This window comes from Neisseria subflava, from assembly GCF_024205745.1.
In the GTDB taxonomy this organism is placed as follows: Bacteria; Pseudomonadota; Gammaproteobacteria; order Burkholderiales; family Neisseriaceae; genus Neisseria; species Neisseria flavescens_B.
The window spans coordinates 573,320-629,977 of sequence record NZ_CP073117.1 but is presented as its reverse complement, the minus strand read 5'-3'; the positions used below and the strand labels follow the sequence as shown (position 1 = coordinate 629,977).

The window sequence follows — 56,658 nt, the reverse complement described above, 5'->3', positions numbered from 1 at the left end:
TTGTGGTATTGGCTTTTCCATGATTGAAAAGGCCGTCTGAACGTCAAATAAACAGGCTGGTTGAAATAGAGTAAGGCAAACATTTCACCCTATCTTTCAGACGGCCTTTTGATTTGTTTCAATCACTCATAAACCCAAGCAATCAACATATCCAAAGCCATATAAAATACCGTATAATCAAGGCCAGATTAACTTTGCCTGCTTGTCGGGCCGTCTGAAGAATTATGCAACAAACCTACGCCGCCGTACAGCGAGATTTGCTCGAAGCCAACCATCTTTCCCCCGATTTGCTCGCCCAAAGCCTGAGCATTATCGGCGCCAACCATGTCGATTATGCCGACATCTATTGTCAGCGCACTGCCTATGAAAGTTGGCATTTGGAGGAAGGCATCGTCAAATCGGGCAGCTTCCAAATTGATCAGGGCGTGGGCGTGCGTGCCGTTTCGGGCGATAAAACTGCTTTTGCCTACGCCGACAGCCTGTGTATCGATTCGATCAACCGCTCTGCCAAAGCCGTGCGCGTGATTGGTGCGGCCGGTGGCGAGGCTAGTGTCAAAGTGCCGACACCTGCCTACGGCAAGTCTGTCCACATGGCGATTGACCCTATTGCCAGCCTTGATTCCGCTGCCAAAGTCGCGCTGTTGAACAAAGTCGAAACGCTGGCCAAAGCCGCCGATCCGCGTATCGTGCAAGTGATGGCCGGTTTGACCTGCGAATACGACATGGTGTACATCGCCCGTCTGGACGGTAAACACGCTGCCGATATCCGCCCGATGGTGCGCATGAACGTAACCGTCATTGCCAAGCAGGGCGAGCGTCGCGAGCAGGGCAGTGCAGGCGGCGGCGGACGTTATGATTTGGCGTATTTCGATGAAAACTTGGTGCATCGGTTTGTCGATTCTGCCGTCAAACAAGCCTTGACCAATCTTGAATCCCGTCCTGCGCCTGCCGGCGAGATGACCGTTGTGTTGGGCAACGGCTGGCCGGGCGTGTTGCTGCACGAAGCGGTCGGACATGGTTTGGAAGGCGATTTCAACCGCAAAGAAACCAGCGTTTTCTCCGGCCGAATCGGCGAGCGCGTGGCCGCCAAAGGCGTTACCGTTGTGGACCAAGGCGATATTGCCGACAGACGCGGTTCGCTCAATATCGACGACGAAGGCAACGAAACCCGCCGCACTGTATTGATTGAAGACGGTATTTTGGTCGGCTATATGCAGGACGAAACCAACGCCCGCCTGATGGGCACGCAATCAACCGGCAACGGCCGCCGCGAAAGTTACGCTTCTGCGCCTATGCCGCGCATGACCAATACCTTTATGGAAAACGGCGGCTATGAGCCGGAAGAAATCATTGCGTCCATCGACAAGGGCATTTACGCCGTCAACTTCGGTGGCGGACAAGTGGACATTACCAGCGGCAAGTTCGTGTTCAGCGCATCCGAAGCGTGGTGGGTGGAAGGTGGCAAACTGCAATACCCTGTCAAAGGCGCGACCATTATCGGCAACGGCCCCGAAGTGCTGAAACATGTTTCCATGATAGGCAACGACACCGCGCTCGACAGCGGCATCGGTGTCTGCGGCAAAGAAGGGCAGAGCGTTCCTGTCGGCGTCGGACAACCGACCCTGAGGATTGATGCCGGACTGACCGTCGGCGGTAGCGAAATTTAAACGGCAGGCCGTCTGAAAGGTTTTCAGACGGCCTTTTGCATTAGGATAAAACCATGCAGGAACAGAATCGGAAATCAAGTTTTCCCATCGTGATGTTGCTGGTGTCGGTTGCCTTGTGGATCGCGTCTTTGTCCAATGTTGCATTTTATTTGGGCAATCATGAAAGCATGAAGGGTTTGACTGTTTTGATTTTGGGGTCGATATTTGCTTCTTTGGATATCAGGTATTGTGCGGCCTATGCCAATTATGTTTGGTTGGCGGCCATTGTGTTGCTGGCGTTGCGGAAGAAGGTCGTGCCTGTCCATGCGGCACTTTGGGGCTTGGCGCTGGTGGCTTTCAGTGTGAAAGCCGTACACGTCGATGAAGCTGGGAATACGGCGGATATCGTGCGCTACGGTGCAGGATTTTATTTGTGGTATGCCGCATTTGCGGTTGCCACCATCGGCACGTTTGCCGGAAAGAATAAGGAAAGAAAAGCCACAACGCTGGCAGATGGGACGAAAAATGACGCTTGATGAATGGTTGCGCCAATCGGCACTGCCCAAAAATGAAGCGCGGATGTTGTTGCAATATGCGCTGGGTTACACGCGTGCGCAGCTGGTGACACGCGGTACGGACGATTTGGCAGAATCTGCCCTGCAAACCTTGGAGGCTTTGGCACAACGTCGTCTGAAAGGCGAGCCGATGGCTTATCTGTTGGGCGAGCGCGAGTTTTACGGACGACGTTTTGCCGTCAATCCTCATGTGCTGATTCCCCGTCCTGAAACCGAGCATTTGGTGGAAGCCGTGCTCAAACGCTTGCCGCCGCAAGGCCGTGTGTGGGATTTGGGGACGGGCAGCGGCGCCATTGCCGTGACCGTCGCGCTTGAACGCGTTGATGCCGATGTTCGCGCATCCGACATCAGCGTCGGTGCTTTGGATACAGCCCGTCGAAATGCGGCCGAATTGGGCGCAAAAGTCGAGTTTGCGCAGGGTTCGTGGTTTGATACCGACAGGCCGTCTGAAGGCCGATACGATGTGATTGTTTCCAATCCGCCGTATATCGAGGATGGCGATGAACATTTATCGCAAGGCGATTTGAGGTTTGAACCGCAAAACGCGTTGACCGACTTTTCAGACGGCCTCAGCCATATCCGCCACATTACCCAAAAAGCTCCTAAATATCTGAAAGACAACGGCTGGCTACTGTTTGAACACGGCTATGACCAAGGCGAAGCAGTGCGGAACATTATGTTGGAGAACGGTTTTGCTGAAGTGGCAACCGAACAGGATTTGGCTGGATTGGACAGGGTCACGCTGGGGCGTTTGCCTGCTTAGCGGGCATGGTTTGTCGGAATATAAAAAAGGGCGTGTCGATTACGCCCTTTTGGTTTTCTGGTTTATCTGTTCAGACGGCCTGGTTTAACGCCAAGCAGCGACGAACTCCGCCCAGTGTTGTTTTTCTTCGGCTTGTGCGGCCAAATAATGTTTGATGCGTTTGATTTCGACTTCGTATTCGTCGGCATCGAGCGCGCCGCTCATCATGCGGAAGCGTTGATACATGAGATAGGTATTGGCGGCATCGGTTTCGCAATAGTCGCGGATGTCTTTCAGACGGCCTGCATGATAAGCGTCCCAAACCTTGCTGCCGTCCATACCCAGTTTGCCGGGGAAGCCGCAGAGTTTGGCCATATCGTCCAAAGGCACGCTGGCACGCGGTTGGTAGAGGGCGAGCAAATCCATCAGGTCGCAATGGCGGGTGTGGTAGCGGCTGATGTAGTTGTTCCACTTAAAGTCGCGGCTGTCGCCAAAGTCGCCGTCTCCCATGTCCCAATAGCGGGCGGCGCTGATGCCATGTATTAGGGCGCGGTAGTGGAGGACGGGCAGGTCGAAACCGCCGCCGTTCCAGCTGACGAGTTGCGGCGTATAGTTTTCGATGACCTCGAAGAACTTGGCAATCATGACTTCTTCGCTGTCTTCGGGATCGCCGATGGTGCTGACGCGGATTTTGTCTTGCCCCCAGCGCATACAGCAGGAGATGGCGACGACTTGGTGCAGATGGTGTTGCATAAAGTCGCTGCCGGTTTTGGCGCGGCGTTGCTGTTGGGCAAACAGGACGACTTCGTTGTCGGGCAAATCGGCTGGCAAATCGTAAAGCTGGCGGATGCCGTGTACGTCGGGAATGGTTTCAATGTCGAAGGCGAGTATCGGAGTCATGGCGTGATCGGGTTGGATAAGGGATGATGTCATTGTGGCATGACGGCGCAGATAAAAAAAGAGGCAATCCCCCACAGGATTGCCCCAATACCTCAAATCAGAGATTTACGCTTCACAAACAATACAGGCTTTCACCTGCGGCTTTACAGATGCAGCTCAACTCTGCATCAGTAAACTTTCATTTCGGGCATTGCACCGAAATCCTCTAAAATACCGCAATTTCTTGCAATATCAGAAAACTGCTTACAAAAGTATCTAAAACCGGCGAGGCCGTCTGAACGTTTTGTAATTTGATGTAGTGAAATTTACGCGAATTTTTACAGTTTGCCAAGTATTTTTTTCTGAAGGTCTGTTTCAGTATAAATTTCAGCTTTTGTCATATTTTTACAATTATATTTCATAATTATTTAAAAGTTAGATATTTATTTTATTTTTTTAAATTTTAATTTAATTTTATTTCATATTTTGAATGATTAAAATGTATTTTTTCAGATGAACTATTTTACAATATGTTGTTTTTAAAAGAAATTAAATTTAATATGTAAATGAAAAGAGTGTACTGGTCCCGATGTTTTCCATTTGAGAAAAAATATAGGGTTGTTTGAAAGTTTCAATCGCGATGAAAAAGTTGTTTTTAAAGCATTTAAAGCGGAATATTATTTGATTGTTTAGAATCAAACATGAATTTTGGTTTGATTCGATTAAAATGAAAAAAGCGGCGAAAGAAGGATTTTGCCGCTTTTTGCATATTTAAATTGTAATTTAATGTAGTCAATAAAAGCTATTTTCGCCTTCGGGACGGGTTTTGAAGCGTTTGTGCAGCCAGAAATATTGTTCGGGATGCTCGCGTACCCGCTCTTCGATGAAGTCGTTCATGCGCTGGGTGTCGGCTTCGACATTTTCGGTCGGGAAATTGTCCCAAGCCGGATAGAAGCGCAGGGTTACGGTATTGTCGGCTTCACGCGTGGGAATGGCGGGAATGATTTTGGCTTTGGTCATGCTGGCGATACGGCTGAGTCCGGTAATTGTGGCCGTCTGAATGCCGAAGAAATTGACGAAAATGGAATCGTTGCGGCCGAAGTCTTGGTCGGGCAGATAAAGAAAGGGCGCATCGCTTTTGCGCAGGTGTTTGATGATGGCGCGCAGGCCTTCTGTGCGGCCGATCAGGAAAACATTATTGTAGCGGTGGCGGCCTTTCAGGATTTGCTCGTCCAGGGCTTTGTTTTTTTGGTGCGAATACATGCTGGTCAGCGGTACATCCTGATTGAGCGTGTAAACCGCCATTTCAAATGCGGTAAAGTGCGGATAGAGGATGATGACTTTTTCGCCGGCGGCGAGGGCTTCGTCAAGATGGTGTTTGTCTTGATAGCGCACCAACGAGCGCAGCTTGTCCGCAGGTGCGTACCAGTAGAGGCCGTATTCGAGTATCAGTTTCGCCATGTGTTGGAAGTGGCGTTTGAGCAGGGCGGTGCGCTGGCTGTCGTTCAGCTTGGGAAAGCATTTTTTGAGGTTGACCTCGCCGACTTTGCGGCGCGGTTTGACTGCGTAATAAGCGAGAATGCCGACCGCGTCGGCAATCTTGTGCAACACGCAAAAAGGCAGTAGGCGGATGAGGTAGAGAAAAAGGAAGGCGGCTTTCATGAAGGCTCGCTGTATGTGGGCAAAGGGTTATTATAACCGAAAGGCCGTCTGAAAACGGGCTGGAACACGATTTCAGACGGCCTGAATGTCGGCTTACCATTGGAAACGGCCGCGCTTGACCTGCAGGCCGTCAGGGTTGAGTTGCGAAGCCAATCCGTGATTGCGCAGGGCGTGGGTGAGGGCGACGGCGAGTCCGTCGGCGGCATCGGCTTGCGGCGTGCCTGAAAGTGCGAGCATTTGGACAACCATATGCTGCACCTGCTCTTTGGCGGCCTTACCCTTGCCAACCACAGCCTGCTTGACCTGAAGCGCGGTGTATTCAAACACGGGCAAGTCGTGCATGACCAAAGCGGCAATCGCCGCACCGCGCGCCTGACCGAGCATTAACGTCGCGGCCGGATTAACGTTGACGAACACTTGCTCGATGGCCGCCTGATGGGGTTGATAGTGGCGGATGATTTCGTCGATATGGTGAACAATCACGGCAATGCGTTCGGAAAGCGACGCGCCGGTTGGCGTTTTGATACAGCCGGAAGCAACATAATGATGTTCGCGGCCGTGGACATCGATCACGCCGAAGCCGGTCACGCGGCTGCCAGGGTCGATGCCGAGAATGCGTGTGGGTTGGAACTGGGACATAGTGCGTGTTTAAAGTAATCGGTGTTTCAGGGCAGGCAGTCGCGTGCGCACGCTTTGCAGGCGCGCGGTATCCAAATCGGCACAAATCACGCCTTCGCCTTCCGGCAATGTCGCCAACACATCGCCCCAAGGATCAATAATCATACTGTGGCCGAATGTGCGGCGGCCGCTTTCATGCAGTCCGCCTTGTGCCGACGCGATGACGTAGCATTGGTTTTCCACTGCGCGGGCGCGCAGCAGCAATTCCCAATGCGCCTTGCCGGTAATGTAGGTAAACGCGGCCGGCAACAGCAAAACATCAAACGGCTGCTGGGCGCGGAAAAACTCAGGAAAGCGCAAATCGTAGCAGACGCCGGCCGCCAGCGGAACATCGTCCACGCTTAACTTCGGCACATCGCTTCCCGCCAGTATCGTATCGGCTTCGGCGTAGCGTTCGCCCAAACCGGAAAAGCCGAAAAGGTGCATTTTGTGGTAAAGCCCGATTCGTTTGCCGTCGCGGTCATACACCAGCATCGTGTTCATCACCTTGTCAGCGTTTGGGCTTTGCAACGGAACCGTACCGCCAAACAACACCACGCCGCATTCCCTTGCCGTTTCGCTTAAGGCCGTCTGAAAACGGGTGTGGCAGGTTTTGCCAACGCGTCCATCGTCCAAAGGTTCGGCAAATGCCAGCTTGTCCGTATCGTTTTTGCCCATCAGCGGCCAATACTCGGGCAGCAGCACCCAATCCGCCCCTTGTTCGGCCGCATCGCGGACAAGGCGCTTCATGGTGGCAATATTGGTTTCAGGTTCGGTGGACGACACCATTTGCACAGCGGCGGCGCGTAAAGAGCGCATCATCAAAACTCCTGTCAGATTTTGCAAGAATTGTAACTTGTTTACGCACAAGGCCGATACAATCGTCACACAATTCCTCTCCAAAAAAGGATAAACCATGAACTTGAAACTTCTCCTCACTGCCGCGCTTTCCACCGCCACACTTGCCGCACATGCCGACGTACAGCTTTACGGCAGCATCAAAAGCGGCATCGAAACCTCGCAAACCCGTTTCGGCGGCCAAACATACAGCCGAACCGCCGTTGCCGACCAAGGCAGCCACATCGGCTTGCGCGGTTCGCACCCGATTGGCGGCGGAACGAATTTTATTTGGGAAGTCGAACAAGACACCCCTGTCGGCAAAAGCGGATCCATCCGCCAAGACTGGCGCGAACGTCGCGAGAATTTTGGCCGTTAAAGGAAAGATTGGATAGTAAAGGCCGTCTGAAAAATCAGGATCACTGGTTTTCAGACGGCCTGTTTTTTATTTTGAGAATAATTATATAGTATATTTTAACTTGCTGTTTTTATTGTTTTAAATGACGAGTTGTGGGAGCTTGCATATACCTTTTTTCGTATTAAAGGATGTTTGAAAAAATAGAAAGGATTAAAATCATCTATTCTATGAAATTTATAGAAGCATAATAAAAGAACGGTTGTTTTTTTTAAATTTTATCTTTGAAATCTGATTAATAATTATTTATTAGTACTAAGTTTTCAAAATGGTGCTAGAATATTGTAATCAATAAAATGTAAATTTATGAGTTTTAAAAATGGGTATTGCTATAATGGGCTAAGTCATTACAAATTTAAGGAGTTTGACATGAAAAAAGTATTATTTCTTTCTATTTGCCTGTTAGGAACTGGTTCTTGTTTTGCTCAGGATTTTTCAACACTTTCTGTTTTTAAAGATACTATTAAGAAGTCAATCGATGAGAAAATATATACTCTATGCAATGTGGAAAAGTATGATCAGTTACATAAAATTGGAAATGAATGTTTGTATAGTTTATCTCTTAGTTTAGATAGTGCAATAAATAAAAGATATAAAGAATTGCAAATTAAAAATAAAAAAAATAAATTAGTTGAAAAATTTCCTTCAAATTATTTTTCTGAATTAAGAAAAACATATTCTGCTTATGAAGATGAAGCTTGTTTTAATCCATTAAGTGATATTACCGGTGGGTTAAAAAATTCTTATGATACAAAAGAGCTTGTTTGTGATGTGGAGCAGAAATTATTTCATATAAAAACATTAGAAAATTTTGATAAAAATATTTGATTTATATATTAATTTAAGGTTATGATGCAATTTGAAAAAAATCCAAATTTTTCAAGGAGGAGCAATGCAATATAAAAAACTATTCACAATTCCTTTTATTGCACTTTCTTTATTTTCTACTGCGTGCGCCGTGCAAAGTGGAAACGTAGTTGGAAAAGAAAGTGTTTATCCACCAGTAGCAAATTTTTCTTTTGAAATTAAGATAAAACCACTTTCTGATATGGATTATCAGGCTGTCATTACAAATAAAAAAACTAAAAAAATACAAATTATTGAAAGTATGTCACATCCCCCTCTAACTGCAGATCATTTGATTCAAATACAAGACTTAAATAATGATGGATACCCTGATATTATTTTAAAGGGTTTTCCTGTTGCAGCGTCAGCAATTAATGGTAATGAACTTTATATGTTCAATCCTGAAACTAAACAATTTGAAGAAACTAAAGATATTACCCAGCTTGGCGAAATTCATGCTAGCGGAAAAAACTGTATTTACGTTGATTATCGGAAAAATTCAATGGAATACTCCCAGGATCATTATTGCTGGCGTAATGGTAAATGGCATTTTATTGAAAATAGGTAAAATATTATGAATGATAAATTCGATCAATATCGCTATATGAAATAGGGTAATTTATTACAAATTTAAGGAATTTAAAAAAAATGAAAAAAGCATTATTTCTTTCTGTTTGCCTATTAGGGGCAGGTTCATGTTTTGCACAGGAAAATATAGAGCATAAAAAAGAAGTCTGTCCTAAAAGTGCATTAGAAAATATTGAAAATGTTAGTTATGATTGCTTGGATGTTTGGGATAGCCGTTTAGAAAAAAAAATTGATGAAAAATATAAGATGATATACCGACGAGTAAAACAAAAAGATATGGCTCTACATGCTTTGCCTTCCTCTTATTTTATTAAAGTACGTAAAACTTGGAATGCATATAGAGAACAACTTTGTTCTGATCCTACAAATAATACAGATCTAAAATCTGCATCTGATTGGTATATTCTTCAATGCCGAATTGAGCAATCGCAAGCTCATTTGAAAGCATTGGAGCGCTTCTAATTTGTTTTAAGAAAGGAATAAAGTATGGCAAAGAAAGCGAATCATGGCCTTCGTTTTACCGGTGGCGATCATTTAACCCCTAAAGATGGTTTTAAATATTATCTACATCAAGCTATGATGGTAAATGAATTGCATGGGGGGTATGGTGCATATGAAATGTCTGATGCTGTACATGGTTCTAGTGGTCCAAGCTTTGGTGGAAATCAATTTGATGTGGGATCTAATAAAGATGGCCAAAAGTTATTAGAAAAAATACTTCATCATGCCAAAGATAATGCAGGAAATTCTTTTTTATCAGAATCTGAGATGACGCAGCTTCATCGGATATACAAACCATTTAATGATGTCAAGAATAAGAAAGGAGAGATAGTAATTAAGGGAATGAGTGATGAAGATAAAGCATTCTACAAGCAAATCAAGCCCAAATTGGATGCTGCGCTATCATCCCCTACAGGAATAAAATTAATTAATGAAAACTATAATGAAAATTTAGATGATAAAATTTTAAAGGTAGAGGAAAAGATTAGTAATGTTAAAAATAAAGTAAATAGAGAATTTTTGAATAACAGCATGCAGGCAAAGGTCTTTATTGCAGATATTGGCAATCAATATGGTGTAAAAGTTAATGATGCTCTTGTTAAGTTTATTGCACAAACAGAAAAAGACAATGGAGTCACTTTGCCTGGAAATAAAACTGTAAAAGTGCATGGTCAGCTTGATATGGAAGATTTAAAAAATTTCCGTATGAATACTGCACATGGAATTAGTCACCCGGCAGATGCAAAACGTCGGGACGAAAATATCGAAAGAATCACAGCTCCAACTCGTCAGCAAGAACATTCCAAATCTTCTGAGGGTAATGACAGGCCAGCCGATAAACTTCAAGCTTTAATTCAAGGCTTTAAAAATGACAAAGATGGTACGTTCACAGCCAAAGCATTGGCTAACAATGCCGATGTGGTGGCAAATTTTAGAGATGAGTTGCGAGAGACCTTAAAACAAAATCAGGCTCAAGAAGTTGCTCAAAATACTCCACAAGTTCAAGAAGAGCGCAGCTCTGGCGGTCGTTCGTTTGGTTAAATTATTCCCAAATTTGAAGAGTGCTGATAGCACGTTTTTTCCCATATTCTTTAAATAGATAGTTACGCATGAATAATAACGAACTTGAACAGGCACATAATCTTTTGCTTGAAACCGCCGAGGTAATGGTACAGTTTAGGCAAAGTGCTCATCAGATTGTCCAAAATCTTGAGGATAAATTGGATAAATCACTTTACGATCAACGCAAGATGATCACAGAGATGGTACGTGCGGAAGTGACGAAAGAAATGTCAAATTCTGTGGCTGGTTATGTGCGAGATATGGAAAAGGCACGCAACCAAATGGCTGATCAAGTACGTGAATTCAATGTATACTTGAATAAGGTAAATGAAGAAAATCAGAAGATTTCTTCACGTTTGGTATGGGTTATTTCGCTTGCAATGGCAACATTGGTTATTGGAGGATTGGCATTATCTTTTTTCTATGTCATGTTGATTGATCAAAAACGACAGGATGCGGATATGGTCGGTCGCATCAATCGAGCCAATATTGTGCGATGCGGCGATGAACTTTGTGCCAAGACAGGTAAAAACGTAGAAAATGGCTATCGGGTTATTCAGCATAGATAGCCGAGAAACTAAAGGCCGTCTGAAAAATCAGGATAACTGGTTTTCAGACGGCCTTTGTTCTTATAATAGCGGTTTATTGTTTCCACACACACAGTAACGGAGTTTCCATGCAGTTTTCAGCATTCGGCGAAAAATTCACACAACACAGCGGTATTTTGCAGTTGATGGACGATTTGGGCGACGCGCTCAAAAGCGACAAGCCCGTCAATATGCTTGGCGGCGGCAATCCGGCGAGGATTGCTGAAGTCAATGCGGTGTTCGCCGATGTGTTTTCCAAGCTGGCGGCGGAACACGCTGTTGAGAATATCGGCAATTATTCCAATCCGCAGGGCGATGCGGCGCTAATTGCGGCTTTGACTGAGTTTCTCAACCGTGAATACGGCTGGAATCTGAAGGCGGACAATATCGCGCTGACCAATGGTTCGCAAAACGCGTTTTTCTATTTGTTCAACCTGTTCGGCGGCAAATTCAATCTTTCAGACGGCCAAACGGCTGAAAAAGCCATTTTGTTGCCGCTTGCGCCTGAATATATCGGTTATGCCGACGTGCATGTCGAAGGGCAGCATTTTATTTCGGTAAAACCGAAAATCGAAAATGTCGAACACGAAGGCGAAGCGGGATTTTTCAAATACCACGTGGATTTTGACGCGTTGGAGAGCCTGCCTGAATTGAAAGAGGGCAAAATCGGTGCGATTTGCTGTTCGCGCCCGACCAATCCGACCGGCAATGTGCTGACTGACGGCGAGATGGAGCGTTTGGACGCTTTGGCGCAGGAACACGGGATTCCGCTGATTATCGACAACGCTTACGGAATGCCGTTCCCGAATATTATTTACAGCGATGTGACGCTCAATTGGCACGAAAACATCATCCTCTGCTTCAGCTTGTCTAAAATCGGACTGCCCGGCGTGCGTACCGGCATTATTGTCGCCGCGCCGGAAGTGGTCAAAGCCGTCAGCAGTTTGAATGCGATTGTGAACCTGTCGCCTACGCGTTTCGGCGCGGCGATTGCGGCTCCGTTGTTAAACGACGGCCGTCTGAAACAGCTGGCCGATGAAGTGATTCAGCCGTTTTACCGTAATCAGGCGCAAACCGCCGTCTCGCTGCTCAAGCGCGAATTGGGCGCGTATCCGTTGAAAATCCACAAGCCTGAAGGTGCGATTTTCTTGTGGCTTTGGTTTGAAAACCTGCCTGTTTCGTCGCAAACCTTGTACGAAATGCTCAAGGCCGAAGGCACGCTGATTATTCCGGGTGAGCATTTCTTTGTCGGTATTGATAGGCAAGACTATCCGCACGCGAGCGAGTGCATTCGCATGAGCATTGCGCAGGATGCGGAAACGCTGGAAAAAGGCATTGCCGCGATCGGTCGCGTGGTGCGCGGTTTGTACGATAAAAAATAAACGTTTTGAATAGGCAAAGGCCGTCTGAAACCTGAACAATCGGGTTTCAGACGGCCTTTTTGTCGGATTTAGATATGGTGGATAACCAGTTTTTTGCCTTCGTAATCGAGGACGTTGACGTCCATATCGAATAGGGTTTTGATGTTTTCGGCGGTGAAAATATCGTTGGGCTTGCCCTGCATGGCGACTTGGCCGTTTTTCATGGCGACGACGTAATCGGCGTAGGCTGCTGCCTGGTTGATATCGTGCAGGACGACGACGGTGGTGCGTTTGTGTTCGTCGGTCAGCCGGCGCAGGATTTGCATGAGGGAGCGGGCATGATACATGTCGAGGTTGTTCAGCGGTTCGTCGAGTAAAACGTAGTCGGTGCGCTGACAGAACACCATGGCAATCATGGCGCGTTGGCGTTGGCCGCCGGAAAGCTCGGTCAGGTAGCGGTCGGCGAAGTCTTGCAGGTGGAACTCGGCAAGCGCTTCTTCGACGATGGTTTTGTCGTTTTCAGACGGCCTGCCTTGATGGTAGGGATAGCGGCCGAACATGAGCAGGTCGCGCACGGTAATGCGGCTCATGATGCTGTTTTCTTGGGTGAGGATGGAGAGCGTGCGGGCAAGTTCGGCGGTAGGGGTGGTCTTGATGTCTTTGCCTGCGTAGCTGATGTCGCCGTGTACCAAGGGCTGCAGGCGTGCCATAAAAGAGAGGAGGGTGGATTTGCCTGCGCCGTTCGGGCCGATCAGTGCGGTAATGCCGCCTTCGGGAATGTCGAGGCTGACGTCGTTGAGGATGGGGTTGCTGCCGATGGTGTGGCTGACGTTGCGGATGGTAATCATAGGCGGGTCCGAAAATGGAAATTGGGGTTTCAGACAGCCTTTCAGCATGAGGCCGTCTGAATTTTATTCCTGTATGGTGTTTTTAGATTTCGCTGACGGTGACAAATTCGGGATTGTCGGCTTGATCAATCAGGAAGGCGCGGACGCGTTCTTGCCAAAGCTCGCCGAATTGTTTGAGTTCGTCGGCACTTGCGCTGCCGCTGACGGCTTTGGGCATGATGTCGCGCATTTGCGGCGCAAAGGGTTGGAGCGCGGCATTGAGGTTGACGGCAACGGCTTTGCCGGTATCGCGGCGGCGGAGTGCGAGTGTGCCGTCGATTTCGCCTGCACCAAAGGACAAGAGGTGGCGGCGGGCAAAGCGTCCGGCTGGGCCTACGCCGCCAAAGCCGGTTTCGGGTGCCGCGCCGGTAAGGAGTTGGACGACGGAAGCGGTAACGCCGGTCGTGCCTTCGTCACGCTCGCCCTGCATAAAGGCTTCGATGTCGCCGCGTTGCGGCAGCTCTGCGCCGTAAAGGGCTTTCAGGCCTTTGACCACCATCAGGTAGGCACCGGCGACGGTCGGGCAGGAGTGGCCGCACAGGCGCACGGCATCGGCGTAGCGGTAAGTGAGGATGCCGTTTTCGGCTGCGCCGAGGAAGTCGGCCAATGCGTCTTGGACGGTAATGGTCGGGGCATCATCGAAGAATGAAGGGAGGCGTTCTTGTGTCATGAGGGTTGTCCTTTATGGGTTTGTTTAGGCCGTCTGAAGGTTTCAGACGGCCTGAAACCTTTGCGGCATACTGTTGCGGCATTTGCATTCAGTATTGCGGCAAAGGTTTCGGACTGAAACTGCGGTGTTATTTTAGGAGTATTTGTTTGTCCTGTATAAATTTTTCCGCCAGTTTTGTCGCGCCGTGGGTGTTGAGGTGGTTGGTGTCAAAATATATCGGCAGGCCGTCTATGGTTTTGTCTGCCGGAATCGGACCCATGATGTTGACCCAATGCACGGCAGGCCGCTGTTTGACGATGTTTTCTATGGTCTTGTCGGCTTCGGCGGAGCGGGCGATTTCGGCTTTTTTATGCTCGGAAACGTATTGCATGTCGAGGCCGAGGCGCTGTTTCAGGTAGTAATGGCGCAGGGGCAGTTGCGCGTTCATCGGCGTGTCGGCAAAGACGTAAACCTGCTTGCCCTGTTGAATCAGGGTGTCGAGCATTTTGCCGAAATAATCCGTAAAACCGGGCTTGTCGGTATGCAGGAACCAACGTTGCGAGATAAAGATCACCGGATAGTTTTCGACCTTTTGTGCGATAAAGCGGTTGTAAGGGTTGCAACGGTCGGCACGACGGTCGCTGTGCGGCAACACAAAGCCGAAGGCAACGCCGCAGCTGTTGGACGAGATGACGTCGGCGGCAAAGCCTTCCTGTTTGCCCACCATATCGATAAATGGCGTCAGGTGGGCGGCGTGGGAATCGCCCATCAGCAGGACTTTGCTGCTTTGGTTTTCCGCACCGACGGCGCAGTCGGTTTTGGTCAAGGTATCCGCGCAGATTTTACTTTCGTCAACCGTATATAGGTTTGCCTCGTATGCGGCCGGTTTGGCAGTCAGCAGGTAGCCGGCGGCAGGAATCAGCAGGGCGAAATAGGCGGCGATTACCCCGATGAATTTTTGGGTGGTGAAATTCTTTATCCGTCGCGCCGGTGTTTCGACGAAGTAATAGGACAAAACGGACAAGCCCGACATCAGCACCACGGCTAATACAATCGCGGACATCGGCAAAGCGTTGTCCATGTAAACATAGCGCATGACGGCCAAGACCACCCAATGCCACAGATACAGCGAATAGGAAATCAAACCGATAAACACAATGGGCTTGAGGCTCAACAGTTTGGCGGTATTGAAGCCGCTTTGCGTTTGCAGGGTTTTGCCCGAGTAAATCAAGCCGCCAACCGCCGTACAGCACAGCAGCCGTTCGATATTGCCTTCGCCTGGCAACACGCCGTAAGGAAGCAGCAGCATGGCGGCAATCACCGCCATCATCGCCCAGCCGACCACAGGCGTGCTGAAACGGTCGTTGTTTTGGGAGGGCGAAATAAAGGCAAAAAGCGCGCCGATCAGCAGCTCGTATGCGCGCACATAAGGCAGGAAATAAGGGTCCATGCCGAAGGTGGGCAAAAAGACGGACAACAGGCTCAATACAATCAGCAAAAGGATGAATTGGCGGATGTTGCGCCCTTTGCTGAATCGGAAAAAGGCAATCAGCAACACCGGAAAAACAAAGTAAAACTGCTCTTCCAGCGATAAAGACCAAATGTGCTGCAAAGGTTTTTCCGCCGCATCAGCATCGAAATAGCCGCCACGCCGTGCAAAAAACAGGTTGGCCGAAAACAGCAACGCAAACACTGCCGATTTGACGTATTGGCGCAGGTCAAACGACAAGAAAAAGATTGCGGCGGCCAAGCTCGTACACAGCAATACGCAGGAGAAAACGGGCAAAATGCGCTTCGCGCGGCGTTTGTAAAACTCTAAAAACGAAAAGCTGCCGTTTTGCATTTCGCGGCTGATGATGGTGGTGATCAGATAGCCGGACAAAACGAAAAACATATCCACACCAAGAAAACCGCCGGGCAGCCAAGCGGCATCAATGTGGAAAATAATGACAGCCAATACTGCCAACGCCCGTATGCCGTCCAAGTCGGGACGGTATTTTAATGTCGTGCTCATTTTTTGTAATTTTAGTAAATCCAGTAATGTTTACTATGAGTACATGTCAGAAATTTAGTTTCATTTCAAGGATTAAATATTTTTGAAACATAGATTTCAGACGGCCTGAATTTATTTTTGCGAGCGTTTGGGCACGTTTAATTTATTTCTTTTTCAACACCAAATATAAAAATACCAATCCGCCTGCAAATTCGACGACCACGCTCAATACGGCCTGCATGCCGAGGAAGTGTTCGAAGATGGTTTGCCCACCGACCAACAGGATGCCGCCGACACAAAAAGTCATGGGCAAGCGGACGGAATGTTTGACCGACGGGGAAAAATGGTTGGCCAGTGCGGCAACCAGCAGGCCGAAAAAGCTTACCGGGCCGACAACGGCGGTGGCAGTCGCAACCAGTGCGGCGATCCACAACAGCAGCCATAAGGTATTGCGCGTGTAGTTGATGCCCAAATTAATGGCCTGATTGCGGCCGAGCAGGTAAACGTCGAGGCGGTGGCGTTCGCGCCAGATCACGGCGGCGCTGATGAGCAATACGATTGCGCCGATGCCCAACAATTCCGAGTGGACGGTATTGAAGGTGGCAAACATATTCGCCTGCGCGGCGGTAAATTCTTCGGGGTCAATCATGCGCGAAAGCAGAGACGACAGGCTGCGGAACAAAATCCCGAAAATCACGCCGATTAAAATCATGCGCGACAAATCGCGTCCGCCCTGTTTGATGAGCGTGTAGAACAACAGCAGCGAGCCGCCCATCATGACGACCAGTTCAAAGCCGAATTTGCCCGTCAACGGCAGGGAAGCATAGCCCACGCCGCCGAGCGTAAACACCAGCAAGGTCTGCAAAAACACATACAGCGAATCGAAACCCAAAATCGAAGGGGTCAGAATCGGATTGTTGGTCAGCGTTTGGAAGAGTTGCGTGGACACGCCGACCGCATAGGCGACCATCAGCAGCGCGGCAAGTTTGGTCAGACGCAGGTGCAGGACAAAGTCCCAATCGCCTTTGACGTTGAGCGTCATAAACAGAACGCAGGAAACCAGCAACAGCGCAAAGGCGACCCACAACGGACGGCTGCTTCCTGCCATAAAACCGATATTTTTTTCAGACGGCATGAGCAGGTTTCCTTAATAAAAGCCATAAAAACAAAGCCGTCCCCATTACGCCAAAAACCGTAGAGACCGGAATTTCAAACGGAAATACAATCACGCGTCCGACAATATCGCACAGCAACACCAAAGACGCGCCCAGCAAGGCCACCGCAGGCAGGCTTTGGCGCAGCTTGTCGCCCATCAGGCGGCTGATGATGTTCGGCACGACTAGGCCGATAAACGGAATATTGCCGACCGTCACGACCACTAAAGACGTAATCAGCGCCACAATAATCAACCCCGACCACAGAATCGCCGTCCTGTTCAGCCCCAAGTTCACGCTCACCGTTTCGCCCAAACCCAAAATCGTCAGCTGGTCGGCAATCAAATAGGCAAACAAAGCCAAAATCCCTGTTGCCCACAACAATTCATACCGTCCGAGCAACACGCCGGAAAAATCGCCCTGTTGCCACACGCCCAGCATTTGCAACATTTCGTTTTCATACGCGATAAAGGTGGCCACCGCCTCAATCACACCGCCGAAAATAATCCCGACCAAAGGCACCATCAGTTGCGCGGTCGGCGGCAGGCGGCGGATCAGCAGCATAAAGACCAACATCCCGATCAGCGCGGCAACGGCGGCAACCGACATTTTTGCCAGCAGTGGCGCGGCCGGCAGCAGCAGGGTCATCAGCAGCAAACCCAAAGCCGCGCTTTGGCTTGCGCCCACCATCGACGGTTCGACAAAACGGTTGCGCATCAAAATCTGCATAATCATGCCGGCCACTGCCATCGACGCACCCGTCAGCACAATCGCAAACGTACGTGGCAGGCGGCTGATGAACATGACTTGCTGGCTGTCGGATAGCGAAAACAGGGCGGACCATTTGAAGTCGGCCACGCCGATCGACAGGCTGACGGCAAACAATATCAGCAGCGCCACACCGTTGACCGCATTTAAAAATGAAGGTTTGTGAAACATAAAATGGTTCGGAAAAAATAAGGCCGTCTGAAAGAAGGGTTAAGGTATTTTGCGAAAAAGGCAGGTTTGCCCATCATAAAAACAGATGCAAACAGGCAAAAATTGTCCATTTGCACCATGTATTTTCAGACGGCCTAAATCCAATGACTTTAGATCAAGCAGCTTGATCCTGTGAATCATCAAACCTTTCAGGCCGTCTGAAAGAGGCGGGCGGCTATGCCCGCGCCGAATTACTTGGCCGCATTAAACGCATCGCTGACCTGTTTGGAAGCGTTCAGCAATTCTTGTGCGCCGCCGGCCGCCAGATAGGTTTCCGGTACGAGGTACACGACTTGGCCTTTTTTCCATGCAGTTGTTTCGGCAACCAAAGGATTGTCCAAAACATCTTTCGCAGCCTGACCTTCTTCACCGATGGCCGCGCCGCGGTCCAAAACAAACAGCCAATCAGGGTTTTTCTCTTTCAGGTATTCAAAGCTGATAGGCTGGCCGTGGCTGCCTTCTTTAATCGATTCATCGACAGCGGGAACGCCGATGTCTTTGTGCAGCCAACCACCCAAACGGGAAGAAGGGCCGAAAGCCGACATCTTGCCACCGTTGACCAAAATCACCAAACCCTTGCCTTTGCCTTGAGCCGCAGTTTTCGCCGCTTCAAACGAAGCATCGATTTCCGCTTTCAGCTTGTCCGCTTCGGCCTGTTTGCCGAAGATTTGCGCCAGCGCGTCGATGCGCTCTTTTGAGCTTTCTTTCAGATTGGCGGTTTCAGCGGTCATTTCGATGGTCGGTGCAATCTCGTTCAACTTATCAAACGCTTTGGCTGCACGGCTGCCGATGATGATGAGCTGCGGTTTGTAAGCGTTGAGTGCTTCGTAGTCAGGCTCAAACAGCGTGCCGGCAGGTTTCGTGGTTTTGAAATATTCGTCCAAGTAGGGCAGGCGGTTTTTGTCGACGGACAAACCGGTTTTCACGCCCAGTTTGTTTAAAGTGTCGAGCATGCCCAAATCGTAAACAGCGATACGCTCCGGATTTTGCGGCACTTGCGCATCGCCGCGCGCGGTTTTCACCGTCAGGCTTGCACCTTCGGTTTGGGCGGCAGAAGCGGAAGCAGTTTGTGCCTGATTGGAAGCAGAATCTTTCGGTGAACACGCACCCAAAGCGAGGGCGCAGCATACGGCTAAAGCGGTCAAACGTAACATAGAGTCTCTCCGTGGTCGGAAATAAAGTAAATCGAAATGATAACTTGTATCGGGCTATAAAGCTAGACGCCGTCTGAAAACTTTTGTTTTCAGACGGCCTTTTCAAGCTGATTGCTTAGAAGCGGTAGTTCACACCCAAACGGACATCGCGGCCGATGCCCGGCAAGGTTTCACCGCGTTGGCTGTGCGGATAGTAGAACTTGTTAAACACGTTGTTGACGGCAAAGTTGACATTGAGTGTGTCTTTGCCCAGAGGTTTCCAGTTGGCGAATACATCGTTCACGCCGTAGCCTTTACGTTTGACTTCACCCTTGTCGCGAACCAATACCGAGCCGGAAGCTTTTTGGAGGTAGCGTCCGCGCCAGCCGATTTCCAAATTCGGATTTTGGAAGCGGTAGGAGAGGGAGGTCGTCCAAGTGCGGCCGGTTTGTACGGCAAATTCAGGGTTGGCACTTAACAGGTTTTCAGGATGAGTATCGTAGATGCGCGGTTTGCTGTGGCTGACGCCGACTTTCGCCATCAGGCCGCCTGTACGGTAGGACGCACCCAGTTCGTAGCCTTGGTTTTTGATGTAGCCTGCATTGACGATTTCGCGTACGCCTGCAATCGGGTTGCCAGCAGCATCATGGCGTTGCTGCGGACCTGCGACGGCATCTTTAATTTTTTGCCAGAAGTAGCTACCGTTGGCGGCAAAGCTACCGTTGTTGTAGTTGAAGCCAATTTCGGTATTGCGGGCACGTTCGGCTTTGGTGCCGTCTGCAATCGACGTAATGGCGTTTCTGCGTCCATGTTGACGCAGTGCATCGTAAAGACGCGGGCTGCGGGATGCGTAGTTGTGGCTGGCACTGAAACTCCAGTATTCATGCGGTTGCCAAATCACGCCGAAGCTCGGGTTGACGGTGCCGTCGGAAACGGATTTGCCGTCATGGGTTTTGATGTCGAAATGGTCGTAGCGCAAGCCGCCTGTAAGGGTAAAGTCGCCGATGTCGTGGATGGCTTCAGCGTAAATACCGGCATCGCTTTTCTTCGGATTGCTCAAGGCTGAGCTGAAGAATACCGGCGGTTTGATTTCTTGATGACGGTAGTTGACGCCGTATTTGATCAATGTTTTTTCGCCAATGCGGCTGTCCAGATTGAAATTCGCGCCTTTGGTTTCGATAACGGTCGTATTCGGGCCGGGCAGGTTGCCTGCATAACCGTTTTTACTGTCATCGGCCGAATAGCGTTCATTTTTCATCAGGTAGGCGTTGGCATCCAGTTTTTCAACAAAACCCAAGTTGTTTGCCGTCCATGCCAAGTTGGTGTTGGAGAGGCTGGTTTCGCGGTAGGTCGGGGCTTGGCGTTCCAAGGTCAGACGCGGGTTGTCAGTGGCGGTAAACTCTTCACGGACGGTGCGGATGCCTCGGTGTTGATCATTCATGTGGCTTAATACTAAGCGGTGGTCGCCGAAGTTTGCGCCGATTTTGGCAAGATAGCTACGCTTGTCCAGCGCGCTGAATGGTACGGTTTTGCCGCCGTTGCTGTTTGTATAGCCTTTGCCGGGTTCGTAATCTTTTTCATCGTTGCGGCTGTAAGAGAACAAGCCATCAAAGTTACCCGCTTTGCCGAATACGCTTGCACCGTAGCTTACGCCGTCATTGCTGGCATAGCCGCTGTTGAGGCGCACACCCCAGTTTTTGTCCAAACCTTTGAGCAAGTCTTGGGCATCGACTGTTTTGGTAATAATCGCACCGTTGGTTGCGCCGATACCGGCAGATGCCGAACCTGCGCCTTTTTGTACAGAGACGATTTTAACCAGTGCAGGGTCGATGATGAAACGGCCTTGGTGATACAGCATTTGGCTGTCGGAAGAGGCGTTGTCCACCTTAATATCCACCGAGTTTTGACCCATGCCGCGCAGCGTCAGGAATTGAGATGAACCGTTGCCGCCGCCGAAGTCGATGGCTGGTTCTTCTTTTAATAATTCGCGCAAATCGGTTGCCGTGCTTTCGTCTTTTTGACGAAGAGTGACGATATTGGTTTTGATTTTGCTACCTTGGCGGTCGCCTTTAACGGTAACGGTATCAAGCACAACATTGTCTTTGGCTTCATTTTCTGCGTGTGCAAAACCGGCTGCCAGTGTCAGTGACAGCAGGCTCAGTCGAAACAGAGGCGTATTCATTGAGAAATGTCCTTAATAAAATGACAGTAATAAAAAATAAAAGCAAATAAAGAGAAATTATCTTTAAAATATGCAATTAAGAATAATCATCATTTATAATAATGCATATAAAAGAAACAGTTGTAAAGAGTTGTATTGAATTTGTAAAGGAAGTGGGTTGTTTTTAAACGAACTTTGCAGTTGGTATATCAGACCGTCTGAAAAATATGTACTCGAACATTCTTGCGTATGAAAATATTTGGAAAGACTGCATAGAAATTTTTACTTTTTCCCTTGAATTTGTCGCAGACAACCCAAATCTACCCGCCATTACGGCAGGCTTTCCATAAGCGTGCCGCTATTTCCAAGCAAACCGTGTCTGTCATGTCCGACAGACAATTGTTTTCAATCTATTTATTTATCGGAGCATTAAGACATGACCATCCGCCCTTTACACGACCGCGTAGTCGTCAAACGCTTAGAAGCTGAAGAAAAAACCGCCTCCGGCATCGTTTTGCCGGGTGCGGCTGCTGAAAAACCCGACATGGGCGAAGTAATCGCCGTGGGTGCGGGCAAAATCGGTAAAGACGGCGCGCGCCGTCCGCTGGATGTCAAAGTCGGCGACAAAGTGATTTTCGGCAAATACAGCGGCCAAACTGTAAAAGCCGACGGCGAAGAGCTGTTGGTAATGCGTGAAGAAGACATCTTCGGTATCGTTGAATAATTGTTGAATTAAGTTTCAGAACCAAAGGCCGTCTGAATCAAACATGAAGTTTTCAGACGGCCTCGAACAGATTTTTAATATTGATTTGGAGAATTTAAATGGCAGCAAAAGACGTACAATTCGGCAATGAAGTTCGCCAAAAAATGGTAAACGGCGTCAATGTATTGGCAAACGCCGTACGCGTAACTTTGGGCCCTAAAGGCCGCAACGTGGTGCTCGACCGCGCTTTCGGCGGCCCGCACATCACTAAAGACGGTGTGTCTGTTGCAAAAGAAATCGAATTGAAAGACAAATTCGAAAACATGGGCGCGCAAATGGTGAAAGAAGTGGCGTCTAAAACCAACGACGTAGCCGGCGACGGTACCACTACTGCAACCGTATTGGCGCAATCCATCGTTGCCGAAGGCATGAAATACGTGACCGCCGGCATGAACCCGACCGACCTGAAACGCGGTATCGACAAAGCCGTTGCCGCTTTGGTTGACGAGCTGAAAAACATCGCCAAACCTTGCGACACTTCTAAAGAAATCGCCCAAGTCGGTTCTATTTCCGCCAACTCTGACGAACAAGTCGGCGCGATTATCGCCGAAGCGATGGAAAAAGTCGGCAAAGAAGGCGTGATTACCGTTGAAGACGGCAAATCTTTGGAAAACGAGCTGGACGTAGTTGAAGGTATGCAGTTCGATCGCGGCTACCTGTCTCCTTACTTCATCAATGACGCTGAAAAACAAATCGCTGCTTTGGACAATCCGTTTGTATTGTTGTTCGACAAAAAAATCAGCAACATCCGCGACTTGTTGCCTGTTTTGGAACAAGTGGCCAAAGCCAGTCGTCCGCTGTTGATTATCGCTGAAGACGTAGAAGGCGAAGCCTTGGCGACTTTGGTCGTGAACAACATCCGCGGCATCCTGAAAACCGTTGCCGTTAAAGCTCCGGGCTTCGGCGACCGCCGCAAAGCCATGTTGCAAGACATCGCTATCCTGACCGGCGGTGTGGTGATTTCCGAAGAAGTCGGCCTGTCTCTAGAAAAAGCGACTTTGGACGACTTGGGTCAAGCCAAACGCATCGAAATCGGTAAAGAAAACACCACCATTATCGACGGCTTCGGCGACGCAGCCCAAATCGAAGCGCGTGTTGCTGAAATCCGCCAACAAATCGAAACCGCAACCAGCGAATACGACAAAGAAAAACTGCAAGAGCGCGTGGCTAAATTGGCCGGTGGCGTGGCAGTGATCAAAGTCGGTGCCGCTACCGAAGTGGAAATGAAAGAGAAAAAAGACCGCGTGGAAGACGCGTTGCACGCTACCCGCGCAGCCGTTGAAGAAGGCGTGGTTGCAGGCGGCGGCGTAGCCCTGTTGCGTGCCCGTGCTGCTTTGGAAAACCTGCACACCGGCAATGCCGACCAAGACGCAGGCGTACAAATCGTATTGCGCGCCGTCGAGTCTCCTCTGCGTCAAATCGTTGCCAACGCAGGCGGCGAACCTAGCGTGGTTGTGAACAAAGTATTGGAAGGCAAAGGCAACTACGGTTACAACGCAGGCTCCGGCGAATACGGCGACATGATCGAAATGGGCGTACTCGACCCTGCCAAAGTAACCCGTTCCGCGTTGCAACACGCCGCGTCTATCGCCGGCCTGATGCTGACCACAGACTGCATGATCGCTGAAATCCCTGAAGAAAAACCTGCTATGCCTGATATGGGCGGCATGGGTGGTATGGGCGGCATGATGTAAGGCCGTCTGAAACCTTCAGACAAAAAGCAAAACCGCACGGTAATCAGCCGTGCGGTTTTTTATTTGCCGGTAGAGGCGTGAGATGGTGAGGCGAATGCCATGATTTACAGAGAAAAAAGGGTAGCCAGTTCCATTGAATCAGAAGCCATCAAATGAACTTCATCATTAAAAAAGGCCGTCTGAAACTTTATTTTGTGTTTCAGACGGCCTGATTAATGATCTAAACCGTTACTTTTTGCTTGAACGGCTGTACTGGACAGCTTGAGACAAGAGTTCTTCAATTTCTATCCACATAATAACTCCTTACAGTAAACCAGGTTGACCTAAAGCAGGGTCGTTGGCTCGTGCCGCTTGGGCATCTTCGACAGTCAGTCCAAGGGCTTTCGCCACGCCTTCGCCGTAGGCGGGGTCGCAACGGTGGCAGTTGCGGATGTGGCGGTATTTGATGAAGTCGGGGGCGTCGCCCATAGCTGCGGCGGTGTTGTCGAACAAAGCCTGTTTCTGCGCGTCGTTCATCAGGTTAAACAAGGCGCGCGGTTGGCTGAAATAGTCGTCATCATCTTGGCGGTAGTCCCAGTGAGCCGCGTCGCCGTTGATTTTCAAAGGCGGTTCGGCGAAGTCGGGCTGTTGCTGCCATTGGCCGAAGCTGTTGGGTTCGTAGTGCGGCAGGCTGCCATAGTTGCCGTCGGCGCGGCCTTGCCCGTCGCGCTGGTTGCTGTGAACAGGGCAACGTGGGCGGTTGACGGGGATTTGGTGTAAGTTTACGCCCAAACGGTAGCGTTGCGCGTCGGCATAGTTGAACAAACGGGCTTGCAGCATTTTGTCCGGGCTGGCGCCGATACCGGGAACCAGATTGCTCGGTGCGAAGGCGGATTGTTCCACATCGGCGAAGAAGTTTTCGGGATTGCGGTTCAACTCGAATTCACCCACTTCAATCAGCGGATAGTCTTTTTTCGGCCAAACTTTGGTCAAGTCAAACGGATGATAAGGTACTTTTTCCGCATCGGCTTCAGGCATGACTTGGATGTACATCGTCCATTTCGGAAACTCGCCGCGCTCGATGGCTTCGTACAGGTCGCGCTGATGGCTTTCGCGGTCGTCGGCGATGATTTTTGCGGCTTCTTCGTTGGTCAGGTTTTTAATGCCTTGTTGGCTGCGGAAATGGAATTTCACCCAGAAACGTTCGCCCGCTTCGTTCCAGAAGCTGTATGTATGCGAACCGAAGCCGTGCATATGGCGGTAGCTGGCGGGGATGCCGCGGTCGCTCATGACGATGGTGACTTGGTGCAGGGCTTCGGGCAGCAGCGTCCAGAAGTCCCAGTTGTTCGTAGCGGAGCGCATATTGGTGCGCGGGTCGCGTTTGACCGCCTTGTTCAGGTCGGGGAATTTGCGCGGGTCGCGCAGGAAGAACACGGGCGTGTTGTTGCCGACCATATCCCAGTTGCCTTCTTCGGTATAGAACTTCAACGCAAAGCCGCGGATGTCGCGTTCCGCATCGGCTGCGCCGCGCTCGCCCGCCACGGTGGTGAAACGGGCAAACATCTCAGTTTGCTTACCAACTTCGCTGAAGATTTTGGCACGGGTGTATTTTGTGATGTCGTGTGTCACGGTAAACGTACCGAACGCGCCCGAACCTTTGGCGTGCATACGGCGTTCGGGTATGACTTCGCGCACGAAGTCGGCGAGTTTTTCATTCAGCCACAAATCCTGCGCCAGCAGAGGGCCGCGTGGGCCTGCGGTCAGGCTGTTTTGATTGTCGGCAACGGGTGCGCCGTTGTTCATGGTCAGGTGGGTTACGGGACATTTAGAGACGGTCATGATGATTTCCTTTGTGAAATGGTCAGTGGTTTATAAAACGATTTGCCGGAAGGCATATTCGTAGCCGGTTTCTTGATTCTCATAAATTTCTTGCATCGACATTTTATTTCCTTTTGTTGTTAACTATTGAAAGAACTATACAGAAAGGTTTTAACTATTGGAACTATGAAATCGATTTAAAATAGATATAATAAATCAATTATTAAATATCATTAGTTTTAATAAATAATTTGATTGTGAAAAAAGGCCGTCTGAAACTTTATTTTGTGTTTCAGACGGCCTTATTTTTAGTCAAAACAGAGGATTATTTATCCTGTTTGGCTTTGCGTTCTTCCAACCAATGTTCCAAGTAGTGGATGCTGACGCCACCTTTTTGGAAGCCTTGATCACTGAACAAGTCGCGGTGCAGCGGTGTATTGGTTTTGATACCGGTAATCGCCAGCTCGGCAAGGGCTACGCGCATTTTTGCCATGGCTTGGTCGCGGTCTTTACCGACGACGCAGATTTTGCCGATCAGGCTGTCGTAGTAAGGAGGGATGCGGTAGCCTTGGTAGATGTGGCTGTCGACGCGGATGCCGAAGCCGCCGGGCAGGTGGCAGCTTTCAATCAGGCCCGGGCTTGGAATGAAGTTGTACGGGTCTTCGGCATTGATACGGCACTCAAACGCGTGGCCTTCGACTTGAATGTCTTCCTGTTTGTATTGCAAAGGCAGGCCGGATGCGATGCGTAATTGCTCTTGGACGATGTCCACGCCGGTGATGAGCTCGGTAACCGGATGCTCAACCTGAACGCGAGTGTTCATCTCGATAAAGAAGAATTCGCCGTCTTCGTACAGGAATTCAAACGTACCTGCGCCGCGATAGCCGATGCGTTTGCAAGCGTCGGCACAGGCTTTGCCGATTTTGGCGCGTTCTTCTTCAGTGATGAACGGAGCAGGTGCTTCTTCGATGACTTTTTGGTGGCGGCGCTGCATGGAGCAGTCGCGCTCGGCGAGGTAGATGGCGTTGCCGTATTCGTCGGCAATCACTTGGATTTCGACGTGGCGCGGACGTTGCAGGTAGCGCTCCATGTAAACCATCGGGTTGCCGAATGCCGCACCTGCTTCGGCTTTGGTCATCTCGACAGACTGGAGGAGGTCTTCTTTTTTCTCGACGACGCGCATACCGCGACCGCCACCGCCGCCGGAGGCTTTGATAATGACGGGATAACCGACTTTATCGGCGATTTTGAGGATTTCTTCGCCGTCGTCTGGCAATGCGCCTTCAGAGCCGGGAACGCAAGGCACGCCGGCTTCGATCATGGCATGTTTGGCGGATACTTTGTCGCCCATCAGACGGATGGTATCGGCTTTCGGGCCGATGAAGACAAAGCCGGATTGTTCGACTTGTTCGGCAAAATTGGCGTTTTCGGCGAGGAAACCGTAGCCCGGGTGGATGCCGTCGGCTTCGGTTACTTCGGCAGCAGCAATGAGGGCAGGAATGTTGAGGTAGCTTTGTGCAGATGCGGCAGGGCCGATGCACACGGATTCGTCGGCGAGTTTGACGTGCAGGCTGTCTTTGTCGGCTTCGGAATGGACGGCGACGGTGGCGATGCCCATTTCACGGCAGGCTCGCAGGACGCGCAGGGCGATTTCGCCCCGGTTGGCGATCAATACTTTTTTCAGCATGATAATCTTTCCGGATGGTTCAGACGGCCTCAGCGGCCGCCTAATGCGTTGCGGATTTTTTGGTCGGTTTTGTATTGGCTCAAGGCGTAAACCGACCACATGGCTGCCGGTATCCAGCCAACCAGCGTACATTGCAGAATCAGACAGATGATGCCTGCAATCGGACGGCCGATGGTGAAAAACTGCAACCAAGGCAAGAAAATAGCCAAAATCAGACGCATGGTTTGTCCTTAATGAACAGAAAAAGGAATTTCAGACGGCCTCGAAACTGAAGGCCGTCTGAAAAAACGGATTATTCAATGATGAAGAGCGGCTCGCCGTATTCGACCGGAGTACCGTTTTCAACCAGAATTTCTTTAACGACACCGGATTTCTCGGCTTCGATTTCGTTCATCAGCTTCATGGCTTCGATGATGCACAAAGTATCGCCGACTTTAACCTGTTGGCCGACTTCGACAAAAGCGGCGGCGTTCGGGCCAGGAGCGCGGTAGAACGTACCGACCATAGGCGATTTTTGTGCGTTGGACAAATCGCGAGCTGCAGGGGCGGCGGCTGGAGCGGCTGCGGCCGGAGCAGCGGCAGGGACGGCAACCGGAGCGGCTGCGGCAGGTGCCGGAGCAGCATAAATAGGAGCTGCGGCGGCAGTGGTACGCGTAATGCGGACTTTTTCTTCGCCTTCGGTAACTTCAATTTCTGCAATGCCTGATTCTTCGACCAAATCAATCAGTTTTTTCAATTTACGCAAATCCATTGCTTTTCCTTTTTAGCGCGGCATAAAGTACATATTGGGTATGCGCCGCTGTGGTTTTAGATGATTTCCTGAGACGTCGGAAGGCGGGTTTGCCATCCGGCGTTTAAATAATGTCGGAACAGGGCGGAGCCTGAGAAATGAATCTGGTTATTTTCCCGAACTTGTCGGTAAATGTCCAGTAAAAGATAGAAAAAAGGCGTTTTTCGGCGAAAAAAGAAAGGAACGCTGATTTTCGTTAAAAGGTGATTTTCCCAAGAGCGTTTATTCTAATTTATTGGTTTTTCGACAAAACATGCCGTCTGAAAACCAACTTTGCGCGTATAATGGCGCCTGTTTTTTTAAAGTATGCACGACAATGGATATTTCCGATTTTGATTTTGAATTGCCCGAAAAACTGATTGCCCAGCATCCGCCGGAAGTGCGCGGCAGCAGCAGGCTTTTGGTTGCCTTGCCTACATTGCCGATTGAAGACAAACATTTCGGCGATTTACCCGATTATGTCGCACCGGGCGATGTGCTGGTGTTTAACAATACCAAAGTGATGAAGGCGCGCCTGTTCGGCCAAAAAGCCAGCGGCGGCAAAATCGAAGCCCTGATTGAACGGGTATTGGACGCGCATACCGCATTGGCGCATATCCGTTCGTCCAAATCGCCGAAACCGAGTACGGAATTGATTTTTGAAGGCGATATCCGCGCCGTCATGATGGAGCGTGCGGAAGAATTGTTTTGCCTGAAATTTGAAGGAGAGCAAACCGTTTATGAACTTTTGGAGCAAAACGGCCATTTGCCGTTGCCGCCTTATATCGAACGCGCGGCCGATGATGAAGACGACAGCCGCTATCAGACCGTGTACGCCAAATATCAAGGCGCAGTGGCCGCGCCGACGGCAGGTTTGCACTTTACCGATGAATTGTTGGGCCGTCTGAAAGCCAAAGGCGTAGAAACCGCAGAAGTGACCCTACACGTCGGTGCCGGCACATTCCAACCCGTGCGCGTTGATAAAATTGAAGAACACAAAATGCACAGCGAGTGGTTTGACGTACCGGCTGAGACCGTTGCCGCCGTTGAAGCCGCCAAAGCGCGCGGCAATAAAGTGTGGGCAGTGGGTACAACCTCCATGCGCGCCTTGGAATCCGCCGCACGCGAGACAGGCCGTCTGAAAGCCGGTCGCGGCGATACCGATATTTTCATTACGCCGGGTTACCGCTTCAATGTTGCCGACCGATTGATTACCAACTTCCACCTGCCCAAATCAACCTTGCTGATGCTCGTCAGCGCGTTTTCGGGCATGGAGCATATCCGCAGCGTTTACCGTCATGCGGTGGAACAGGAATACCGCTTTTTCAGCTATGGCGATGCGATGATTTTGGGAAAAGCGGAATAAAGCGGAAGAGGATTGGAGCGTTTCAAACCGGTTATTTGGGTTGTCCAGAATCTGAATCAGTTGGAACGCTCTAAAATACTCGAATTAAAATAAATTATTGAAGCAAACACGCGAAGTGGTTGGAATTTGAGTTATAAGAAATAAAGCACAAAAAACAAAAAGGCCGTCTGAAAATGGTTTTCAGACGGCCTTTTATCTTTCCATGCTTAGGCGTCGATGTTTTGTGCCAGCAGGGCGTTGTTTTCAATGAAGGCGCGGCGCGGTTCGACTTCGTCGCCCATGAGGGTGACGAACACTTCGTCGGCGGCGATGGCGTCTTCGATGCGGACTTTCAGGAGGCGGCGGACGGTAGGATCCATCGTGGTTTCCCAAAGTTGTTCAGGATTCATCTCGCCCAAGCCTTTGTATCGTTGGATGGACATACCTTTTTGAGCAACGCTCATCAAGATGTCCAAAGCGCCTTCAAAGCTGTCGATGTCGTATTCGTTGTCGCCTTTGTAGAGCTTCGCCCCTTTGCCGACCATGCCTTTGAGTGCGGCGGCGGTTTGGGTAAGGGTTTGGTAGGCTTTGCTGTTGAGGAACTTAGGCTCGAGGTAGCTCACCATCACATTGCCGTGCAGCTTGCGAGTGATTTTGATGAACTGGTGTCCTTCGTGGCCTTCGATACGTTCGAGCGCGACTTCTTTTTCGTCCAAGAGGCCGCTCAATTCGGCAACGGCTCGGTCTGCGCTTTCTGCCGTGCTGAGATCGACCGGCGAAGCGTGCAGCATGGCATGCAGGACGAGTTCGTCAATGATGCGGCTTTCTTGCTCGATGACGGTTTTGGCCAACAGGAATTGTTTGGCGGTATTGGCAAGCTCTTCGCCTTCGATGGTACGGCCGTCTGAAACGATTTTGGCTTTTTCCAAGGCCAAACCGAGCAGCCATTGGTCTTTTTCCAATTCGTCTTTGAGATAGCGCTCTTGTTTGCCGTATTTGGCTTTGTACAAAGGCGGCTGGGCGATGTAGATGTAGCCGCGTTCAACCAGCTCGGGCATTTGGCGGTAGAAGAAGGTCAGGAGCAGGGTGCGGATGTGCGCGCCGTCCACGTCGGCATCGGTCATGATGATGATGCGGTGGTAGCGCAGTTTTTCGGCATTGAATTCTTCTTTGCCGATGCCTGCGCCCAAAGCGGTAATCAGCGTGGCGACTTCTTGGCTGGCCAGCATTTTTTCAAAACGTGCTTTTTCGACGTTCAAAATTTTACCTTTTAGCGGCAAAATCGCTTGGAATTTGCGGTCGCGGCCCTGCATGGCGGACCCGCCTGCGGAGTCGCCCTCGACGAGGTAGAGTTCGGACAGGGCAGGGTCTTTTTCTTGGCAGTCGGCGAGTTTGCCCGGCAGGCCCAAACCGTCCATCACGCCTTTGCGGCGGGTAATTTCACGTGCTTTGCGGGCGGCTTCGCGCGCGCGGGCGGCATCGACGATTTTGCTGGTGATGATTTTGGCTTCGGTCGGGTTTTCTTCAAGGAAGTCGGTCAGTGCTTGGTTGATGACTTCGTTGACGACGGGGCCGATTTCGCTGGAAACCAGTTTGTCTTTGGTTTGCGATGAGAATTTCGGGTCGGGCAGTTTGACGGACAAAACGCAGGTCAGGCCTTCACGCATATCGTCGCCGGCGGTTTCCACTTTGGCTTTTTTAGCCACTTCGTTGGCTTCGATATAGTTGTTGATGGTGCGGGTCATCACTTGGCGTAGTGCGGTCAAGTGCGTACCGCCGTCGCGTTGCGGAATGTTGTTGGTGAAACATTGCACGCTTTCTTGGTAGCTGTCGTTCCATTGCATAGCGCATTCGACGCTCATGCCGTCTTTTTCGCCGAATGCGTAGAAGATTTTTTCGTGCAACGGCGTTTTTTTGCGGTTCATGTATTGCACGAAGCCGGCCACGCCGCCGGAGAGGGCGAAGCTTTCGTGTCTGCCGTCGCGTTCGTCGATCAGCTCGATGTCTACGCCGTTATTGAGGAAGGAAAGTTCGCGGATACGTTTGGCAAGGGTGTCGAAGCTGTATTCGACGTTGCCGAAGGTTTCGCTGCTGGCGAGGAAGCGTACGGTTGTGCCTTTTTTGTCGGAATCGCCGACAACCTTCAACGGCTCTTCGGCTTCGCCGCGTACGAAGCGGACGAAGTGTTCTTTACCGTCGCGGTAGATGGTCAGCGTTACCCAGTCGGACAGAGCGTTGACGACGGATACGCCCACGCCGTGCAGGCCGCCGGAGATTTTGTAGCTGTTGTTGTCGAATTTGCCGCCTGCGTGCAAGACGGTCATGATGACTTCGGCGGCGGAGCGGCCTTCTTTCGGGTGGATGCCGGTCGGCATGCCGCGGCCGTTGTCGGCCACGCTGACGGAATTGTCGGCATGGATGGTTACGGTGATTTTGTTGCAATGTCCGGCGAGTGCTTCGTCAATGGCGTTGTCGAGCACCTCGAACACCATGTGGTGCAGGCCGCTGCCGTCCTGCGTGTCGCCGATATACATACCGGGGCGTTTGCGTACCGCTTCCAAGCCTTCCAGCACTTGTATGCTGTCGGCGCCGTATTCTTCGTGTTTTTGGTCAGTCATGGTCTTTTCTTGCTGAATTTCAAGGAATTTTTCCGTGCGCGCAATGAAATGTCAAACGGGCGCGGCGGATGTGTTCCGAAAGGTCAAAATAATAGGCAATTATACCTGATTTTGCTGGAATATTCAGCGTTTTAAGTGCAAAAAGGCCGTCTGAAAGATGAAATTTCAGACGGCCTTTGTATCGGAAAACAGGTTTAGCGTTTGACGCCGCTCAATCGCGCCCAGCCTTCTTCGATTTCGGCAGGATCGATGTCGAACCATTGGCTGTAAATGCCGCTGAGTTCTTCGACTTGTTCGTCCAAAAGGCCGGACAAGACAATGCGGCCGCCTTGTTTGGTACGCGCGGCAAGCATTTCGCCGAGTATACGCAACGGGTTGGCCAGAATGTTGGCGACAACGACATCAAATTGACCTTGCGGCAGGCCGTCCGGCAGGTAGAACTGAGCGTCGACGTTGTTTTGCGCGGCATTGTCTTTACTGGCGCGGATAGCTTGTTCGTCAATATCTACGCCGATGGCCGAGCCTGCACCGAGTTTGAGGGCGGCAATGGCCAAAATGCCTGAGCCGCAGCCGTAGTCCAATACGCTTTCGCCGCCTTTGAGCTGCGTGTCGAGCCATTTGAGGCAGAGGCGGGTGGTCGGATGGCTGCCTGTGCCGAAGGCAAGGCCCGGGTCGAGTTGCAGGTTGACGGCGTTGCCGTTGGGTGCTTCGTGCCAAGACGGGGTAATCCAAAGGCGGTCGGAAATTTGAATCGGGTCGAATTGCGCTTGGGTCAGGCGCACCCAGTCTTGATCTTCAAGGATTTCGCCGGTGTATTTCAAATCGTTCAAACCGCATTCCTGCGCGGCTGCTTCGATAATGGAAGCGGCGTCGTCGCTTTCACCGAAAAGGGCGATGACTTTGCTTTGTTGCCAGATTTGCTCGGTCGGCATGCCCGGCTCGCCGAAAATGGCCTGCTCGTTTTCTGTACCGGCGTAGGCATCTTCAATGGCGGCGGACAATGCGCCGTGTTCCATCAGCGTGTCGGCAAGGCGTTCGGCGACGGCATCGTTGACGTTGATGGTGATTTGTTGATAGGACATGGTGGGGCTTTCTTTTTAATAAGGCCGTCTGAAAATCGACGTTGTGCTTTCAGACGGCCTTGTAAGGTATGAAACCTGATGATGCAGGTTTATCGGTTTTTCAAACCCAGTACGTCTTGCATATCGTACAGGCCTTTTTTGCCGTTTGCCCAAACTGCGGCGCGTACGGCACCGGCGGCAAAGGTCATGCGGCTGCTGGCTTTGTGGGTGATTTCCACGCGCTCGCCGTCAGTGGCGAAGAGGGCGGTGTGGTCGCCGACGATGTCGCCTGCGCGGACGGTGGCAAAACCGATGGTGGACGGATCACGCGGACCTGTGTGGCCTTCGCGGCCGTAAACGGCGCATTCTTTGAGGTCGCGGCCGAGTGCGTCAGCAATGACTTCACCCATGCGTAACGCGGTGCCGCTTGGGGCGTCGACTTTGTGGCGGTGGTGACCTTCGATGATTTCGATGTCGTAGCCTTCGTTTAACACGCGGGCAACGGTGTCGAGGATATGGAAGGTCAGGTTGACGCCGACGCTGAAGTTGGCTGCGAAGACAACGCCTGTTTTCTCGCCTGCGGCTTGGATGGCGGCTTTGCCTGCGTCGTCAAAGCCGGTCGTGCCGATGATGATGTTGACGCCTTTTTCCACGCATTTTTGCAGGTGTTTCAGGGTTGGTTCGGGACGGGTAAAGTCGATGAGGACATCGCTTTGAGCCAGTACGGCATCCACGTCGTCTGAAATGGTGACGCCGGTTTTGAGGCCGGAGGCGAAGCCTGCATCCAAACCCAATACTTCCGAACCGGAATGCTCGAGTGCGCCGGAGAGAACGGTATCGGGATGGTTGTTGATCGCTTCAACCAAAACGCGACCCATGCGGCCGTTGACGCCGGCAATGGCGATTTTCAATGCGCTCATGGGGCTTCCTTATTTCGCGTTGGTTTCGGTAGTCGGAACGACGTTTTGTCCGGCTTGAACGGCTTCGATGGATTTTTGAATGGCATCGCCTTCGGCGCGTGCGAGGACGTCGTTTTCAAAGTACAGGGTCAGGTTGCTTTGTTCTTTGATGATGCCGTTGCGGCTGGTGTTGAAAGTGTAATCCCAACGGTCGGCATGGAAGGCGTCGCGCAGGAGCGGCGTACCGAGCAGCAGTTGGACTTGGTCGCGGGTCATACCTTGGCGCAGGGAAACCACGGCGCGGGGATTGAGCTCGTTACCTTGAATGATTTTGAGTTTGTAGGATGGAAAGTTGGATACGCGCTCGGCACTGCATGAGGCCAGACCTAAAATAGCGGCGATGGCAAGGCATAAGGCTTTATTCACGGGCTTACCTTTCTGTGTCATTTCGGGAAAGATGTTTATCATCGCTTGAATATTTTTAAAAAGCAAACGATAATCATCTTCTTAATTTTTCTTTTCGCCGATTTTCAATTGCAAGACCGGCGGCAGATTGCCACCCTTTAACGGCCCAATAGTGGGCAAACGGGCGGAAAGTGCGTATTATAACGGTTATTACCTTACAGGGATATTGAATATTATGGAAAAATTCAGCAACATTGCGCAATTGAAAGACAGCGGTTTGAAAGTTACGGGTCCACGTTTGAAAATTTTGGACTTGTTCGAGACTCATGCCGAGGAGCATTTGAGTGCGGAAGATGTGTACCGTATCCTGTTGGAAGAGGGTGTGGAAATCGGCGTGGCGACGATTTACCGTGTGCTGACCCAGTTTGAACAGGCCGGCATTTTGCAACGTCACCATTTTGAAACCGGCAAAGCGGTTTACGAATTGGACAAAGGCGATCACCATGACCACATCGTCTGCGTGAAATGCGGTGAAGTAACCGAATTCCACAATCCGGAAATCGAAGCGCTGCAAGACAAAATCGCCGAAGAAAACGGCTACCGCATCGTCGATCACGCGCTGTATATGTACGGCGTATGCGGCGAATGCCAAACCAAAACCAAACGTTAATCAGTTTGTATGTTGATTTTTCAGACGGCCTTGGGCATTTTTAGCTTGAGGCCGTCTGAAACTTTATGGGCTTTACGATGAAGATTCCTTTTCTTGCGCCACGGGATTATCGTTTCCCCGACCCGTCTTACGCTTTGGCAGAATGCGACGGCTTGGTCGGTGTCAGCGGCGATTTGGATACTGGGCGGCTGTTGTCGGCGTATGGGCAGGGGATTTTTCCGTGGTTTAGCCGCGACGGTTGGTTTTTCTGGTATGCGGTTGCGCCACGAGCCGTGATTGTGCCGGAAAGCCTGCGTATCGGCCGATCGCTCGCCAAAACTTTGCGCCACAAGCCGTATCGGGTAACGGTCAACCGCTGTTTTGAAAAAGTAATTGCCCATTGCGCCAATGTGCCGCGTCCAGAACAGGACGGAACGTGGATAGAACCAGCGTTTCAGACGGCCTATTTGAAGCTGCACCATCAGGGGCATGCGCATTCGTTTGAATGTTGGCTGCCTGATGAACAAGGCGAAATGCAGTTGGCGGGTGGGTTTTACGGCATGCAAATCGGCTGCGTGTTTTATGGTGAATCGATGTTTGCCTTGCGCCCCGATGCGTCAAAGATTGCGTTTGCCTGCGCCGTCCCGTTTTTATCGGATTTGGGCGTTGCGCTGATAGACTGTCAGCAGGATACCGAACATATGCGCCGTTTCGGTTCGCAGTTGATGGATTTTGCCGACTTTCAGACGGCCTTAAAGGATTTGAATGCGAAACCGTTAAAGCGGAATATCGAATGTGGCGTGGTGGCTGAAAATCTTCTGCAAAAGATTGGCGGCGAAGATTGATTTATCGGCACGGCGTGTCGGCAGAATCGACAGTCTGCATATTGTGATTGGGAAACCGGTTGGAAAATAAATGTCATTCCATTCACTCGAACAGGCCGTCTGAAAATCTTGGCTTAGCCGAAATTCGGCCGTGTAACGCTCGGCGCTAATCATGTTAAGAGCTGACGAAATCGCTTTTACATGGCAAAATAACGAGTTAAATATTTGTAATAGGGTAGCCTGAATAGGTTTCAGACGGCCCTGAACTCTTGAAGGAATCAACATGTCTTTGCAAAACATCATTGAAACGGCTTTTGAAAACCGTGCCGAAATCAATCCGAATACCGTTACTCAGGAAGTGCGTGAAGCGGTTTTGGAAACCATTCATCAACTCGACTCCGGCAAACTGCGCGTTGCCGAGCGTTTGGGCGTGGGCGAATGGAAAGTCAACGAATGGGCGAAAAAAGCCGTATTGCTGTCTTTCCGCATTCAGGACAATGAAATCCTCAACGACGGTGTGAACAAATACTTCGACAAAGTACCGACTAAATTTGCCGATTGGTCTGAAGACGAATTCCGCAGAGCAGGTTTCCGCGCAGTTCCGGGTGCCGTTGCCCGCCGCGGCAGCTTTGTAGCGAAAAATGTCGTGTTGATGCCTTCTTATGTCAATATCGGCGCATACGTTGACGAAGGTGCGATGGTCGATACTTGGGCGACTGTCGGCTCTTGCGCGCAAATCGGTAAAAACGTGCACTTGAGCGGCGGCGTCGGCATCGGCGGCGTACTCGAGCCTCTGCAAGCCAGCCCGACCATTATTGAAGACAACTGCTTTATCGGTGCGCGTTCTGAAATCGTTGAGGGCGTGATTGTCGAAGAAGGCAGCGTGATTTCTATGGGCGTGTTCATCGGTCAATCCACCAAAATCTTTGACCGTACTACCGGCGAAATCTATCAAGGCCGCGTACCGGCTGGTTCGGTTGTCGTATCCGGTAGCATGCCTTCCAAAGACGGCAGCCACAGCCTCTACTGCGCGGTTATCGTTAAACGCGTGGACGCGCAAACCCGTGCGAAAACCAGCGTGAACGAATTGTTGCGCGGTATCTAATCAGATAACGATGACGCCGACCGAGGATGAGTGGAAAAGCCTGCTTTACGGTCGGGTTTGAATACAAAACAGGCAGAATGTTCTGCCTGAGACCTTTGCAAAATCCCCCCGAAATCCCCTAAATTCCCACCCAAGACATTTAGGGGATTTCTCATGAGCACCTTCTTCCAGCAAACCGCACAAGTCATGATCGCCAAACACATCGACCGTTTCCCACTATTGAAGTTGGATCAGGTGATTGATTGGCAGCCGATCGAACAATACCTGAATCGTCAAAGAACCCGTTACCTTAGAGACCACCGCGGCCGTCCCGCCTATCCCCTGTTGTCCATGTTCAAAGCTATCCTGCTCGGACAATGGCACAGCCTCTCCGATCCCGAACTCGAACACAGCCTCATCACCCGCATCGACTTCAACCTGTTTTGCCGTTTTGACGAACTGAGCATCCCCGATTACAGCACCTTATGCCGCTACCGCAACTGGCTGGCGCAAGACGACACCCTGTCCGAATTGCTGGAACTGATTAACCGCCAACTGACCGAAAAAGGCCTAAAAGTAGAGAAAGCATCCGCCGCCGTCATTGACGCCACCATTATCCAGACCGCCGGCAGCAAACAGCGCCAGGCCATAGAAGTCGACGAGGAAGGACAAGTCAGCGGCCAAACCACACCGAGTAAAGACAGCGATGCCCGTTGGATAAAGAAAAACGGCCTCTACAGACTCGGTTACAAACAACATACCCGTACCGATGCGGAAGGCTATATCGAGAAACTGCACATTACCCCCGCCAATGCCCATGAGTGCAAACATCTGTCGCCTTTGTTGGAAGGCTTGCCCAAAGGTACAACCGTCTATGCCGACAAAGGCTATGACAGTGAGGAAAACCGACAACATCTGGAAGAGCATCGGTTACTGGACGGCATTATGCGCAAAGCCCACCGCAAACATCCGCTGTCGGAAGCGCAAACCAAACGCAACCGATATTTGTCGAAAACCCGTTATGTGGTCGAACAAAGCTTCGGTACGTTACACCGTAAATTCCGCTATGCGCGGGCAGCCTATTTCGGTCTGCTCAAAGTGAGTGCGCAAAGCCATCTGAAGGCGATGTGTTTGAACCTTTTGAAAGCCGCCAACAGGCTAAGTGTGCCTGTAGCTGCCTAAAAGGCGGCCGGATGCCTGATTATGGGGTGTCCGGGGAGAAAAAAGGGGGAATTTGGGTAAAATCAGGAGTAATTGGAGGCGAAAACAGCCGAAAACCTGTGTTTGGATTTCGGCTGTTGGAAGGAAAGGAATTTTGCAAAGGTCTCAGGCCGTCTGAAAAGCCGTTTCCCATGACGGCGCGCACAATCTCCGCTATCAGGGAAAACAGCGGCACCAGCGCGGCAAACGCCGTGACCATGCTGATAGCAAAGAGTTTTTCCGACAGCTTTTCCAAAGGCTTCGCCCGCCGCACCGACACGGCAGGTCGTGCGGCGCGGGCTTGGCGGTTTTTCGTTTTGCGTTTGTTCACGGGTTGTCTCCGCTGTTTGAGGATGTTGTCTATGGCCTGTTGCGGGTAGCTCATGGTTTTCCTTTAAACGGTTTTATGCGTCAATGTTCTGCGCGATCAGGGCGTTGTTTTCGATGAAGGCGCGGCGGGGTTCGACTTCGTCGCCCATCAAAACCACAGGTTTCCTATCCGCGTCCGATTGTTCTAATCAGTTCGTTCAAACTGTCAAGCTGCTGCTTTTGCCAAGTAATCAGTTTTTCTTTTTCCATCAATATGGCCTGCAAATAGCCGTTTTGCTGCTTCAACTTTTCGATTTCGATCACATACTGCTCCTGCGATGCGTAATAGTTGGCGGAGTTGGTGCTGTTTTCCATATTCAGAAACACCAGATTTTTCTCAACCGTGAGCAGATCCACCACGTCCATGCCCAACACATCGGCGATTTTTTCCAGCTTGACCATCTGCAAACCCACCTCCCCGCGCTCGATTTTCGCATAGCCGTTGACCGACATCTGCAACTGCTCGGCCATGTTTTCCTGCGAGAAGTTTTTCAACTCGCGAATCTTACGGATTTTTTCATGAACTTCCATCCAGCCTCCTTATTGGTTGGTATTGCTGATACTGCGGGTTGGTGTTGTCGGCATGGGCGGAAGTTTATCATACAAATTTTATGCAATATACAAAAAATTTTGTTAAAAGGTTTAATTTCAAATGGGAAAAATAAAATTGATCGGCGTTGCGGCAGCTTCTGTTTTTGCACTGAATGCGTGCGACATCGGCGGAGGTAAAGTTGCCTGTTCGAATGAAAATGGTATTCAGGTTCTGCGCAGTTTGGTTGGGGAAGAAATCGAAAAGTCTTTGAAATATGACGGATCGTTTGATTTGGCCAATATCAGAGCATCAATTGACGCTTTGCCGATGAGTTTTGAGGAAATCCGCACCTCCAAAGAAGACCCAAACAGTACGAAAGTTTTTTGTCAGGCTACATTCCGCATCACACCGTCAGTAGAAACTGTGAAAGATGCCGAAACGGTGTTGAAAATCCGTGGCAATGCAGACAGTTTGGAGAATTTCTTGGATTCGTACGCGTTTAAAAAATCCAAGCAGTCGGCTAACAGTTTTGAAGGCACGTTGTTGTACAACTTGCAGCCCAGCGATGATAAGAAAGTGATTTTTGCCGAAATTGAGGCAAATCAGGACAACGTAATTCAAGCACCAACCCAACTGCTTGCTTTGGCCATGTCTAAGAAACAGGCGCAGGAGGAAGAAGCCGAAGCCCAAAGAATACAACAGGAAGAAGAACAGGCTGCAAGAGAGGCTCAGGAGGCGGAATGGCAAAGGCAGGCAGAGTTGGCTGCGGCACAGGAAAAGGAAGCCGAAGCACGTGTTGCGCAGGCCAAGTCGTTGGCGAAGCTGTCTGATGACAAACTGAATTTGGTTTGGAATGGTTTGGATAAGGAAGCAAGGCAGGAAATTTTACCGTTGCAAAGAGCGTGGCTTAAAGAACGCGAAAACAAATGTAAGGTCGAGTCGCTGAGTGAGGCTGATAAAAATGAACAGACTGTCCGTTTTCATCAGTGTTATGCGCGGATGACGGGTGAGCGTACTCAATTTTTATCAAACTGATTAAGGGGTATCATATGAAGAAATTATTGCTTTATTGTCTGGTATTGACGCTGACGGCTTGCGAATCTGTGCAACCTTACGTTAATGCTTATTTGGATGATTTGAATCAAAAGCTGCAACAGGGTACGGCAACCCAGCAAACCGTATCCCTGCTTAATTCTCCTTATTTTATTCAGGAAAAAACACAGGCCGATGTAAACCGACTGTTGGATAAAGCCCGGCCGGAAAAAGTGAGTTATTCGGATTGGAGGGGTATCAAACCCGTATTGAGCCGGCTTATCGGTTCTCTTGCCTGTAATGCGAGTTATCAGGATTTGAAGCAAGAAACCCATATTGATTTCAAATGGGTTGCTGATAACGATTATGGAGAGCAGGCAACCGTTCCAATTTTGGCTCTGGTTTTTTCTCAAAAAATCAATTCTGAGAAATATATTCAACAGGATTGTTACCATGTTGCTCAGATCCAAGTTGGAAATTATTCAGGATATGTAACTGATGCAACTGTTTATTTTGAAAGTGATAAAGGAAATGTTTTGAGTCATACTGTTAGATTAAGGTTGATTCCTGAAACGGAGCGTTGGATGTATATTGGATACTAATAAGGAGTTTGAAATGAAGAAATTTATTTTATCGGTTGTATTGGGTTGTATGAGTTTAAATGCAGGTGCCTTTGTTAAAAATAACAAAGTGGCAACGGAATTTTGCAGTAATCAAGCAATTGCGTTGATTAACTCTGATCCTAATATCGGGACATATATTGATTCCCAAAAGAATATTACGGTTTGGCTTGGAAAAATTGGGAAGAGTCAGCTAATGTATAAAGGTAAAATTTATGAAATAGGTGGGGAAGTTGTAAGTGGTGGCCATATTGATTGCGGATATAGCATGAAAGTGCAGAGAGGAAAGCGTAAAACCACAGGCTCTATGAATGTAGATTTTTGGAAAGAAGGTGGAAAAATAAAATTTGAGATTTATGAAAGTACAGATGATGTAACTCGTGGAAATGGATAGATATTTTGATACTAGGGGAATTAAATGAATATCAAACAAAACTATGACTGGCTGCGCGACTTTCACGGCTGCGACGGCGGCGACATCGGTTCTCCTGAGAAACCGTCTGTATGGGTATGCGGCATCGAATGGGGCGGCGGGCACACCGTTGAAAACCTGCGGCAGATTGCGGCAGAGCCGTACACAGGCGACACGGAGTTCGGTTATGGAGACTGGCAGGAATGCGTTGCCTATCCTTACAACATCAGCGTTTGCAAACTGTTGTGCGCCTTAAACGGCGGGCAGGTAGAGAATTACCGCCGCTTTGCCGAAGAAGTGCAGCCGTTTGTACACAAAGCGGATTCGGGCTATTTCAAAATGAACCTGTATCCGATTGCGTTTAAAAACACTGATGCCAGCCTTTGGCAGCAGGAGTTTTCCGAGATTACGGGTTTTGCCGACAAGCAGGAATACGTCAATTTCTGCAACAAATACCGCTTTGCCCAAATGAACCAATGGGCGGAACAATACCGCCCGCGCCTGATTATCGGATTCGGCACATCTTACGATAAGGAGTTTAACGTTGCGTTTTCAGACGGCCTTTCAGGTTTTCGTCAGGAAGAAATCGTCGGAAAAAAATTAAAATGGAAGCGCAATCAAAACGACACATTGCTGGCAGTATTGCCGTTTCCGAGCGGTTCTCACGGTTTGAACAGTAACGAATCTTTGCAGAAATTCGGTGAAAGACTGGCGGAGTTGCTGGTCGGCAGGGAGTAAAACAGCATTTAATAGTTGGGGCAGGTTTCACAGCAAGCATAGTTTGGGTTGCCAAAACCAACAGACAGCATGAGACCTTTGCAAAATTCCCCTAAATTCCCACCAAGACATTTAGGGGATTTTCCATGAGCACCTTCTTCCAGCAAACCGCACAAGCCATGATTGCCAAACACATCGACCGTTTCCCACTATTGAAGTTGGATCAGGTGATTGATTGGCAACCGATCGAACAGTACCTGAATCGTCAAAGAACCCGTTACCTTAGAGACCACCGCGGCCGTCCCGCCTATCCCCTGTTGTCCATGTTCAAAGCTATCCTGCTCGGACAATGGCACAGCCTCTCCGATCCCGAACTCGAACACAGCCTCATCACCCGCATCGATTTCAACCTGTTTTGCCGTTTTGACGAACTGAGCATCCCCGATTACAGCACCTTATGCCGTTACCGCAACTGGCTTGCGCAAGACAACACCCTGTCCGAATTATTGGAACTGATCAACCGCCAACTGACCGAAAAAGGCTTAAAAGTAGAGAAAGCATCCGCCGCCGTCATTGACGCCACCATTATCCAGACCGCCGGCAGCAAACAGCGCCAGGCCATAGAAGTCGATGAAGAAGGACAAGTCAGCAGCCAAACCACACCGAGTAAAGACAGCGATGCCCGTTGGATAAAGAAAAACGGCCTCTACAAACTCGGTTACAAACAACATACCCGTACCGATGGGGAAGGCTATATCGAGAAACTGCACATTACCCCCGCCAATGCCCATGAGTGCAAACATCTGTCGCCTTTGCTAGAAGGGATAGCCGAAGGCACGACTATCTATGCCGATAAAGGCTATGACAGTGCGGAAAACCGTCAATATCTGGAAGAGCGTCGACTGCAGGACGGCATTATGCGCAAAGCCCACCGTAAACATCCGCTGTCGGAAGCGCAAACCAAACGCAACCGATATTTGTCGAAGACCCGTTATGTGGTCGAACAAAGCTTCGGTACGCTGCACCGTAAATTCCGCTATGCGCGGGCAGCCTATTTCGGGCTGCTCAAAGTGAGTGCGCAAAGCCATCTGAAGGCGATGTGTTTGAACCTTTTGAAAGCCGCCAACAGGCTAAGTGCGCCTGTAGCTGCCTAAAAGGCGGCCGGATGCCTGATTATCAGGTATCCAAGAGGGATTAAGGGGGTATTTGGTTAGAATCAGTGGATATTTGAAATAAAAAACAGCCGAAAACCTGTGTTTAGGTTTCGGCCGTTGGGGAAAAGGAATTTTGCAAAGGTCTCTGCCTGTTTTTTTATGGCTTAAAGGCCGTCTGAAACGATTTCAGACGGCCTTTTGTTTTTGATGATGAGTTGTTTAAGAGTAATCGAAGGAGAGGGGTTCCCTGCCTGAAATTACGCTTTCGGCCAGTCGGCGCAATAGTATTGCCAATAGACTTCGATAAAAGGAATCTCGCCGTAATCGCACAACCACGGTTTGGCGCGTGTGGTGTAGTGGATAATGGGCGGGACGGTGTCGGGTTTGGGGAATACTTCGCTGAGGTTTCGTTTTTGGAAATATTGGACTGCGCCTGTTTGAAAATTCCAAGATTCTTCCAATTGCAGCCAATTTTTTTGAAATACGGTGTTTAGAAAGCATTGGTCGCCGTAGGGAACGGATTTATCAATGGTGGCAGCAGTTTGCAGCAGTTGCGCCGCGATATTGTGTTCCCGCCATTGCGCCAAGTCGGCCAACAGCATGCCTGAATTGAAATAGGGCGTGGTGTGCAGGCCGGTCGGGTGATTCCATTCGGTACGGGCAAAAAAGGAATCTTGTACCGCCGCAACGGGATAGCCGCGCATATCGAGGTTGAACAAATCGTGCAGGGACTGGGTAATCACCATATCGCTGTCGAGATAAAGGGCGCGGTCGACGGGCAGGTGCTGCATCATCAGGCGGAAAAATGCGGCATCCGAAATATGGGGTAGGCGGCGATATTGGCTGAAGTCCATTTCGATTTTGACATCATTCAGACGGCTGCCGCTGGCGGCGAGTTTTTGGTTGGTATAGTTGATCCATTCCTTCCTGAAGGTGTTGTGCATAAGGTAGAAATTGACACCTGTATTGTGCGTACAGATGGACTTCATCAGGGTATGGACTTGTTCGGCGTAGCCGGTATCGGCAGCAAGGATGATGGTGATGTTGCTCATTGGTTAAATTCCCTTTATTTGCAATGTTTTAAATTTTGTCAGTTATTTTCTTGATTTTGTGTGGTGGGTAAAGCGGCATGGTCTTCGGTTTCCGACACGGCCTTTTCTACTAAATCCCGTTGCAGTTGTTTGCCGGCTTTGATGCCCAATTTGCGCAGTTTTTCGGTGCTGCTGATGAGGTTGCCCCTACCGGAAACCAAGCGGCCATAGGCCGTCTGAAACTGGGATTGTGCCTGACCAAGCGCTTTATTGATGCCGTCCATGCTTTCGACAAAGCCGACAAATTTGTCATAGAGTTTGCTGCCTGCTTCGGCAATCGCCAGTGCGTTTTGGTTTTGCTGCTCATTGCGCCAGATGTTGGCAACGGTGCGCAGGGTGGCGAGCAGGGTGCTGGGGCCGGTCAGCATGATGCGTTTGTCGAAACACTCTTGGAAGAGGTTTGGATCGTGTTGCAGGGCGAGGAGGTAGGCCGGTTCGACAGGGACGAACATAAAGACGAAGTCCAACGTTTTGACGCCCTCAAGGTCGGTGTAATCCTTTGCGGCCAAGCTTTTAATGTGGGCACGGATACTGGCGACGTGGTTGGCAAGCTCGCGTTCTGCTTCTGCGCCGGTGCTTTGCGTATAGCGGACGTAGGCAGTCAGCGATACTTTGGAGTCGATGACGATTTGTTTGTTGTCGGGCAGATTGATGAGGACGTCGGGCTGGAGGCGGCGTTGAGTGCCGTCTGCTTCGTGGCGGACGCTGGAAGCTTGAACGATGTATTCGCGGCCTTTTTGCAGGCCGGAATTTTCCAATACGCTTTCCAAAATCATCTCGCCCCAGTTGCCTTGAGTTTTGTTTTGCGTGCCGGTCAGCGCGGTGGTCAGCGCTTTGGCATCGTGGTGGAGCTGGGTGTTGAGGGTTTGCAGGCGTTTGAGCTCGTTTTCGATGGTTAGGCGTTCTTTGGCTTCTTTTTCATAAGTCTGCTGAACCAGCTCGCTGAAGCCGTGTATGCGTTCGTTGAGCGGATTGAGCAGTTGCTGGAGGTGGTCGTGGTTTTGTTCGGTAAAGCGGCGGCTTTTCTCTTCCAGAATAGTATTGGCGAGGTTTTGGAACTGGTCGCTCAAGTTTTTACGTGCATCTGCCAGCAAGGCCAATTTTTCTTCGGCAGCCTGACGGTCTTTTTCCGATTGGGTGTTGAGGCGCTCGTTTTGGACTTGAAGTGCGTGATTTTGCTCTAAAAGGGCGGCGTATTCTTGTTTCAGACGGCCTTTTTCGGCTTCCTGTTGCTGTAAAAGACTGTTTTTGTCGTCGATATTGGCTTTTTCTTGCGTCAGTTGTGTGGAGAGGCGTTCGTTTTGGACTTGCAGCGCATGGTTTTGCTCCAACAGCGTGTCGTAGTCTTGTTTCAGACGGCCTTTTTCCATTTCTTGTTGTTGCAAAAGCGTATTTTTATCCGCACTCAAGGCCTGTTCTTGAACCAGCTGCGTGTTTAATCGCTCATTGTTGATTTGCAGGTTTTGCGCGCTTTGCTGCCATTTTGCACATTCGTGTTTTAAAGCTTCGGCTTCGGCCTCGCAATCTTGCAGATAGGCAATCTGTTTTTCGGCTGCGGCAAAGCGGTTGCCCGTCTCCTGCAATTCGTCTTGCAATTCCTGCACGGTATGGCGGCTTTGCGCCAAATCCGCCGCAGTTTGAGCCTGCACCTGTTCGGCAAACTCATGCAGGCGGCGGCTTTCGGCTAATTCTTGCAAAACAATAAAGTGTCGGCTTTGGGCTTGGTAGCGTGTTATCAGCCAAGCAAACAGCGCGCCGATAAAAAATGCGGCCGCGCCGGTCAGAATTAGGGTGTTGTTCATGCTGGAAATAGTCAATACGCAGAATGTTTCACTATATCATATATTTGTAGCGCATTTTATGGTCGGATAGGCGCTAGAAACGCGTATTTTCTTTAAAAGAAGCTATTAAAGGTATTGATTTTGACTAATTGAAGATTTAGTTTGAGGAAAATATAGATTTATAACATCTTGAATTTAAAATTATATTTAATTTAGAGTGCAATTTTGCAACAAAAAAGGAGGAATTTTATGGGCGCAGCAAGATACGTTTGTAGTGTGTATGTAATTAAGACATCGGTGTCATTGAAAAGACATCGGTGTCATTTTCAAAACAAAATATAAATTAACTAAAATATTCATTATGTATGTTTTAGTATTTTTTCTTTACGGAAAAGTTGTATTAATTAACGATTAACACGGTATGATTCGTCCTATCGGCAGCGCGGATGCCGGCGAAAAAATGTGTATGTTGTTAAATAACATTTTGTATCTATGAAAAAGGACTACTTAAAATGGGACATTTAATAACGCTTTCTACCGCTTCTTTAATCGGTATGTCGGGGATACCGGCCTCCGCACTCGGCGTCGCCTACAATATTGAAACGGTAGTACACAAATAATTCAATTATAAACGAATTGATTACAATACTTCAGAAAACGCAACTTAGGCCGTTTTTCGGCCGACAGACAAGAAAGTGAGACAAACAATGAAAACTTTAATCAAATTGGCAGCTGCCTCTTTAATCGGTATGTCCGGCCTGACCGTCGGCGCAACCAATATCGCCCACAATATGGCTGATGCCGACAAATAAAAAATACACAACACACCCTTAAATACACAGAAAAGAGTTAAAATGAAAACATTAATCAAATTGGCTGCGGCTTCTTTGATCGGCATGTCCGGTTTGACAGTTGGCGCAACCAAAATCGCAAAAAATATGGCAGAAGCTGCCAATAAATAAACGCAAGTGAAATTAGCTTGTTTTGGTGATAAAAAAGGCCGTCTGAACATTCAGACGGCCTTTGTATTTGATGGCAAACCGTTTTATTTGCCGATACAGAAGCGCGAGAAAATCACGCCCAGCAAATCGTCGGCGGTAAATTCTCCGGTGATTTCGCTGCACGCGTTTTGGGCGAGGCGCAGGTGTTCGGCGAAAAGCTCGATTTGGTTGTTGTTGCAGAGGGCGGCGTTTTCCAGCTCGGCTTCGGCTTCGTGCAAGGCGTTGAGGTGGCGGCTGCGGGCGAGGAACAGGCTTTCGCTTTCTCCCTGCCAACCAACTTCCTGCAATAGGGCGTGTTTGAGCAAATCGAGACCAGCACCGGTTTTGGCAGACAGGCTGATAACGCTTTCCGCGCCGGTTTGCGCAAGGCCGTCTGAACGGACGGCGACGGGTTCGCCGGTCAGGTCGGCTTTATTGTGGATTTCGATTTTTTTCAAACCTTCGGGCAGGCTGTTCAAAATGGCTTGGGTTTTGGCGTTCACGCCTTCGCGCGGGTCAATCAGAATCAGGGCGACATCGGCTTCGGAAACGGCTTTGCGGCTGCGCTCGATGCCGATTTGTTCGACCACGTCGTCGGTTTCGCGCAGGCCTGCGGTGTCGATGATGTGGACGGGCACGCCGTCGAGGGTGATTTGTTCGCGCACGGTGTCGCGGGTGGTGCCGGCGATGTCGGTTACGATGGCGATGTCGTCGCCCGCCAAGGCGTTGAGCAGGCTGGATTTGCCGACGTTGGGCGCGCCGACGAGGACGACGTTCATGCCTTCGCGCAAAATCGCGCCTTGTTCCGCGCTGGCGAGGACGGTTTTCAGACGACCTTGCAGGGCTTGGAGCTTGCCGCGCGCGTCGGCTGCTTCGAGAAAATCGATGTCTTCTTCGGGGAAGTCCAGCGTGGCTTCGACCAACATCCGCAAAGTAATAAGGTCGTCCACCAGCTCGTGTATGTGTTGGGAAAACGCGCCTTTGAGCGAACGCAACGCCATGCGGGCGGCGGACTTGCTGGAGGCGTCGATGAGGTCGGCGACGCTTTCGGCTTGGGCAAGGTCGAGTTTGTTGTTGAGGAAGGCGCGTTTGGTAAATTCGCCCGGCTCCGCCATGCGCGCGTTCAGTTCGAGGCAGCGCGAAAGCAGCATGTCCATTACCACAGGGCCACCGTGTCCCTGCAACTCAATCACGTCTTCGCCGGTGAAGCTGGCTGGCGCGGCGAAGTAGAGCAGGATGCCGTTGTCTATCGGCTGTCCGTCGCTGCCGAGAAAGTCGGTGTAAAGCGCGGTACGCGGTTTGGGCGTTTTGCCGCCGCTGAGGGTTTGCGCCAAAGGCAGCAGGTTTTTGCCGGAAAGACGGATAACGCCGACGCCGCCGCGTCCGGGGGCGGTGGCGATGGCGGCGATGGTGGGTTGGGTTGCGGACATGAGAACTCGCGTATAGATAAATTTAATGGGCGTATTATAGCAAAAGGCCGTCTGAAACTTTGGGTTTTGGGGTTTCAGACGACCTTTTTAGCAGATTGGAAATGTGGGCGTACTACTTGAATGGTTCAAGTATTTTTAATTTCCAAATCATCCGGCAGTAAGTCGTGTACGGAACAGTTTAAAGCAGAAGACAGTTGATATAGTTTATCAACCGTTATGTTGACCTCCCCCCTTTCTATTCTACCCATATAGCTTCTGTCTATATCGGCAAGTAAGGCTAAGCTTTCTTGGTTGATATTGGACTGTTTGCGGATTTCTCGGATTTTTATACCTATCAATACACTGATTTTACTCATGAGATTTGTCTTCACAAATCTCAAAATATCCAATTTTGACGCTTATTTATCCACGGATTATAATCCGTATTTTTGGAAAATACCTAATGTGGAGAACGTCAAATGGTAAGTTATATTGAAAGCTCTTTAGGGCGAGGTGAACGTATTGTTTATAAAGCGCAAGTATCGTGGTTTTCCCAATTCTGGAGGATTTTTTTCGGTATCCTGCTGTTGATGTGGGTAATCGGTATCGTATTTATAGTGTTCGCGGTATTGAATGTAATGACAACCGAGCTTGCTTTAACTAACAAAAGGGTTATCGCTAAGTTTGGCTTTATCCGCCGGCAAACAATTGAGATAAATATCAACCGTATCGAAAGTATTTCGGTAAATCAAGGTTTTTGGGGCAGGATTTTCAATTATGGCTCCGTAGTGGTCAGAGGGACGGGCGGCAGTCATGCTCCGATTCCTTATATCGCTCGACCAATGGAGTTCCGTCAACAATTCAATGATTTTATAGATAACGAAATTGGTGGTGGCTCGAAAAATCAAATTGAATTAAAACCGCCTGCCGTTTGAGGTGGGTGGAAACGGTGGTTTTTGTTTTATATAGCCCAATTACTTTATTTTCGATACGCAATACCTATTGCCGTCATTTCCGCGCAGGTGGGACTGACGAGGTTGGAAGCCTTGAAATATCGGAAGTTAGTTATGTTTGCTATAGCAAAATTGTAATTAAATATTTATTTCTATCGATCCGAATATGAAAAGGCCATCTGAAACTTTGGGTTTCAGATGGCCTTTAAATTAAGACGATTAAACAGCGGCGACGGTAAAGCGTTCAAACAAATGCGCTTTGTTTTCCACATCGTCGGCGATGGCGACTGCCAAATCGGCCACGCTGATGCCTGCCGGAATTTCACCGTCCATCAGCAAATCATCTTTGCCCAAGCGGTATTTGCCGGTTTTGTCTTCGCTGAAGCCGCCGTCCGCGCCCAGTCGTGCCGGAGGGGAAACGAAAGACCAGTTCACGTCGCGGCGCGGCAGGAGCCCTGCCAAGAGATGGCGTGCGGCATTGGCGCCGTCGAAAATTTCTTTGGGGAAGTCGGGCGTATCGATAACTTGCAAACCAGGTGCGGCATACAGGCTGCCTGCGCCGCCGACTACCAACAAATAAGGCACTTGTGCTGCTTTTGCCGCTTCGACGATGCTGTTTGCGCCGCGTGTGAAATCTGCGCCGATGTTCGGATTGGTCCAACCCGGGTTGAACGCGCTGACTACGGCGTCAAAACCGGCCAGCTTGTCGGCAAAATCTGCCGCGTTGACATCTGCGGAGACAGCGGCAACATTTTGCGCTTGGAACACTTTGTCCGTATTGCGGGCGAAAGCAGTCACTTCATGACCGCGGCCTGCCAATTCTTGAACGACTGCGTTGCCGACATAACCTGTTGAACCGATAACTGCGATTTTCATGTTTGACTCCTTGTGGGGTGTGATTGATTTGATGAGTGCATTGTAAGGCCGTCTGAAACGTTTGATAATCCCTGATTTACTGTTATTATTGTGAAGTTGAACTAAACAATCGAAACAGAATGCAAGACATCAAACCCCTGCTTGTTTTCGCTACCGTCCTCGAACACGGCAGCATGAACGCCGCTGCGGCCGCGTTGGGCATGACCCCATCTGCCGTCAGCCAGCACATCAACCGCCTCGAAACCCTGCACGGCATCAAGCTGTTAAACCGCAGCACGCGCAGCCTTGCTCCTACCGATGCCGGGCGAGCCTTGGGCGAATACTGCCGCCGCTTAGCCGCCACGCTTGCCGATACGCGTACCGTTATCGACAATCTTAAAACCGAACCCGTCGGCGAATTACGTATTTCCCTGACTTCCACGGTCATCGAATCCCGCGCTTTTCAGACGGCGTTTGCAAGATTGCAAACCGAGTTCCCAAAAATCCGCCCCATCCTCAATTTCAGCGATACTTTGGACGACCTGCAACACAGCCAAACCGACATCGCCATACGCGGCGGCGACCGCGCTTTGGACGATCCCAACTTGGTTGCGCGCTATCTCGTGACTTGGCCGTATATGATTTGCGCCGCGCCCGATTATCTCGACCGGCATCCGCCCATCACCCATCCCTCTCAGCTTCATGCGCACCGCTGGCTGCATTTTTTACCTGTCCGCACCACCTTGCAAAATGGTGAAGAAAGCTATTTCCTCGATGTCGCCGACAGCATTACCTGCACGCATCTTGCCGCCGTCCGCAGCCTGACCGAAAGCGGTTTCGGTTTGTCTTTGCAAGTGGGCGGCGAAGTTCGGGAAAAAATTGCCCAAGGTCGTCTGAAAACCGTTTTGCCCGAATGGACGCTGCCGCCGGTCAGCCTCTATTTGGTTACGCCTTACCGCGTCCAATCCGCCAAAACCGAAGCCGCCGTCCGTATTTTCACAGAAAGTTTCGCCAAGGAAGCAGACGCATGAGCGCGGAAAGTTGGAGCGTTTACCTGATTTTGTGCGAAAACGGCGCGTTTTATTGCGGCATCAGCAACCGTCCGCAAGAGCGATTTGCGGCGCATTTGTCAGGAAAAGGCGCGAAATACACGCGTTTGAACAAGCCTGTCGAGATGCGCATCGTTTTAGACGGCCTGAACAAGAGTGAAGCGCTGAAACAGGAAATCGGCATTAAGAAATTGACGGCAGAGCAGAAGCGGGGATTGTGGGCTGAAGCTGAAACATTGGCAAAAGACTAATGGCGGGACTGAATTAAATTGTAGTCGGGATATGAAAAACTCTATAAACAAGTAGGCCTGCCGGTGTCTTTTGCATGGCCAAGCGGCAAATGTTTATTAACATGATTCAAAAAGGCCGTCTGAAACCTGATTGGGATTCAGACGGCCTTTTGGAGATAAGAGGCGGTTTAATGCTTATGGTATTATCTGGAAAATTTGTAAAAAATTGAATTTAAAAAGAAACATTAAAAATTAAGATTATAACTGATTGAACAATAAAATGAAAAATACCATACTAAATGACAAATGGGCGTTGATTTCTATCTGAGTAGAGGTGTGGTGTCAATATATTTTTCCTGTTTTTGAGACAAAATCTGATTTATGCCAATATTTATTATAGTGTAGGTCGAAAGTATTAGTTTCTATGCTAGAATTTTTAAGCTGTTTATATAAAACAGTGATTTAAACTAAAACTAAGGAAAGACCGAACATGAACAAATTACTGATTGCCGTAATGATGATGGCTGGTTTGACAGCTTGTTCCCAAGAGGCTAAACAGGAGACTCAAGAGGCTGCTCAAGCCGTTGCATCTGAAGTTAAAAACGAAGTTGCTTCTGCTGCCGATGCGACTGCGTCTGCCGCTCAAGAAGCTGCCGATAAGGTTGAAGCTGCCGCCAGCAAAGCAGAGGAAGCCGCTAAACCTGAAGAAGCCGCCAAGCCTGAAGAAAAAACTGAAGCGCCTGCTGCTGAAGCCAAACCTGCAGAATCCGCCAAAGTGGACGGCAAAGCTGTTTATGAAGCGAACTGTAAAGCATGTCACAGCGGCTTGATTCCCGGCGCTCCTGCCGTAGGCAAAAAAGAAGACTGGGCGCCTCGCATTAAACAAGGCAAAGACACCTTGCACAAACATGCCCTCGAAGGCTTCCAAGCCATGCCTGCCAAAGGCGGCAACGGTAGCCTGAGCGACGATGAAGTGAAAGCCGCAGTTGACTACATGGCCAACGAATCCGGCGCTAAATTCTAAATCGTACCGATTGAAACGCACCTTGCAACAAGGTGCGTTTTTTATGGGCAGGCGGATGAAAGTTGAAATAGGGCCGATAAACAGGCAAAGGCCGTCTGAAACATTTTATTTTGAAGCGCAATCGGCTAAAATCAGGCGAATTATTTTATGCAGGAGCAAACCATGAGCAATCAACACGACAACGTAGATGCCGGCGAAATCGCCAAGTTCAGCCAAATCGCCGACAAATGGTGGGATAAAAACGGCGAATTCAAGCCCCTGCATGACATCAACCCCTTACGCCTCGACTATATCGACGGCTATGCCGGATTGGTAGGCAAACGCATGCTGGATGTAGGCTGCGGCGGCGGGATTTTGTCGGAAAGCATGGCCAAACGCGGCGCAGAACACGTTACCGGCATCGATATGGCGGAAAAATCCCTGCAAACCGCCGCTGCCCATGCGGCCGCTCAGCACGTTGCCAATATCGATTACCGCTGCATCCGCGTCGAAGACCTCGCCGCCGAAGAGCCGCACAGCTTCGACGTGGTAACGTGTATGGAAATGATGGAACACGTTCCCGATCCGTCCGCCATTGTTCAAGCCTGCGCGAAACTGGTCAAACCCGACGGCATGGTGTTTTTCTCCACCATCAACCGCAATCCCAAATCTTATCTGCATCTGATTGTCGGTGCGGAATATCTGTTGAAATTCGTCCCCAAAGGCACGCACGACTGGAAAAAATTCATCACGCCGGCAGAACTTGCGCGCATGTGCCGCCAAGCCGGATTGGATACCGTCGGCAGCAAGGGCATGACCTACAATTTGTTGAGCGGCCGTTATTCCCTGTGTGACTCGACCGAGGTCAACTACATGGTGGCCTGCCGTCCGGCATAAGCTTCAACTGATAAAACACACGGGTTTGCCCGATATTTGAAACGGTATGTCGAAAGCAGCTTGATTCAAATATTGGTAAGGCAAATCAGGCCGTCTGAAAAGAAAAAAGGCATGTGCGATACATGCCTTTTTGTATGTGCAGAGAGGTTGTCGCCCTTATTCCGTCCAAGACGAATACGGATGTTTGCTCAGATACGCATTGGTGAATTTACCGTCTGCCGTGATTTCCTTGCCCAGCCAAGATGGTTTGGGAAACATGGACTATTATAGCGAGAGCTACCAAGATTTTGAACGTGACTTCTACCGCTACTCTAACATGAATATTCCATTGACCTTCCTAACTGATGATATCCTAAAAACAATGGCGACTTCACGTAAGAATTACTTTGTCCTCAATAAGGAAAAGTCCAGAGATAACCGCGATCACTTCTTCATATTTGAAGTAAGTACCGTAGATGAGAATCCGCTAATCTATCATTATACATATAAGAAAACTACAATATATTTAGCAGAAAAATAGGAGCAGTTCAATTGACTGTTCCTATTTTTAATATTCATAAAATCTAAAGTCTTTATACTCTTTAACAATGGAGTCGCCAACCAGAACAGACTATACTGACCAGCGACTACCTTAAATTTAATGTTTCAGATTTATTTTCTTATCTCTAATTTCATAAACTACATCTGCTACATTTTCGAGTAATCGTTTATCGTGGGTGATAAACACGATAGTTCCGGTGTACTCCTTCATTAGTATTTCCAAAGCCTCTAAACTTGGTATGTCAAGGAAGTTACTGGGTTCATCCATTATTAGGATGTTATATCTACCCATGAGCATTTTAGCAAGCAACAATTTTATAATTTCTCCACCGCTTAAAACAGATAAACTTTTTCCAATATCGTTCTGTTTGAACCCCATAGATGCTAGCACTGAACGAATTTCTGATATATTGTAGTCACAATCCTTCTGCATAAACTCCATAACATTCTGATTACTGTTGTACTTGTAACCATTCTGTGCAAAGTAACCTATTTTTGCCTTAGGCGAAATAGAAATTCCTTCTTCATGGTTTAAGATCATTTGGATTAAAGTTGTTTTTCCGATTCCATTACCACCAGTTAACGCCACTTTTGCTCCTAACGGAATTTGAAAAGATGCATTTTCAAACAGAGCCTTATCCCCAAATACTTTATTAATTTCTGCACCGACTATAGGGTATGGATTATGGAGCTCCAATGCTTTACTTTGCCTGAAACGAATTCTGCGAATGCCTTCCGGAGCTTCTACTTTTCCTAAGGCCGCAATCCTGTGCTCTAGGGTTTTAGCAGCATTATACATCTTTTTTTCCTTACTTCCTATTGATTTTTGATGAGCTAAACGCCCTCCGTCTTCAGTACTTTTTTTCTTTGAAGAACCTTTTGCCTTCTGTTCTATTTTACGAGCCTGTTTTCGCTTTTCCTCCGCAGCCCTTTCCAATCGGGCACGTTCCGCAATAAATTGTTCGTATTCTGCAGCTTGGCTCTTACGTTCTTCCTCTTTCTGACGAAGATAATCAGAATAGTTTCCCCAATACTCAGTGATTTTGCCATCTTTCAGTTCCCATATTTTATCTACTATTTCATCAAGAAAATAGCGGTCATGGCTAATAACTAACAGTGCACCTGTAAAATATTTTAGCTGTCCTATTAGAAAATCAATTCCTTCACGGTCTAAATGGCTCGTAGGTTCATCCGCTAAAATACCATGAACCTGTGCCGATAAGGCCTGTGCTATTTTAAGCCTTGTTTCTTCACCACCGCTCATAGTCTGTATATTTAATTGCTCAACACCTAGCTTGCCTACAAGTGCAAAATCTTTTTCCTCCTGCAGAGTTACTTCGTCCAACTGGGGAATATAGGCAAGTTCACCCAGACGATTCATTTTACATCCTGGGGGAGTTAATTCTCCTAAAAGTACCCTGAGTAAAGTGCTTTTTCCAGCACCATTTGCTCCTACTAAACCAATACGGTCATAATCATATACTTCTAATTCATTTATATCTAAAACATCGCGTCCTTTGAATTCCACACGAATGTCTTTTGCTTTTAATATTAATTCCATAACATTTCCTCCTGTCTATAATCGCATGCTTTCATTTGCTTGTATGCAGGGAAAACCCTGCGATTTTAGCAGGAAGAGTTACATGAAAATAAGATACATAAATATTCCTCCAATATTGTTTATTTTAAATCTAATTTTCTAACCTCAGTTATCATTTGGCAAACTATAGCAATGCCAATAATTAAAATACCTGATAGTAAAAACCAATGATTTACACCGATTTTATCAGCAAAGAATCCAGAAAGAATTAACCCAATTGGCATAGCAAGTGACATGATACTTCCGATCAAAGAAAATACACGTCCTAAATATTCAGGCTTAATTTTCTCCTGAAAAAGAGCTGTTTGCACACCGCTATAAAATGGCACCGAAAGCCCCATTATTGCACAGCAAACTACGAATATTACAAATCCATTTGGAGGAAGTATTCCCGAAACGGCTAAACTGGTCCCCATTATAAAAAATGAACTTGTTATTAGTAATACATGCTTTTCGAAGCCCCCTAATCTTCCTAATAATAAGCCTCCTGCTAGCATCCCAAATGCAAAGGAAATTTCCGTAATAGAAATATGCACAGGCGTTCCATTAAAGTGTTCCATGCTTATTAAAGGAAATAGTGCATTGATTGGCATATAAACAAAAGTATATAGTGTTCCTAAGAGTAATAAGGCAAACAATCCTTTGTTTTGTCTCAGAACCACAACTCCTTCTTTCATCTCCCTTATGAAATTTGGTTCTAAACTTTGCACTTGATTACCCAGCTTAGGTATACGTACAATTGCTACCGTAATAGATGCAATCACAGCACCCAATACGTCGATGGCAATAATAGCATTTAAATCCCAAACGGAGTATAAGAGTGCTGCAACTGCCGGACTAACAATATAGCTTATAGACTGCAAAGACTGACTATAGCCTGCGCATTTCGTTAGCTGTTCTTCTGGTACTAAAAGTGGTGTAACCGCATTGAGTGCTGGGTATGAAAAGCTGTTCCAATGCTACGGATAAACAATACTATCATAATCATCCAGACAGGTAGCTCCATACAGAATGCAACAATAGCAAGCACTGCACCAGCTGCTGCGATAATTAAATCGGCACCAATCATTATCTTCTTCCTATCATGACGATCCACTAGCACACCAATGGCAGGTCCCAAAATCGCATAGGGTAAAAAACCTACTAATGAAGCCATAGACAAGACCATCGCAGATCCTGTTTTTTCTGTAAGGTAAAAAATAATCGCCATTTGCAGGATGGCACTAGTGATTAATGATACTGCTTGCCCTGCCCATATTGCATAAAATTTTCGTTTCCAATTGTTGTATTTTTCCATTTATATTATCTCCTGCATATTATTTTGCT

The 56,658-nt window shown here is 49.2% G+C and carries 55 protein-coding genes and 2 pseudogenes; 28 read left to right on the top strand and 29 right to left on the bottom strand.

The annotated features are described in order from the left end of the window. Positions 1-224 precede the first annotated feature (224 nt). From tldD to prmC, 3 genes are read left to right on the top strand one after another with little or no spacing between them, the layout of a single operon-like run. Positions 225-1,667, top strand: a complete 1,443-nt coding sequence (gene tldD / locus KCG55_RS03075; protein ID WP_254323368.1) for a metalloprotease TldD — start codon at positions 225-227, stop codon at positions 1,665-1,667. 53 nt (positions 1,668-1,720) lie between these two features. Beyond that, positions 1,721-2,182, top strand: coding sequence for a hypothetical protein (locus KCG55_RS03070; RefSeq protein WP_254323367.1), 462 nt, complete (start codon positions 1,721-1,723; stop codon positions 2,180-2,182). Beyond that, positions 2,172-2,984, top strand: a complete 813-nt coding sequence (gene prmC, locus KCG55_RS03065; protein ID WP_254323624.1) for a peptide chain release factor N(5)-glutamine methyltransferase — start codon at positions 2,172-2,174, stop codon at positions 2,982-2,984. Before KCG55_RS03070 ends, prmC begins: the two co-directional genes overlap by 11 nt. Before the next feature lie 84 nt (positions 2,985-3,068). Here prmC and KCG55_RS03060 read toward each other — a convergent pair whose 3' ends face one another. The 4 genes from KCG55_RS03060 to KCG55_RS03045 form a co-directional block, all read right to left on the bottom strand. Further along, a complete protein-coding gene (locus KCG55_RS03060; RefSeq protein ID WP_188209312.1) occupies positions 3,069-3,863 on the bottom strand; it encodes a 3'-5' exonuclease in 795 nt (264 codons plus the stop codon). A gap of 771 nt (positions 3,864-4,634) precedes the next feature. Beyond that, the gene (locus KCG55_RS03055) at positions 4,635-5,519 is read right to left on the bottom strand and encodes a lipid A biosynthesis lauroyl acyltransferase (protein WP_283255530.1); all 885 of its coding nucleotides are present in this window, start codon (positions 5,517-5,519) and stop codon (positions 4,635-4,637) included. 78 nt (positions 5,520-5,597) lie between these two features. After that, positions 5,598-6,143: a crossover junction endodeoxyribonuclease RuvC gene (ruvC, locus tag KCG55_RS03050; RefSeq protein WP_219089025.1), complete on the bottom strand. Its 546-nt coding sequence runs from the start codon at positions 6,141-6,143 to the stop codon at positions 5,598-5,600. Positions 6,144-6,152: 9 nt separating this feature from the next. Further along, positions 6,153-6,983 (bottom strand): carbon-nitrogen hydrolase family protein, encoded by an 831-nt coding sequence (locus KCG55_RS03045; protein ID WP_254323365.1) that lies wholly within the window; start codon positions 6,981-6,983, stop codon positions 6,153-6,155. A gap of 94 nt (positions 6,984-7,077) precedes the next feature. Here KCG55_RS03045 and KCG55_RS03040 point away from each other — a divergent pair, with 94 nt between their 5' ends. From KCG55_RS03040 to KCG55_RS03010, 7 genes are all read left to right on the top strand, one after another. Then, positions 7,078-7,377 (top strand): porin, encoded by a 300-nt coding sequence (locus KCG55_RS03040; RefSeq protein WP_254323364.1) that lies wholly within the window; start codon positions 7,078-7,080, stop codon positions 7,375-7,377. 405 nt (positions 7,378-7,782) lie between these two features. Further along, positions 7,783-8,241, top strand: a complete 459-nt coding sequence (locus tag KCG55_RS03035; RefSeq protein ID WP_254323363.1) for a hypothetical protein — start codon at positions 7,783-7,785, stop codon at positions 8,239-8,241. 64 nt (positions 8,242-8,305) lie between these two features. Continuing rightward, positions 8,306-8,827 (top strand): XAC2610-related protein, encoded by a 522-nt coding sequence (locus tag KCG55_RS03030; protein WP_254323362.1) that lies wholly within the window; start codon positions 8,306-8,308, stop codon positions 8,825-8,827. Positions 8,828-8,907: 80 nt separating this feature from the next. Next, complete coding sequence (locus tag KCG55_RS03025; protein WP_003684225.1) at positions 8,908-9,309, top strand: hypothetical protein; 402 nt, start codon at positions 8,908-8,910, stop codon at positions 9,307-9,309. A 24-nt stretch (positions 9,310-9,333) separates the two neighbouring features. Next, complete coding sequence (locus tag KCG55_RS03020; protein ID WP_254323361.1) at positions 9,334-10,389, top strand: hypothetical protein; 1,056 nt, start codon at positions 9,334-9,336, stop codon at positions 10,387-10,389. A 68-nt stretch (positions 10,390-10,457) separates the two neighbouring features. Next, entirely contained in the window at positions 10,458-10,979 is a 522-nt protein-coding gene (locus KCG55_RS03015; protein ID WP_254323360.1) for a lytic enzyme, read from the top strand. A 107-nt stretch (positions 10,980-11,086) separates the two neighbouring features. Then, complete coding sequence (locus tag KCG55_RS03010) at positions 11,087-12,379, top strand: valine--pyruvate transaminase (protein WP_254323359.1); 1,293 nt, start codon at positions 11,087-11,089, stop codon at positions 12,377-12,379. A gap of 68 nt (positions 12,380-12,447) precedes the next feature. On the opposite strand, the gene KCG55_RS03005 is transcribed toward KCG55_RS03010, so the two are convergent. The 7 genes from KCG55_RS03005 to KCG55_RS02975 all read right to left on the bottom strand — a co-directional run bounded on the left by KCG55_RS03005 (position 12,448) and on the right by KCG55_RS02975 (position 21,334). After that, positions 12,448-13,206 (bottom strand): iron ABC transporter ATP-binding protein, encoded by a 759-nt coding sequence (locus KCG55_RS03005; protein WP_003684210.1) that lies wholly within the window; start codon positions 13,204-13,206, stop codon positions 12,448-12,450. A gap of 82 nt (positions 13,207-13,288) precedes the next feature. Beyond that, entirely contained in the window at positions 13,289-13,915 is a 627-nt protein-coding gene (locus tag KCG55_RS03000; protein WP_254323358.1) for an FmdE family protein, read from the bottom strand. 127 nt (positions 13,916-14,042) lie between these two features. After that, entirely contained in the window at positions 14,043-15,908 is a 1,866-nt protein-coding gene (locus tag KCG55_RS02995) for an acyltransferase family protein (protein ID WP_254323357.1), read from the bottom strand. A gap of 142 nt (positions 15,909-16,050) precedes the next feature. Beyond that, the gene (locus tag KCG55_RS02990) at positions 16,051-17,022 is read right to left on the bottom strand and encodes an iron chelate uptake ABC transporter family permease subunit (protein WP_063068312.1); all 972 of its coding nucleotides are present in this window, start codon (positions 17,020-17,022) and stop codon (positions 16,051-16,053) included. Then, positions 17,012-17,980, bottom strand: a complete 969-nt coding sequence (locus KCG55_RS02985; RefSeq protein ID WP_049328940.1) for an ABC transporter permease — start codon at positions 17,978-17,980, stop codon at positions 17,012-17,014. Before KCG55_RS02985 ends, KCG55_RS02990 begins: the two co-directional genes overlap by 11 nt. A 230-nt stretch (positions 17,981-18,210) precedes the next feature. Then, positions 18,211-19,173, bottom strand: a complete 963-nt coding sequence (locus tag KCG55_RS02980; protein WP_254323356.1) for a siderophore ABC transporter substrate-binding protein — start codon at positions 19,171-19,173, stop codon at positions 18,211-18,213. 115 nt (positions 19,174-19,288) lie between these two features. Further along, positions 19,289-21,334: a TonB-dependent siderophore receptor gene (locus tag KCG55_RS02975; RefSeq protein ID WP_254323355.1), complete on the bottom strand. Its 2,046-nt coding sequence runs from the start codon at positions 21,332-21,334 to the stop codon at positions 19,289-19,291. A gap of 415 nt (positions 21,335-21,749) precedes the next feature. Here KCG55_RS02975 and groES point away from each other — a divergent pair, with 415 nt between their 5' ends. Next, the gene (gene groES, locus KCG55_RS02970; protein ID WP_003744509.1) at positions 21,750-22,037 is read left to right on the top strand and encodes a co-chaperone GroES; all 288 of its coding nucleotides are present in this window, start codon (positions 21,750-21,752) and stop codon (positions 22,035-22,037) included. Between the two features lie 98 nt (positions 22,038-22,135). Next, positions 22,136-23,770, top strand: a complete 1,635-nt coding sequence (groL, locus tag KCG55_RS02965; RefSeq protein ID WP_049322649.1) for a chaperonin GroEL — start codon at positions 22,136-22,138, stop codon at positions 23,768-23,770. Positions 23,771-24,073: 303 nt separating this feature from the next. On the opposite strand, the gene katA is transcribed toward groL, so the two are convergent. The 4 genes from katA to accB all read right to left on the bottom strand — a co-directional run bounded on the left by katA (position 24,074) and on the right by accB (position 28,005). Continuing rightward, positions 24,074-25,588, bottom strand: coding sequence for a catalase KatA (gene katA / locus KCG55_RS02960; RefSeq protein ID WP_254323354.1), 1,515 nt, complete (start codon positions 25,586-25,588; stop codon positions 24,074-24,076). 304 nt (positions 25,589-25,892) lie between these two features. Beyond that, entirely contained in the window at positions 25,893-27,254 is a 1,362-nt protein-coding gene (accC, locus tag KCG55_RS02955) for an acetyl-CoA carboxylase biotin carboxylase subunit (protein WP_254323353.1), read from the bottom strand. A gap of 29 nt (positions 27,255-27,283) precedes the next feature. Next, entirely contained in the window at positions 27,284-27,475 is a 192-nt protein-coding gene (locus tag KCG55_RS02950; protein ID WP_003684175.1) for a YqaE/Pmp3 family membrane protein, read from the bottom strand. A gap of 71 nt (positions 27,476-27,546) precedes the next feature. Continuing rightward, positions 27,547-28,005: an acetyl-CoA carboxylase biotin carboxyl carrier protein gene (gene accB, locus KCG55_RS02945; protein ID WP_254323352.1), complete on the bottom strand. Its 459-nt coding sequence runs from the start codon at positions 28,003-28,005 to the stop codon at positions 27,547-27,549. A 355-nt stretch (positions 28,006-28,360) separates the two neighbouring features. Between accB and queA the strand changes: the two genes are divergently transcribed. Continuing rightward, on the top strand, positions 28,361-29,389 hold the full coding sequence (gene queA / locus KCG55_RS02940) for a tRNA preQ1(34) S-adenosylmethionine ribosyltransferase-isomerase QueA (RefSeq protein ID WP_254323351.1): 1,029 nt from the start codon (positions 28,361-28,363) through the stop codon (positions 29,387-29,389). 206 nt (positions 29,390-29,595) lie between these two features. Here queA and gyrB read toward each other — a convergent pair whose 3' ends face one another. The 4 genes from gyrB to KCG55_RS02920 all read right to left on the bottom strand — a co-directional run bounded on the left by gyrB (position 29,596) and on the right by KCG55_RS02920 (position 34,372). Next, entirely contained in the window at positions 29,596-31,986 is a 2,391-nt protein-coding gene (gyrB, locus tag KCG55_RS02935; RefSeq protein ID WP_137041508.1) for a DNA topoisomerase (ATP-hydrolyzing) subunit B, read from the bottom strand. Positions 31,987-32,180: 194 nt separating this feature from the next. Continuing rightward, positions 32,181-33,068: a 50S ribosomal protein L11 methyltransferase gene (prmA, locus tag KCG55_RS02930; RefSeq protein WP_254323350.1), complete on the bottom strand. Its 888-nt coding sequence runs from the start codon at positions 33,066-33,068 to the stop codon at positions 32,181-32,183. Between the two features lie 89 nt (positions 33,069-33,157). Beyond that, positions 33,158-33,967: a 4-hydroxy-tetrahydrodipicolinate reductase gene (gene dapB, locus KCG55_RS02925; protein ID WP_254323349.1), complete on the bottom strand. Its 810-nt coding sequence runs from the start codon at positions 33,965-33,967 to the stop codon at positions 33,158-33,160. Between the two features lie 9 nt (positions 33,968-33,976). Beyond that, positions 33,977-34,372, bottom strand: a complete 396-nt coding sequence (locus KCG55_RS02920) for an outer membrane protein assembly factor BamE (RefSeq protein ID WP_039862532.1) — start codon at positions 34,370-34,372, stop codon at positions 33,977-33,979. Between the two features lie 151 nt (positions 34,373-34,523). Between KCG55_RS02920 and fur the strand changes: the two genes are divergently transcribed. From fur to KCG55_RS02900, 4 genes are all read left to right on the top strand, one after another. Then, positions 34,524-35,021: a ferric iron uptake transcriptional regulator gene (gene fur, locus KCG55_RS02915; RefSeq protein ID WP_003682812.1), complete on the top strand. Its 498-nt coding sequence runs from the start codon at positions 34,524-34,526 to the stop codon at positions 35,019-35,021. 77 nt (positions 35,022-35,098) lie between these two features. Continuing rightward, positions 35,099-35,845, top strand: a complete 747-nt coding sequence (gene aat, locus KCG55_RS02910; RefSeq protein WP_254323348.1) for a leucyl/phenylalanyl-tRNA--protein transferase — start codon at positions 35,099-35,101, stop codon at positions 35,843-35,845. A gap of 262 nt (positions 35,846-36,107) precedes the next feature. Beyond that, positions 36,108-36,929: a 2,3,4,5-tetrahydropyridine-2,6-dicarboxylate N-succinyltransferase gene (dapD, locus tag KCG55_RS02905; RefSeq protein ID WP_254323347.1), complete on the top strand. Its 822-nt coding sequence runs from the start codon at positions 36,108-36,110 to the stop codon at positions 36,927-36,929. Positions 36,930-37,082: 153 nt separating this feature from the next. Continuing rightward, positions 37,083-38,090, top strand: coding sequence for an IS5 family transposase (locus KCG55_RS02900; RefSeq protein WP_254323346.1), 1,008 nt, complete (start codon positions 37,083-37,085; stop codon positions 38,088-38,090). A 19-nt stretch (positions 38,091-38,109) separates the two neighbouring features. On the opposite strand, the gene KCG55_RS02895 is transcribed toward KCG55_RS02900, so the two are convergent. Together KCG55_RS02895 and KCG55_RS02890 are read right to left on the bottom strand one after the other, a co-directional pair. Next, the gene (locus tag KCG55_RS02895; RefSeq protein ID WP_254323345.1) at positions 38,110-38,493 is read right to left on the bottom strand and encodes a hypothetical protein; all 384 of its coding nucleotides are present in this window, start codon (positions 38,491-38,493) and stop codon (positions 38,110-38,112) included. 110 nt (positions 38,494-38,603) lie between these two features. Next, a complete protein-coding gene (locus tag KCG55_RS02890) occupies positions 38,604-39,008 on the bottom strand; it encodes a helix-turn-helix domain-containing protein (RefSeq protein WP_254323344.1) in 405 nt (134 codons plus the stop codon). 121 nt (positions 39,009-39,129) lie between these two features. Between KCG55_RS02890 and KCG55_RS02885 the strand changes: the two genes are divergently transcribed. From KCG55_RS02885 to KCG55_RS02865, 5 genes are all read left to right on the top strand, one after another. After that, positions 39,130-40,044, top strand: coding sequence for a lysozyme inhibitor LprI family protein (locus tag KCG55_RS02885; RefSeq protein ID WP_254323343.1), 915 nt, complete (start codon positions 39,130-39,132; stop codon positions 40,042-40,044). Between the two features lie 14 nt (positions 40,045-40,058). Further along, on the top strand, positions 40,059-40,643 hold the full coding sequence (locus KCG55_RS02880) for a hypothetical protein (protein ID WP_254323342.1): 585 nt from the start codon (positions 40,059-40,061) through the stop codon (positions 40,641-40,643). A 13-nt stretch (positions 40,644-40,656) separates the two neighbouring features. After that, positions 40,657-41,055: a hypothetical protein gene (locus KCG55_RS02875; RefSeq protein ID WP_016686428.1), complete on the top strand. Its 399-nt coding sequence runs from the start codon at positions 40,657-40,659 to the stop codon at positions 41,053-41,055. A 24-nt stretch (positions 41,056-41,079) separates the two neighbouring features. Then, on the top strand, positions 41,080-41,811 hold the full coding sequence (locus KCG55_RS02870) for a hypothetical protein (RefSeq protein WP_254323341.1): 732 nt from the start codon (positions 41,080-41,082) through the stop codon (positions 41,809-41,811). A 125-nt stretch (positions 41,812-41,936) separates the two neighbouring features. Further along, on the top strand, positions 41,937-42,944 hold the full coding sequence (locus tag KCG55_RS02865; RefSeq protein WP_254323340.1) for an IS5 family transposase: 1,008 nt from the start codon (positions 41,937-41,939) through the stop codon (positions 42,942-42,944). Positions 42,945-43,201: 257 nt separating this feature from the next. Here the strand turns inward: KCG55_RS02865 and KCG55_RS02860 are convergent, their stop codons facing one another. The 4 genes from KCG55_RS02860 to KCG55_RS02845 all read right to left on the bottom strand — a co-directional run bounded on the left by KCG55_RS02860 (position 43,202) and on the right by KCG55_RS02845 (position 48,582). Continuing rightward, the gene (locus KCG55_RS02860; RefSeq protein ID WP_254323339.1) at positions 43,202-43,996 is read right to left on the bottom strand and encodes a glycosyltransferase family 8 protein; all 795 of its coding nucleotides are present in this window, start codon (positions 43,994-43,996) and stop codon (positions 43,202-43,204) included. Positions 43,997-44,034: 38 nt separating this feature from the next. Further along, the gene (rmuC, locus tag KCG55_RS02855) at positions 44,035-45,837 is read right to left on the bottom strand and encodes a DNA recombination protein RmuC (RefSeq protein ID WP_254323338.1); all 1,803 of its coding nucleotides are present in this window, start codon (positions 45,835-45,837) and stop codon (positions 44,035-44,037) included. Between the two features lie 1,024 nt (positions 45,838-46,861). Further along, positions 46,862-48,226, bottom strand: coding sequence for a tRNA uridine-5-carboxymethylaminomethyl(34) synthesis GTPase MnmE (gene mnmE, locus KCG55_RS02850; RefSeq protein ID WP_254323337.1), 1,365 nt, complete (start codon positions 48,224-48,226; stop codon positions 46,862-46,864). 125 nt (positions 48,227-48,351) lie between these two features. Further along, positions 48,352-48,582, bottom strand: coding sequence for a helix-turn-helix domain-containing protein (locus tag KCG55_RS02845; RefSeq protein WP_049344313.1), 231 nt, complete (start codon positions 48,580-48,582; stop codon positions 48,352-48,354). Between the two features lie 102 nt (positions 48,583-48,684). On the opposite strand from KCG55_RS02845, the gene KCG55_RS02840 reads away from it, so the two are divergent. Next, entirely contained in the window at positions 48,685-49,140 is a 456-nt protein-coding gene (locus KCG55_RS02840; RefSeq protein WP_254323336.1) for a PH domain-containing protein, read from the top strand. Between the two features lie 237 nt (positions 49,141-49,377). Here KCG55_RS02840 and KCG55_RS02835 read toward each other — a convergent pair whose 3' ends face one another. After that, positions 49,378-50,034, bottom strand: coding sequence for an NAD(P)-dependent oxidoreductase (locus KCG55_RS02835; protein ID WP_254323335.1), 657 nt, complete (start codon positions 50,032-50,034; stop codon positions 49,378-49,380). A gap of 119 nt (positions 50,035-50,153) precedes the next feature. Between KCG55_RS02835 and KCG55_RS02830 the strand changes: the two genes are divergently transcribed. From KCG55_RS02830 to ubiG, 4 genes are all read left to right on the top strand, one after another. Further along, positions 50,154-51,044 carry a LysR family transcriptional regulator gene (locus tag KCG55_RS02830; RefSeq protein ID WP_254323334.1) on the top strand — a complete coding sequence of 297 codons (891 nt, stop codon included), beginning with the start codon at positions 50,154-50,156 and terminating at the stop codon, positions 51,042-51,044. Further along, positions 51,041-51,313 (top strand): GIY-YIG nuclease family protein, encoded by a 273-nt coding sequence (locus KCG55_RS02825; protein WP_254323333.1) that lies wholly within the window; start codon positions 51,041-51,043, stop codon positions 51,311-51,313. The genes KCG55_RS02830 and KCG55_RS02825 overlap by 4 nt, the downstream gene beginning before the upstream one ends. A gap of 469 nt (positions 51,314-51,782) precedes the next feature. Then, positions 51,783-52,316, top strand: coding sequence for a c-type cytochrome (locus tag KCG55_RS02820; RefSeq protein WP_070591545.1), 534 nt, complete (start codon positions 51,783-51,785; stop codon positions 52,314-52,316). 162 nt (positions 52,317-52,478) lie between these two features. Beyond that, complete coding sequence (ubiG, locus tag KCG55_RS02815; RefSeq protein ID WP_254323332.1) at positions 52,479-53,192, top strand: bifunctional 2-polyprenyl-6-hydroxyphenol methylase/3-demethylubiquinol 3-O-methyltransferase UbiG; 714 nt, start codon at positions 52,479-52,481, stop codon at positions 53,190-53,192. 156 nt (positions 53,193-53,348) lie between these two features. Here ubiG and KCG55_RS02810 read toward each other — a convergent pair. Then, positions 53,349-53,447: pseudogene (locus KCG55_RS02810) on the bottom strand (CYTH domain-containing protein); the annotation flags it as partial. Position 53,448: 1 nt separating this feature from the next. Here KCG55_RS02810 and KCG55_RS02805 point away from each other — a divergent pair. Continuing rightward, positions 53,449-53,712 (top strand): DUF5960 family protein, encoded by a 264-nt coding sequence (locus tag KCG55_RS02805; RefSeq protein WP_001821895.1) that lies wholly within the window; start codon positions 53,449-53,451, stop codon positions 53,710-53,712. 117 nt (positions 53,713-53,829) lie between these two features. On the opposite strand, the gene msr(D) is transcribed toward KCG55_RS02805, so the two are convergent. Both msr(D) and mef(A) read right to left on the bottom strand, forming a co-directional pair. Continuing rightward, positions 53,830-55,293: an ABC-F type ribosomal protection protein Msr(D) gene (gene msr(D) / locus KCG55_RS02800; protein WP_000420313.1), complete on the bottom strand. Its 1,464-nt coding sequence runs from the start codon at positions 55,291-55,293 to the stop codon at positions 53,830-53,832. 119 nt (positions 55,294-55,412) lie between these two features. Continuing rightward, positions 55,413-56,629: pseudogene (gene mef(A), locus KCG55_RS02795) on the bottom strand (macrolide efflux MFS transporter Mef(A)). Positions 56,630-56,658 lie beyond the last annotated feature (29 nt).

Bases quoted from the DNA above. Each gene is read 5' to 3' on its own strand.
- tldD (WP_254323368.1), top strand. From the start codon at position 225: ATGCAACAAACCTACGCCGCCGTACAGCGAGATTTGCTCGAAGCCAAC.
- KCG55_RS03070 (WP_254323367.1), top strand. From the start codon at position 1,721: ATGCAGGAACAGAATCGGAAATCAAGTTTTCCCATCGTGATGTTGCTG.
- prmC (WP_254323624.1), top strand. From the start codon at position 2,172: ATGACGCTTGATGAATGGTTGCGCCAATCGGCACTGCCCAAAAATGAA.
- KCG55_RS03060 (WP_188209312.1), bottom strand. From the start codon at position 3,863: ATGACTCCGATACTCGCCTTCGACATTGAAACCATTCCCGACGTACAC.
- ruvC (WP_219089025.1), bottom strand. From the start codon at position 6,143: ATGTCCCAGTTCCAACCCACACGCATTCTCGGCATCGACCCTGGCAGC.
- KCG55_RS03045 (WP_254323365.1), bottom strand. From the start codon at position 6,983: ATGATGCGCTCTTTACGCGCCGCCGCTGTGCAAATGGTGTCGTCCACC.
- KCG55_RS03040 (WP_254323364.1), top strand. From the start codon at position 7,078: ATGAACTTGAAACTTCTCCTCACTGCCGCGCTTTCCACCGCCACACTT.
- KCG55_RS03035 (WP_254323363.1), top strand. From the start codon at position 7,783: ATGAAAAAAGTATTATTTCTTTCTATTTGCCTGTTAGGAACTGGTTCT.
- KCG55_RS03030 (WP_254323362.1), top strand. From the start codon at position 8,306: ATGCAATATAAAAAACTATTCACAATTCCTTTTATTGCACTTTCTTTA.
- KCG55_RS03025 (WP_003684225.1), top strand. From the start codon at position 8,908: ATGAAAAAAGCATTATTTCTTTCTGTTTGCCTATTAGGGGCAGGTTCA.
- KCG55_RS03020 (WP_254323361.1), top strand. From the start codon at position 9,334: ATGGCAAAGAAAGCGAATCATGGCCTTCGTTTTACCGGTGGCGATCAT.
- KCG55_RS03015 (WP_254323360.1), top strand. From the start codon at position 10,458: ATGAATAATAACGAACTTGAACAGGCACATAATCTTTTGCTTGAAACC.
- KCG55_RS03010 (WP_254323359.1), top strand. From the start codon at position 11,087: ATGCAGTTTTCAGCATTCGGCGAAAAATTCACACAACACAGCGGTATT.
- KCG55_RS03005 (WP_003684210.1), bottom strand. From the start codon at position 13,206: ATGATTACCATCCGCAACGTCAGCCACACCATCGGCAGCAACCCCATC.
- KCG55_RS03000 (WP_254323358.1), bottom strand. From the start codon at position 13,915: ATGACACAAGAACGCCTCCCTTCATTCTTCGATGATGCCCCGACCATT.
- KCG55_RS02995 (WP_254323357.1), bottom strand. From the start codon at position 15,908: ATGAGCACGACATTAAAATACCGTCCCGACTTGGACGGCATACGGGCG.
- KCG55_RS02990 (WP_063068312.1), bottom strand. From the start codon at position 17,022: ATGCCGTCTGAAAAAAATATCGGTTTTATGGCAGGAAGCAGCCGTCCG.
- KCG55_RS02985 (WP_049328940.1), bottom strand. From the start codon at position 17,980: ATGTTTCACAAACCTTCATTTTTAAATGCGGTCAACGGTGTGGCGCTG.
- KCG55_RS02980 (WP_254323356.1), bottom strand. From the start codon at position 19,173: ATGTTACGTTTGACCGCTTTAGCCGTATGCTGCGCCCTCGCTTTGGGT.
- KCG55_RS02975 (WP_254323355.1), bottom strand. From the start codon at position 21,334: ATGAATACGCCTCTGTTTCGACTGAGCCTGCTGTCACTGACACTGGCA.
- groES (WP_003744509.1), top strand. From the start codon at position 21,750: ATGACCATCCGCCCTTTACACGACCGCGTAGTCGTCAAACGCTTAGAA.
- groL (WP_049322649.1), top strand. From the start codon at position 22,136: ATGGCAGCAAAAGACGTACAATTCGGCAATGAAGTTCGCCAAAAAATG.
- katA (WP_254323354.1), bottom strand. From the start codon at position 25,588: ATGACCGTCTCTAAATGTCCCGTAACCCACCTGACCATGAACAACGGC.
- accC (WP_254323353.1), bottom strand. From the start codon at position 27,254: ATGCTGAAAAAAGTATTGATCGCCAACCGGGGCGAAATCGCCCTGCGC.
- KCG55_RS02950 (WP_003684175.1), bottom strand. From the start codon at position 27,475: ATGCGTCTGATTTTGGCTATTTTCTTGCCTTGGTTGCAGTTTTTCACC.
- accB (WP_254323352.1), bottom strand. From the start codon at position 28,005: ATGGATTTGCGTAAATTGAAAAAACTGATTGATTTGGTCGAAGAATCA.
- queA (WP_254323351.1), top strand. From the start codon at position 28,361: ATGGATATTTCCGATTTTGATTTTGAATTGCCCGAAAAACTGATTGCC.
- gyrB (WP_137041508.1), bottom strand. From the start codon at position 31,986: ATGACTGACCAAAAACACGAAGAATACGGCGCCGACAGCATACAAGTG.
- prmA (WP_254323350.1), bottom strand. From the start codon at position 33,068: ATGTCCTATCAACAAATCACCATCAACGTCAACGATGCCGTCGCCGAA.
- dapB (WP_254323349.1), bottom strand. From the start codon at position 33,967: ATGAGCGCATTGAAAATCGCCATTGCCGGCGTCAACGGCCGCATGGGT.
- aat (WP_254323348.1), top strand. From the start codon at position 35,099: ATGAAGATTCCTTTTCTTGCGCCACGGGATTATCGTTTCCCCGACCCG.
- dapD (WP_254323347.1), top strand. From the start codon at position 36,108: ATGTCTTTGCAAAACATCATTGAAACGGCTTTTGAAAACCGTGCCGAA.
- KCG55_RS02900 (WP_254323346.1), top strand. From the start codon at position 37,083: ATGAGCACCTTCTTCCAGCAAACCGCACAAGTCATGATCGCCAAACAC.
- KCG55_RS02895 (WP_254323345.1), bottom strand. From the start codon at position 38,493: ATGAGCTACCCGCAACAGGCCATAGACAACATCCTCAAACAGCGGAGA.
- KCG55_RS02890 (WP_254323344.1), bottom strand. From the start codon at position 39,008: ATGGAAGTTCATGAAAAAATCCGTAAGATTCGCGAGTTGAAAAACTTC.
- KCG55_RS02885 (WP_254323343.1), top strand. From the start codon at position 39,130: ATGGGAAAAATAAAATTGATCGGCGTTGCGGCAGCTTCTGTTTTTGCA.
- KCG55_RS02880 (WP_254323342.1), top strand. From the start codon at position 40,059: ATGAAGAAATTATTGCTTTATTGTCTGGTATTGACGCTGACGGCTTGC.
- KCG55_RS02875 (WP_016686428.1), top strand. From the start codon at position 40,657: ATGAAGAAATTTATTTTATCGGTTGTATTGGGTTGTATGAGTTTAAAT.
- KCG55_RS02870 (WP_254323341.1), top strand. From the start codon at position 41,080: ATGAATATCAAACAAAACTATGACTGGCTGCGCGACTTTCACGGCTGC.
- KCG55_RS02865 (WP_254323340.1), top strand. From the start codon at position 41,937: ATGAGCACCTTCTTCCAGCAAACCGCACAAGCCATGATTGCCAAACAC.
- KCG55_RS02860 (WP_254323339.1), bottom strand. From the start codon at position 43,996: ATGAGCAACATCACCATCATCCTTGCTGCCGATACCGGCTACGCCGAA.
- rmuC (WP_254323338.1), bottom strand. From the start codon at position 45,837: ATGAACAACACCCTAATTCTGACCGGCGCGGCCGCATTTTTTATCGGC.
- mnmE (WP_254323337.1), bottom strand. From the start codon at position 48,226: ATGTCCGCAACCCAACCCACCATCGCCGCCATCGCCACCGCCCCCGGA.
- KCG55_RS02845 (WP_049344313.1), bottom strand. From the start codon at position 48,582: ATGAGTAAAATCAGTGTATTGATAGGTATAAAAATCCGAGAAATCCGC.
- KCG55_RS02840 (WP_254323336.1), top strand. From the start codon at position 48,685: ATGGTAAGTTATATTGAAAGCTCTTTAGGGCGAGGTGAACGTATTGTT.
- KCG55_RS02835 (WP_254323335.1), bottom strand. From the start codon at position 50,034: ATGAAAATCGCAGTTATCGGTTCAACAGGTTATGTCGGCAACGCAGTC.
- KCG55_RS02830 (WP_254323334.1), top strand. From the start codon at position 50,154: ATGCAAGACATCAAACCCCTGCTTGTTTTCGCTACCGTCCTCGAACAC.
- KCG55_RS02825 (WP_254323333.1), top strand. From the start codon at position 51,041: ATGAGCGCGGAAAGTTGGAGCGTTTACCTGATTTTGTGCGAAAACGGC.
- KCG55_RS02820 (WP_070591545.1), top strand. From the start codon at position 51,783: ATGAACAAATTACTGATTGCCGTAATGATGATGGCTGGTTTGACAGCT.
- ubiG (WP_254323332.1), top strand. From the start codon at position 52,479: ATGAGCAATCAACACGACAACGTAGATGCCGGCGAAATCGCCAAGTTC.
- KCG55_RS02805 (WP_001821895.1), top strand. From the start codon at position 53,449: ATGGACTATTATAGCGAGAGCTACCAAGATTTTGAACGTGACTTCTAC.